Genomic DNA, 57094 nt, shown 5'->3' with positions numbered 1-57094 from the left:
GCAACCGGCCCTCGACTGGCTGACCGACACACTCGGCTTGAACCTCGACAGCGCCGAACAGTTGGTGGATTACCTGGCCCGCGCGCGACTGACCCTGGGTGCCTTGCCGTCCCAGGACACCCTGCTGATGGAGCGGTTTTTCGACGAATCCGGCGGCACACAACTGATCATCCACACGCCGTTCGGCAGTCGCATCAACCGTGCCTGGGGCCTGGCGCTGCGCAAGCGTTTCTGCCGCACGTTCAACTTCGAATTGCAGGCCGCTGCGAGCGAAGATGCGATCGTGTTGTCGCTGTCCACCAGCCACAGTTTTGAACTCGATGATGTGTGGCGTTATCTGCACAGCAACAGCGCCGAGCATCTGCTGATTCAGGCGGTGCTCGACGCCCCGTTGTTCGGCGTGCGCTGGCGCTGGAACGCCAGTGTTGCCCTGGCGCTGCCGCGTTACACCGGTGGGCGTAAAGTCGCGCCGCAGATCCAGCGGATGAAAAGTGATGACCTGATCGCCAGCGTGTTTCCCGATCAGATTGCCTGCGTGGAGAACCTGGCCGGCGAACGCGAAGTGCCCGAGCACCCGCTGGTGGAACAAACCCTGGACGATTGCCTGCACGAGGCCATGGACAGCGAAGGCTGGCTGAACCTGCTGCGACGCATGGAGCGTGGCGAGGTGCGTTTGATCAGCCGCGACTTGCCGGCGCCGTCGCCGCTGGCGGCAGAAATCCTCAGCGCCCGCCCCTATACGTTCCTCGACGATGCCCCGCTGGAAGAGCGCCGCACCCAAGCCGTGCTCAACCGCCGCTGGACCGATCCGCAGTCCACCGACGACCTCGGCGCACTCGATGTCGAGGCGATTGAGGCGGTGCGCGAAGAAGCCTGGCCAGCGCCCACCAGCCTCGATGAAATGCATGAAGCGCTGATGAGTCTGGCGTGCATCACCGAAACCGAGGCGCAGGCCAATACCCATTGGCCCGACTGGCTGAACGCCTTGGCCAAGAGCGGTCGCGCCAGCCGTCTCAATGAATCACTGTGGTTTGCGCTGGAGCGCCTGACCTGCCTGCGGTCGATTTATCCACAGGCGAAGTTGCAGCCACCCCTTGAGGCGCTACCAGGACTCGATGAAGTCTGGGACGCGGACGAAGCCGTGCTGGAAGTGATCCGCGCACGGCTCAGTGCGTTTGGTCCGCTGCCGTTGCAGGCGATCGCCGACCCGCTTGGATTACCCGCCATTCAAGTCACTCAGGCCCTGGCTCAACTGGAGCGCGAAGGGTACGTGCTGCGCGGCCAGTTCACGCCCGGCGCCTCGGAGGATGAGTGGTGCGAGCGGCATTTGCTCGCGCGGATTCATCGCTACACGGTCAAGCGCTTGCGCCGGGAAATCGAGCCGGTGGCTTTGCAGGATTTCATGCGTTTTCTGTTCGACTGGCAGCACCTGTCAGCGGCGACGCAAGGCCAGGGCAGCGCGGTATTGCCGGCAATCGTCGCGCAATTCGAAGGCTACCCTGCCGCTGCATCCGCCTGGGACAGCGACATTTTGCCAGCGCGCATCAAAGGCTACTCCGCCAGCGGGCTGGATGATCTGTGTCGCAGCGGCAAACTTGTCTGGACTCGGCTGACCGCGCGCAACAAAAGCGCCACCACGGCCCTGCGCAGCACGCCCATCCTGTTGCTGCCACGCAGTCAGGTCGGGTTGTGGAGCAGCTTGACCGAACAGACTCCGGTGAGCGACCTGTCACTCAAAACCCAAAAGGTTCATGAGGCTCTCACCCGACACGGCGCATTGTTTTTTGATGAGCTGATTCACGAGGCGCATCTGCTGCGCTCGGAACTGGAAATTGCCTTGCAGGAACTGGTGGGCGCCGGGCTGGTGAACGCCGACAGTTTTGCCGGACTGCGCGCGCTGATCACTCCGGCCAGCAAACGTCAGGCCCGCAGCAGCCGTCGTGGTCGCGGCGCGTTTATCGGCGGGATGGACGATGCCGGTCGCTGGGCGTTGTTGCGACGCGGTCCCGCCGCGCCGATTGTGGATAACAAACGTCCGGCGCCCACCCCCGCCGATACGCTGGAACACATCGCCATGACCCTGCTTCGACGTTATGGCGTGGTGTTCTGGCGCTTGCTGGAGCGCGAGGCGGACTGGTTGCCCAACTGGCGGGAATTGCTGCGCACCTTTCATCGCCTGGAAGCTCGTGGCGAGATTCGCGGCGGCCGGTTTGTCAGCGGTCTGGCGGGTGAGCAGTTTGCATTGCCGGAGGCCATTCCGTTGTTGCGCGAAGTCAGGCGGCGGCCCCATGACGGGAGTCTGGTGGTGGTGTGCGGGGTCGATCCGCTGAACCTTGCCGGCACGCTTTTGCCTGGGGCGAAGGTGCCTGGGTTGGCGAGCAATCGGTTGGTGTATCGGGATGGGGTGCCGGTGGCGGCGGTGATTGCGGGTAAGCAGCAGATTTGGGGGGAGCTGGATCAGGAGGTCGGTGCTGAGGTGCGGAGCAGGCTGATCCAGCGATGATGGTGTTCGGGCTGGCCTCATCGCGGGCAAGCCCGCTCCCACAGTAATTTGCGCCGATAAAAAAAACCTTGTGGGAGCGGGCTTGCCCGCGATGAGGCCAGCAGGACCAACATAGCTACTGACTACGCGGCTGATCCGGCAGCAACACCGACCCATGCTCTGGCGTCTGCCCCTCATCCCCAGGCTCTTCCGCCTGCCGTTTGGGCAGCAAAACCTGCTGTGGATAAGTTTGCGCGAAGTGCACCCACGGGCTGTTATCCACAAGCTTTTTCAAACGCTGATTGAACGCCCGGCTCACTGCATATTGCCCACCCGAGACGGTGCGGAATTGCGCCGTCAGCACCACGCCGTTGAGGTCCATCTTGTCGACGCCGAACACGTCCAGCGGACCTTGCAGGTTGTATTTGAGGAACGCGTCTTCGCGAATCGAATCCCCCGCTTCACGGATCAGTTCGATGGCTTTATCGACATCCGTGTCATAGGTGAACTGCACCGAGAAAAACGCGTAGGCAAATTGTCGTGATTGGTTGGTCACCGCCTTGATCTGGCCAAACGGCACCGAGTGCACAAAGCCCTTGCCGTCCCGCAGGCGCAAGGTCCGGATGGTCAGGCCTTCGACGGTGCCTGCGTGGCCGGAGTCGAGCACTACCCAGTCGCCGATCGATAGCGTGTCTTCGATGATGATAAACAGGCCAGTGATCACGTCCTGTACCAGTTGCTGCGAGCCAAAACCAATGGCCAGACCAACTACCCCCGCACCGGCCAGTAATGGCGCGACGTTGATCCCCAGGTTGGCCATGGTGGTGATTGCGCAAATCACCACCAGGATGATTTTCATCGCGTTGCGCAGCAGCGGCAGGATGGTTTTCACCCGGGTGCTGGGCTGGCGGGCCGAACGCTTGTTGGCCGATGGTTTGAGTGCTTCCTGAATCGCGGTGTCGAGCACCACCCAAACCAGCCAGGTCACCAGGAATATCAGACCGATACGACTCAGCGAGTCACTGATCGCCCGCCCTATCGAGTTGCGCACGGCAAATTCGAACAGCGACACGCCCCAGATTCGTCCGAGGATTTCGATGAACGCCACGGCCATGACGATCCTCAGAAGGGCGTGCAGCAGGCTGAGAAAACGTTCCTTGTAGGCGCTGCTGCGTTGAAGCGCCTCGGCTTGTCTGGACTTGAACAGGTGCTGGAAAATCGTGCTGAGAAATACCGTTCCGATCAGCAAAATAGTAGTGAACAAGGCACAACGCAGGGCTTTCTGATTGTCCTCGCCGACGCCGATCAGGTTGATCGCTGAAACCATCACCATCAGCAGAATCGGCCAGTACCAGAGCCCGGAAAAGATCCGCAGGGACTCTTGCATCGAAGGCTGTTTGAGCCGCTGAGCCAACGGTCGGTTACGGATCAGGTGCGCCACCGGGCGGCGCAGACGAATCACCAGTAAACCAAAGATGATCGAGGCAAAAAGTCCGGTGAATACCGCAACGCTGCTGGTGATATTGCCGCCCAGTTGCCGGGCGATCTGCGGGCTGGTCAACGCGTCGCTCAGCGCGGCGAGGAAGCCGATCAGGAACAGCGGTCTGGGGCAGTAATCACGAATGATCTGCACCGCGGGGCGCTTGTGCCCGGTGTTGAACATGACGATCACGCACAGCAGCATCGAGGTCGAAAAAATACCGCTGCTGGTGGCGTAGGCAAAACACATCGCCAGTGCGCGACCTACCGAGGCCTGCAGGAAATGACTGGCATAGAGCGTTACCGGCAGACAGATGACCGCCGGCAGCGTGTAAGGCAGCACATAGTTGAGCAGGGCCTGGCTGCGCTGGCGGGTTCGCAGCCAGCGCCCCTGGTTCAGGCGCTTGGCCAGAAGACCGCCCAGCACCGTCAGCAAAGCGAAGAGCCCGAGCCAGATGCCGGACAGCAGCAGGAAATCGCCAACGACACTCATGGGCGAGCGCGCCGATGGTTGATTCACCAGTTTGTCGACTTCATCCGCAGCCCTGTCGGCTCGCAGACGCCAGGCGTCCACCAGGTTTTCGTTGAGATCGAGTTTTTCCTGCACATCGTCGATGCTGGAACTGATGGCCCCAAGCAGACCGCCTTGCACCAGCGGCTCAGGCTTGGCCTGCTCCTCGCTGGCAGCGGGAACACCCGGTAGTGCGGCGGCTTCCAGTTCGTTGCTGCCCAGGATCAGCAACGCTCCCAGCAGTATTGCGGTTTTGAATTTGAGCAAAACGCAGGGCTCCTTAAAAACGCATCAGTTAGGAACTGATCGAAAAATGGTCAGCAAGTTCGGTTATAGCTGATAGAAACCCACCCTTGCGGGTCCGGTAAGCGCGACTGGATGAAGTTCAACACGAATCGTCGCCGGACTTAACCCCTGCGGCAGCTCCTACACAATTAAAGGCCGCGTATCGCCAGTCAATACATCAATGGCCGTGCATCGCCAGCCGATACCATCCGTAGCCCCGTCGAAACTTTCTCCCGTTTTGTGCAGTCATCAAAAGACAGAGGCAACCGAGGACCATTAGACGGGAGGCGACATGGCGGCGATTCACATCGGTATTTCAGGTTGGCGTTACGTGCCCTGGCGCGGGGATTTCTACCCAAAGGGCTTGACCCAGAAACGTGAATTGCAATTTGCGTCGAGGGCGGTCAACAGCATCGAAATCAATGGATCGTTTTACGCCCTGCAACGGCCTGAGCGTTACGCCGAGTGGTATGCCGAAACGCCGGCTGATTTTGTCTTCAGCGTCAAAGCCCCACGGTTCATCACCCATATCAAGCGCCTGCGGGATGTGCACAAGCCCTTGGCGAATTTCTTTGCTTCCGGGGTGCTGGAGCTCAAGGAAAAGCTGGGGCCGATCCTTTGGCAATTTCCGCCCAATTTCAAATTCGATGCCGACCTGTTCGAGGGTTTCCTGGAACAACTTCCGCACAATACCCAGCAGGCCGCTGCCCTCGCCCGCCAACATGATTCGCACCTGCCGGGTCATGCCAGCGTGAAGGCTTACAAAAAAAAGCACCTGCGCCACGCCGTGGAAATCAGAAACGACACCTTTATCGACCCCGCTTTTGTCCGCCTGCTCAAGCGCTACAACGTCGCCTTTGTCATTGCCGACACGGCGGGTAAATGGCCGTACCGCGAAGACCTCACCAGCGACTTTGTCTACCTGCGCCTGCACGGGGCCGAAGAACTGTATGCCAGCGGCTACACGTCCGAGGCGTTGAAACGCTGGGGCGACCGGATTGATGCCTGGAATCACGGGAAGCAACCCACGGATCCGCAGCTGATTGCGCCTCGGCAAAAACCTCAGGCACGCAAGTCCCGCGAGGTGTTCTGCTATTTCGACAATGACATCAAGGTCCGCGCGCCTTTTGATGCGCGACGTCTGCTGGAGCGCTTTCATCTCGATGACAGCCTGGCCACGAGACCCGGAGAGCCAGCAGCCGAAGGAGTGCTGCCATGAGCATTTCCGAACAGCCCGATGCTCCCGAGCAACTTCAGACCCACACTGCCGTGCGCCGTTTCACGGTGCTGACGGTCAATACACACAAGGGGTTCACCGCGCTAAACCGGCGATTCATCCTGCCGGAATTACGCGAAGCGGTGCGTAGCGTGTCGGCCGACGTGGTGTTTCTGCAGGAAGTCCATGGCACACACGAGCACCATCCACAGCGCTACGACAATTGGCCGTCGATGCCGCAATACGAGTTCCTCGCCGACACTCTCTGGCCGCAGTTCGCCTATGGCCGCAACGCGGTGTACCCGGCCGGCGATCACGGCAACGCGCTGCTGTCGAAATTCCAGATCATCCGCCATGACAACCTCGACGTTTCCATCAGTGGTCATGAAAACCGCGGGATCCTGCATTGCGTACTCCGCCTGCCAGGTGACGGGCCGGAAGTTCATGCGATCTGCGTCCATTTGGGCTTGCATGAAACCCACCGAACCGAGCAACTCGAATTGCTCGCGCGCCGCCTCGCGGAGTTGCCAAGTGATGCGCCCGTCATCGTCGCCGGCGACTTCAACGACTGGCGCCAACGCGCTGATGCCTTGCTTGAACCTTGCGGTTTGCGCGAGGTGTTCGCGGAGCACCACGGCAAACCGGCGCGTAGCTTCCCGGCACGACTGCCGATGCTACGCCTGGACCGCATTTACGTGCGAAACCTCAAGGCCAGCCGTCCGCAAGTGTTAGTTGCGCGACCCTGGTCTCACCTTTCCGACCACGCACCGCTATCGGTGGAGATTGAGCTATGAGCGTCCCGTCGATGGAGAAAAGCACCGTGGAACATACTTCCGAGCCTCCTGTTCGAGAGCCCGCAGCGGTTGACGTCGAATACGGCTGGCAAGGGAATAATCGGGTTGTGTTGCTGGAAAATGGCGAAGCGTATTTCCCGAGGGTCTTCGAGGCCATGCGTGAGGCCAAGACCGAGATTCTCCTGGAAACCTTCATTGTGTTTGAGGACAAGGTGGGCAACGAGCTGCAGGAAGTGCTGATCGAGGCGGCAAAACGCGGCGTGCGTGTCACCGCCAGCTTCGATGGTTTTGGTTGTGGAGAGCTGACCACCGGCTACCTCACTGCTCTCAGCGAGGCCGGTGTGCACATCCAGATGTTCGATCCGGCGCCCAAGCACCTGGGCATACGCACCAACTGGTTCCGTCGGCTTCATCGCAAAATTGTGGTGGTCGACGGCACGGTCGCGTTCATTGGCGGGATCAACTTTTCCGGTGATCATCTCGCCGATTTTGGCCCCGAGGCCAAACAGGATTATTCGGTTGAAGTGCAGGGCCCGGCAGTGGCCGATATTCATCATTTTGCATTGCTGCAAAGTGGCCGCCCGGCGCGCGCCAAATACTGGTGGCAACGGCGGCGGCAACGGCGCTCGGAACTGGCGTTCAGCGACCATGATGGTCAGGTGCGGCTGGTGTATCGCGACAATGGCGATCATCAGACCGATATCGAAGAGGTCTACCGGCAGGTGCTGCGCAGTGCCCAACGCCGCGTGGTCATCGCCAACGCTTACTTCTTTCCCGGTTATCGACTGCTGCGAGAGATCCGCAATGCTGCCCGTCGTGGCGTGGAGGTGCGGCTCATTCTGCAAGGTCAGCCGGACATGATGGTGGCCAAGCTCGCCGCGCGCATGACCTATGACTATTTGCTCAAGTCCGGTGTGCAGATTCACGAATATTGCGAGCGTCCCCTGCACGGCAAAGTGGCGTTGGTGGATGAGGACTGGAGCACGGTCGGATCAAGCAATCTCGACCCGTTGAGCCTGTCGATGAATCTGGAAGCCAACGTGTTGATACGTGACCGCGCCTTCAACCGCGAACTGTTCGAACGTCTGGAAGACCTCAGCAACAATCACTGCAAGGCCATGTCAGCCGATAAATCCCCCCGCGGTCGGGTCTGGCACATGACCGTGGGCTTTCTGGTGTTCCACTTCTTGCGGCACTTCCCTGCGTGGGCCGGTTGGCTTCCAGCGCATAAACCGCGCCTGAAACGGTTCACTCATCCAACCGGGAGCAAACTCCATGAGCCGCGCTGAAGCCCAACCGGCGCAGCATGCCGAAACCCCGGTAAAATCCCGCTGGAGCCGCTGGAAACGGCCGTTGACGATGTTGTTTTTCCTGGCACTGATCGTGCTGTTCACGATGCTTGCTCGCCGCATCGAATGGAATGAAGTGTTCGAAACCCTGGCCGATTTCAAAGTAAGCACGTTGATTATCGCCTCGGGGCTGACGCTGTTGAGTTTTCTGGTCTACGCCTGTTTTGACCTGATCGGTCGCACGTACATCCGTCAGGACCTGACCTGGAAGCAGATCCTCCCGGTCGGGATCATCAGCTACGCCTTCAACCTGAACCTGAGCGCCTGGGTCGGTGGAATCGCCATGCGCTATCGGCTGTATTCACGATTGGGGGTGAGCAAGTCCAACATCGCGAAAATCCTCGGCCTGAGTCTGGCGACCAACTGGTTCGGCTACATGTTGATTGCCGGCGTGGTCTTCAGCAGTGGGCTGGTGCGCATGCCGCCGGGCTGGAAACTCAGCAGCGATGCGCTGCAATGGGTGGGGGTGCTGTTACTGCTGGTGAGTGCGGGGTATCTGGCGGCTTGCCGGTTTTCCAAGCGTCGCGAGTGGGCGATTCGGGGAGTGGAAATCAACCTGCCATCGCTGCGCATGGCGATTCTGCAATTGGCGTTGGGTGCGTTGAACTGGTCGTTGATGGCGGCAGTGATTTTCACGCTGCTGCCGAGCAAGCTGGATTATCCGCTGGTGCTGGGCGTGCTGTTGATCAGCGCCATTGCCGGGGTGATCACGCACATTCCTGCGGGGCTGGGTGTGTTGGAGGCGGTGTTTGTCGCGCTGCTGCAACATGAGGCTTCACGCGGAAGTCTGGTGGCGGGGTTACTGGCGTATCGGGCGATTTACTTCATTTTGCCGCTGTTGATCACGTTGGTGATGTACCTGGTGGTGGAGGCGAAAGCCAAGTCGTTGCGGATTTCGAAGAAGCCCAGGGATTAAACCTATTCCTTCGCTGAGGAGGGGCTGGCGTGTGGCGAGCCCCTTCTGGGAAATGCTCATTTCGATTGAATAATGCTCAAGCGCTCGCCCACGACCATTTCGGTGATCCAGTCCACCAGAATCGAGGTATAGGCCTGTTGTGAAACAGGCTCGCTCAAGGCGTGATCGGCACCGTCGATGATTCGATGGGTCAGGGAGTGCGTCTGCTGGCAAGCGGCGCGGTAACTCATGATGGTTGCGTGGGGTACGTAGTCGTCCGTCTCTGACTCGACCAGCAACACGTCGCCGGTGAATTGCGAGCATGCATGCAATGCACGATTGCTGTCGGCACGGATCAGCGTGCTGCGGTAATCGCGCAAATCCGTCTTGTCCAGTTCACGCTTGGGCGTGTGCCATTGTTCATCCCGATACAGCGCGGGGACCCGCAGCGCCAGCCAGCGGACCGGGCGTAGAGAAGTCAGAATCGAGGCAAGATAACCGCCGTAACTGGTGCCCACCACCGCGATGGCGGACGTGTCGAGCGCCGGATGCGCAAGCAGCCGATCGTAGGCCGCGAGCAAATCGCGCAGATTGTCTTCACGCGTGACGCGCGTCAGCGGAATGCCGCTGCCACCGGTGTGGCCACGCAAGTCGAACGTCAGGCACACGCAACCCAGACCGGCGATGCCTTTGGCGCGCTCCAGATCGCGCTCCTGGCTGCCGCCCCATCCGTGTACGAAAAGAACCCCTGGGACTTTGGATTTGGGACTCAGGAAAGTCCCGACCATCTGCTCGTCGTCGATGTCGATTTGAATGGTTTCGCTTCTAGCCGTCATAGGATTTAACCGTCACGTACTTGAGAAGAAAGTCACTGTTTTCCGCCGCCCCGCGGTACACCTCGATGGCGTCTGCCGGCAGCGGTTGATCGATGTAGGTTTCCACCGAAGAGACACGAATCGCGCGCATACCCGGATCGTTGACGAAGCTCTGCAAGGCCGCCACCTCGGCGCTGCTGGCGCCGCCCATGCGCCAGGATTGTTCGAGCACGCCGCTGCGACTCTGGCCGTTGCTGTCCAGTCCCTGGGCGATGTCGTAGTTGCGTCGCGAGGCGTAAAACCCCGGATAGGCTTCGTCAGCCGCGCTGTCGAACACCTGGGCCTGGCGGATGGCCAGTTGCACGTCGTCAGCCAACGGCAATTCGAGCAGATCGTCGTAATACCCCTGCACGACCAGCAGGTTCGAGCCTCCATAAACCTGCTCGCCATGGCCGTCTTCGGTCAAGTATTGATCGCCGCAGTAACTCAGCACCCTGTCGCCGATGAAGCTCTGGCCGACACTATGCGTGATGACATTTTGCAGGTCCTGCTCCAGCACGACGCCTTCGACAAACAACGTCCTGGCATCGGGTCGGGCGAGGATGGCATCGAACTGATCAAGACTCTCGACGACTTCCTGCCCGCGCCCGGCGCAAGCGTGAACCGGTTTGAGCCGGATCGGGCCGCTGTACAGCAAGTGCTCCGCCGCAGGCCGGGCATCTTCCAGGGAAAATACGCTGAGACCGTCGAGCACAACGCTGCGCACCCGTTCGGAAAACAACGGCGACCAGCCTTCAGGCGCGTAAGCGTGGCGGTTGAGCAAGCCATGACTGATGGCCTTGGTACAGATGAAATCGTGATCGACGTACCCGCCCCACAGATCCTCGGGGCCTTTCACGCCTAGCTGACGAGCGGCTGCGGCGCCGACTAATGTCTGGGTGGGCAAAAGGTATAGGTCACGGCCGCTGTGCGCGTCGACGTCGTAGCTGCCACCGAATTTGAGCCCGAGGATTTGGGCCAGCCATCGAGCCAGTGCACGGTTGGTTTCCACTTCGTGCAAAGGCGCCTCGGCGCGAACCGAGTGAGCAACGACCAGTTTCTTGCGATTCGTTGGGGTCATGCATCCCCCTTCAATCTGCGCTGGGTGAATGTGGCAGGACCGGTGCCGGGATCGAACCAGGCACCGTCTGCTGGGAACCGTTACTGAATCCGCCGGTTAATCACTCCGACATTTTGCACCCTTGAGCGTTCAACTCTGACCGGCGCCGACGCCAAATCGGTTGCGGTAATCACTTGGCGCCAGCCCGGTGATTTTCCTGAAGGTTGCCCTGAATGCACTGGGGTCTTGATAGCCGACGGTCCAGGCGATGTGATCGATGGTGCCATTGGTGAATTCAAGCATTTCCCGCGCCTTGCCGACCCGCAGATGCTGGCAATACTCGGTGGGTTTGAGGCCGGTTGCCGTGCGAAAACGACGCAGAAAAGTACGCTCTTCCAGCCCTGCCCGCTCGGCCATTGCGGTCAGTGATACCTCGGTCGCACCCGTGCTTTGCAGCCAGTGCTGAACCTTCAGAATCGATGCGTCGCCGTGATTGAGAATAGGTGAGAAGTTACTGCCGCATTCGCTTGCGCTGTCACTGTGCTCGACCACCAGGAACCGCGCAGTTCCGGTAGCGATACTTGGGCCGAGCAGTCGGTCCACCAGGCGTAATCCCAGCTCGGACCATGCCATCAGCCCGGCGGTGGTGATCAGGTCGCCGTCATCGACTATCGGTGTATCAGCCTTGAGCTTGATCGCCGGATAGCGCTCGGCGAAGGTTTTGGCTGAGGTCCAGTGGGTGGTGGCACTGCGTCCGTCGAGCAGGCCACTTTCGGCCAGCAGGATCGAACCGACGCAGACGCCGCCGAGGGTGGCGCCGTTCGCATGGTGCTGCCGCAGCCATTGAATCAAAGCGTGCGAGGCCTGCCCCTCGGAGAAGCCGGCAATCGACGGCGGAATCAGCACAGCTACCAGCGCCTCGTCTGGAGCGGGATGGCTGTCGTAAACGCACTCAGGCGCTTGTTCGCCATTGACCTGCCAATGACTGACCCGCAGCAGCGGCAAACGCGCAGCCTGATGCTCGGCGGCAATACGGTTGGCCACCCCGAACAAGTCCGTCAATCCATGCACCGCCGCCATTTGAGCACCGGGATAAATCAGTACGCCCAATTGCGCGACAGCCCTTTGTGCATCCATTGTCAGTTTTCCCCCTTCTATTGTCGGTGCGGCCAATCCTCGGACGGCCTGCCAGGGCCAATACTTCATTCCACACCTACTACACACTTCGAGGAAACAGTCATGGCCAAGCAAGCACTCATCGTAGTCGATATCCAAAACGACTACTTCCCCCAAGGCAAGTGGCCATTGGTGGGCGCCGATGTCGCTGCCGATAACGCCGTACGTCTGTTAAAGGCCTTTCGCGACGCGGGTGAGTGGGTGGTGCACATCCGCCATGAATTCACGTCCGACGAAGCGCCTTTCTTCACTCCGGGTTCAGAGGGCGCAAAGCTTCATCCCAAGGTTCTCAACCGCGCGGATGAGCCCGTCGTGCTCAAGCACTTCGTCAATTCGTTTCGCGAAACCGAGTTGAAGTCGATCCTTGACGAGCAAGACATCAAGGAACTGGTGGTCGTTGGCAGCATGAGCCACATGTGTGTCGACGGCATCACTCGCGCCGCCGCCGATATGGGCTACACCGTCACCGTGATCCATGACGCCTGTGCCAGCCGTGACCTGGAGTTCAACGGTCTGACGGTTCCGGCGGCCCACGTTCACGCCGCGTTCATGTCAGCTCTGGGCTTTGCCTATGCGAGCGTGATCTCCACTGACGAATTCCTGGCTGCCAGCCACTAAGATCACAACGTCCTCATCGAAGTCTGAAAGCTCGACTTGCCCCTCCGCGGCTCATTAAAACGGCCCGGAGGGGACATATCGTCAGACGCCCGCGAGACTTACCGTTGAAATGCCGGATAATGGCGGCCAAATCGACTAGCCCGCTATTCTGGTAACCCCCATGGAAATCAAGGTCAACTTTCTCGACAACCTTCGACTTGAAGCCAAGTTCGATGACTTCACGGTGGTGGCTGATCAACCTATCCGCTACAAGGGCGATGGCTCGGCACCGGGCCCGTTCGACTACTTCCTCGCTTCGTCGGCGTTGTGCGCGGCGTACTTTGTAAAGTTGTACTGCAGCACCCGCAACATATCCACCGACAACATCCGTCTGTCACAGAACAACATTGTTGACCCGGAAAACCGCTACAACCAGATTTTCAAGATCCAGGTCGAGCTGCCAGCAGACATTTCCGAGAAGGACCGTCTAGGCATTCTGCGTTCCATCGACCGTTGCACCGTGAAAAAAGTGGTGCAGGCCGGCCCTGAGTTTGTGATCGAAGAGGTCGAAAACCTCGACGCCGACGCTCAGGCGTTGCTGATGCCTGCATCCAGCTCTGAGGCGAGCACTTACATTGCCGGCAAGGATCTGCCACTTGAGCAGACCATTGCGAACATGTCGGCCATCCTCGCCGACCTGGGCATGAAGATTGAAATCGCCTCGTGGCGAAATATCGTGCCTAACGTGTGGTCGTTGCATATCCGCGATGCGCATTCGCCGATGTGCTTTACCAACGGCAAGGGCGCGACGAAGGAAGGCGCACTGGCGTCGGCACTGGGCGAGTTTATCGAGCGACTCAACTGCAACTTCTTCTACAACGACCAGTTCTGGGGCGAAGACATCGCCAATGCAGCGTTTGTGCACTACCCGGACGAACGCTGGTTCAAGCCGGGCCGTAAAGATGCGCTGCCGGTCGAAATTCTCGATGAGTACTGCCTGAAGATTTACAACCGCGACGGCGAGCTGCGTGGCTCCCATTTGATCGATACCAACTCGGGCAATGAAGAGCGTGGTATCTGCTCGCTGCCGTACGTGCGGCGTTCGGACGGTGAGGTGGTGTACTTCCCGTCCAACCTGATTGAAAACCTTTTCCTGAGCAACGGCATGAGTGCCGGTAACACGCTGGCCGAAGCCCAGGTGCAGTGCCTGTCGGAGATCTTCGAGCGCGCGGTAAAACGCGAAATCATCGAGGGTGAATTTGCCCTGCCGGATGTGCCGGCCGATGTTTTGGCGAAGTTTCCCGGGATTTTGGCCGGTATTCAGGCACTGGAAGAGCAAGGTTTCCCCGTGCTGGTGAAAGATGCGTCCCTGGGCGGCGAATTCCCGGTGATGTGCGTCACGCTGATGAACCCGCGTACCGGCGGCGTGTTCGCCTCGTTCGGTGCGCACCCGAGCCTGGAAGTGGCGCTGGAACGCAGCCTGACCGAATTGCTTCAGGGCCGCAGCTTCGAAGGACTCAACGACCTGCCACAGCCGACGTTTGAAGGTCATGCGGTGACCGAGCCGAACAACTTCGTCGAGCACTTTATCGACTCCAGCGGCGTGGTGTCGTGGCGCTTCTTCAGCTCGAAATCGGACTACGAATTTGTCGAATGGGATTTCTCTGGCCAGGGTGAAAACTCGAACGTCGAAGAAGCCGCGACCTTGTTCGGCATTCTCGAAGGCATGGGCAAAGAAGTGTACATGGCGGTCTACGAGCATATTGGCGCGACGGCGTGCCGCATCCTGGTGCCGGACTATTCGGAAATCTATCCCGTAGATGATCTGATCTGGGATAACACCAACAAAGCGCTGTTCTTCCGCGCCGATATCCTGAACCTGCATCGTCTGGACGAAGAGGAGCTGCGAGCGCTGGCTGAGCGTCTGGTGGAAAGTGAGCTCGACGACTACACCGACATCACTTCCTTGATCGGCATCGAGTTTGACGACAACACGGCCTGGGGCCAGCTGACGATTCTAGAGTTGAAGCTGCTGATTTATCTCGCCCTGCAGCAATTTGAAGAGGCGAAGGAAGCGGTGGAGATGTTCCTGCAGTACAACGACAACACGGTCGAGCGTGGCTTGTTCTATCAGGCCATCAATGCCGTGCTGGAGATGAAGCTGGACGAAGACCTGGAACTGGAAGACTACGAGGCTAATTTCCGCCGGATGTTTGGTAACGAGCGCATGGATGCAGCGATCGGATCGGTGGATGGCAGCGTTCGCTTCCATGGCTTGACGCCGACCAGCATGAAACTGGAAGGGCTCGACAGGCACCTGCGCCTGATCGACAGCTACAAGAAACTGCACACGGCGCGGGCGAATGTGACTGCTCACGCTCAGTCGTGACGCCGGCCCGGACGCTCCTGCTTAAATGATGTACAAAAGAAAACCCCCGACCAGTCGAGAGGACTGATCGGGGGTTTCGAGGCTAGACCTTACAAACAAGTCCAGGCTGCATCCTAGAACGGGATATCGTCATCGAAGCTGTCGAAATCCGGAGCCGGTTGCGGCGCAGCCTGCTGAGGAGCCGGACGCGACTGTTGTGGGGCGGACTGCTGCGGTGCCGACTGCTGTGGGCGCGGAGCTTGCTGACGCGGTGCCGGAGCGGACTGCTGGTAGTTATTGCCCCCGCCTTGTTGGTCGCCCTGTTGTGGTCGGCCGCCGAGCAGTTGCATGGTGCCTTGCATGTCGACCACGATTTCGGTGGTGTAACGCTTGATACCGTCTTTTTCCCACTCGCGGGTTTGCAGCTTGCCTTCGATATACACCTGCGAACCTTTACGCAGGTATTCGCCGGCGATTTCGGCTACTTTGCCGAACATCGATACACGGTGCCATTCGGTCTTCTCGACCTTCTGACCGGTTTGCTTGTCAGTCCACTGTTCGCTGGTCGCCAGACTCAGGTTGGTCACGGCGTTACCGTTAGGCAAGTAGCGAACTTCGGGATCCTGGCCGCAAGTGCCGACCAATATGACTTTGTTAACCCCACGGGCCATAACGTTCTCCTAGGCTTCGCACGCTGTCGAGGCCGGGTTGTTCACCAGGCGCTCAAGGGTGGTGCGATCCAATAGTTCGGTGTCCAATTTGATGTAAATGGCCGCTTCATCAGCGACCACGACTGCATCTGTTACCCCTACGACGGCCAACAGGCGCTCGACCAGACCCGCTTCGCGGATCGCTTCGGGCGACAACGGCAAGCGCAGGCTCGTCACGTAGGGAGGTTCGCGCATGGTAACAGCAAAGGCTAACCAGAGGGCAGCCAGCCCGGCGCATCCAAGGAACACAACCGACAAACCGCCATGCTGGAACATCCACCCGCCCATGATCCCGCCCAACGCCGAACCCAGGAACTGACTGGTGGAATAAACCCCCATTGCCGTGCCCTTGCCGCCTGCCGGTGAAACCTTGCTGATCAACGATGGCAACGAAGCTTCCAGCAGGTTGAACGCGGTGAAGAACACCACCGTACCAATCACCAGAGCCCGCAAGCTATCGCCGAACTGCCAGAAGAATAGCTCAGTGAGCATCAGCGTCACGACGGCGCCGAGTAAAACTCGTTTCATTTTGCGTTTCTTCTCGCCGTAGATAATGAACGGGATCATGGCGAAGAAAGAAATCAGCAGCGCAGTCAGGTACACCCACCAGTGCTGCTCTTTGGGCAGGCCGGCTTTTTCGACCAGCGCCAACGGCAAGGCGACGAAGCTCGACATCAACATCGCGTGCAACACAAAAATGCCCAGGTCCAGGCGCAACAGGTCCGGATGCTTGAGCGTCGGCAACAGCGCCTGTCGCGCGACACCGGACTCACGATGCTGCAACGGCCCGCTGGCACGGGGCACCATGAACATCACGATGACGATGCCGATCAGCGCCATACCGCCCGTGGCGAGGAATAGTCCCGACAGGCCGAAGGCGCGAGTCAGCAATGGCCCTACAACCATGGCGACAGCGAACGACAAGCCGATGGTCATGCCAATCATCGCCATGGCTTTCGTGCGGTGTTGTTCCCGGGTCAGGTCCGACAGCAGAGCCATGACCGCCGCAGAAATGGCACCGGCACCTTGCAGGATTCGTCCGGCAATGACGCCCCAGATCGAATCGGCATTAGCGGCCAGTACACTGCCCAGGGCGAAAATGATCAGCCCCAGATAAATCACCGGACGTCGCCCGATGCGGTCGGAAATGAAACCGAAGGGAATCTGGAAAATCGCCTGGGTCAGGCCGTATGCGCCAATCGCCAGCCCGATAAGGGCCGGGGTCGCGCCTGCCAGATCCATCCCATAGGTCGCCAATACCGGCAACACCATGAACATGCCAAGCATACGGAAGGCGAACACCAGGGCCAGACCGCTTGCTGCGCGGGTCTCACTGCCACTCATGCGTTCGCTGTGGGGATCGTGCATGGATAAACCTCATGTGAACCGGCGGCGATTCTACCAGTCCCATCGATTGACAGGGTATATCGCGACGCTTTGCCGCGCTCTGCTGACAGACTCTTCATGTAAGACAACAATCCGCTCGTTTGATAGTGTGCATCCATCCAGTATTTGGCCGTATACTCCTACGTTTTCGACGCCCGCCAAGCGAGGCCACTTTGGACAAGATCCTGATTCGTGGGGCCCGAACCCACAACCTGAAGAACATCGACCTGACCCTGCCACGGGACAAACTGATCGTCATCACCGGCCTGTCCGGATCCGGCAAGTCGTCTCTGGCATTTGACACGTTGTACGCCGAAGGCCAGCGCCGCTACGTCGAGTCGCTGTCCGCCTACGCGCGACAATTCCTGTCGATGATGGAAAAGCCTGACGTCGACACCATCGAAGGTTTGTCGCCGGCAATCTCCATCGAACAGAAGTCGACCTCGCACAACCCGCGCTCCACCGTCGGCACCATCACCGAAATCTACGACTACCTGCGCCTGCTCTATGCTCGTGTGGGTATTCCGCGCTGCCCGGATCACGATATTCCGCTGGAAGCGCAGACCGTCAGCCAGATGGTCGACCTGGTGCTTGCCCAGCCGGAAGGCAGCAAGCTTATGCTGTTAGCGCCGGTGATTCGCGAGCGTAAAGGCGAACATCTGTCGGTCTTCGAAGAGCTGCGCGCCCAGGGCTTCGTCCGCGCACGAATCAATGGCCGGCTTTGCGAGCTGGACGAGCTGCCGAAACTGGATAAACAGAAGAAGCATTCGATTGATGTCGTGGTTGACCGCTTCAAGGTTCGCGCCGATCTGCAGCAGCGCCTCGCTGAGTCGTTCGAGACCGCGCTGAAACTGGCGGATGGCATCGCACTGGTTGCTCCGATGGACGACGAGCCTGGCGAAGAGATGATCTTTTCCGCGCGCTTCGCCTGCCCGATCTGCGGTCATGCCATCAGCGAGCTTGAGCCCAAGCTGTTTTCCTTCAACAACCCGGCAGGCGCGTGCCCGACGTGCGATGGCCTGGGCGTGAAGCAGTTTTTTGATATCAAGCGACTGGTCAATGGAGACCTGACACTGGCCGAGGGCGCGATACGCGGCTGGGACAGGCGTAACGTCTATTACTTCCAGATGCTCGGATCGCTGGCGTCTCACTACAAGTTCAGCCTGGAAGTGCCATTCAATGAACTGCCGGCCGATCAGCAGAAGTACATCCTGCATGGCAGCGGTTCGCAGAACGTCGACTTCAAGTACCTGAACGACCGTGGCGACATCGTCAAACGTTCGCACCCGTTCGAAGGCATCGTGCCGAACCTGGAACGTCGCTACCGCGAAACCGAATCGGCTTCGGTACGTGAAGAGCTGGCCAAGTTCCTCAGCACCCAGCCTTGCCCGGATTGCCGTGGCACCCGTCTGCGTCGCGAGGCGCGGCACGTCTGGGTAGGTGAGAAGACGCTTCCGGCAGTCACCAATCTGCCGATCGGCGATGCGTGCGAGTACTTCGGCGGACTGAAATTGACGGGCCGCCGCGGTGAAATCGCCGACAAGATCCTCAAGGAAATTCGCGAGCGCCTGCAGTTCCTGGTCAACGTAGGCCTGGATTATCTGTCGCTGGATCGAAGCGCGGATACCCTATCCGGCGGTGAGGCTCAACGGATCCGCCTGGCCAGTCAGATTGGCGCCGGGCTGGTAGGTGTCCTGTACATTCTCGATGAGCCGTCCATCGGCCTGCACCAGCGCGACAATGATCGTTTGCTCGGTACGCTCAAGCACCTGCGGGACATTGGCAATACGGTCATCGTGGTCGAACACGACGAAGACGCCATTCGTCTTGCCGACTATGTGGTGGACATTGGCCCGGGTGCAGGTGTTCACGGGGGGCATATCGTTGCCGAGGGCACGCCCGCAGAAGTCATGGCTCACCCTGATTCGCTGACTGGTAAATACCTGTCGGGCCGGGTCAAGATTGCGGTTCCAGCCAAGCGTACGCCGCGTAACAAAAAGCTGTCTCTGTCCTTGAAAGGCGCGCGCGGCAACAATTTGCGCAATGTCGACCTGGATATTCCGATTGGTCTGCTGACCTGCGTCACCGGCGTATCCGGCTCGGGCAAGTCGACGCTTATCAACAACACGCTGTTTCCCCTGAGCGCCACGGCACTCAATGGTGCAACGACGCTGGAGGCTGCCGCACACGACAGCATCAAAGGTCTGGAGCACCTGGACAAGGTGGTCGACATTGACCAGAGCCCGATTGGCCGTACGCCGCGCTCAAACCCGGCGACGTACACCGGCTTGTTCACGCCGATTCGCGAATTGTTCGCCGGCGTGCCGGAATCCCGTTCCCGTGGATATGGCCCGGGGCGATTCTCCTTCAACGTGAAAGGCGGTCGTTGCGAAGCGTGTCAGGGCGATGGTCTGATCAAGGTCGAAATGCACTTTCTGCCGGACATCTATGTGCCGTGCGACGTCTGCAAGAGCAAGCGCTACAACCGCGAAACCCTTGAGATCAAATACAAGGGCAAGAGCATTCACGAGACCCTCGAGATGACCATCGAGGAAGCGCGAGTGTTCTTCGACGCGGTTCCGGCGCTGGCGCGCAAGCTTCAGACGCTAATGGATGTTGGGCTGTCGTACATCAAGCTGGGGCAATCGGCGACCACGTTGTCTGGAGGTGAAGCGCAACGGGTAAAACTGTCTCGCGAGCTTTCCAAACGCGATACCGGCAAGACGTTGTACATCCTCGATGAGCCAACCACTGGCCTGCACTTCGCAGACATCCAGCAACTGCTCGATGTACTGCACAGACTGCGCGACCACGGCAATACTGTGGTGGTAATCGAGCACAACCTTGACGTGATCAAAACGGCCGACTGGCTGGTGGACCTCGGACCCGAGGGTGGTTCCAAAGGTGGGCAGATTATTGCCGTTGGTACGCCAGAAGAAGTCTCTGAGATGAAGCAATCGCACACTGGCTTCTACCTCAAGCCGCTCCTGGCTCGCGACCGGGACTGATCCGGCCCCACGAAAAAGCCCCTGTCACTTCATCAGTGGCAGGGGCTTTTTTGTAGCTGATTAGAACTGCGATTGCAGGTAGTTCTCGAGACCGATCAGCTTGATCAAACCCAGCTGTTTTTCCAGCCAGTAGGTGTGATCTTCTTCGGTATCGTTGAGCTGAATGCGCAGGATCTCGCGGCTTACGTAATCTTTGTGCAACTCGCAAAGTTCAATGCCCTTACAGAGAGCAGCGCGAACTTTGTATTCGAGGCGTAAATCGGCGGCGAGCATATCAGGCACGGTTGTGCCGACATCGAGGTCGTCAGGACGCATGCGCGGAGTGCCTTCAAGCATCAGGATCCGACGCATCAGCGCGTCAGCGTGCTGTGCTTCTTCTTCCATTTCATGGTTGATACGTTCGTAGAGCTCGGTGAAACCCCAGTCCTCGTACATCCGCGAGTGGATGAAATACTGATCACGCGCCGCCAGCTCGCCGGTCAGCAACGTGTTGAGGTAATCGATAACGTCTGGGTGGCCTTGCATCGCCCTACATCTCCCTGCTTGAAAGTCTGTAGTTTGAACCAAGGCGACTGTTAGGTCACTCCGTTTACGCGATAAAAGCGAAGATATTCTGAGAAAAGTAGTTTAAATATCGCAAAAACCGCCCAGATGAGGGCGGTTCTGCTTCTCGTTTAGACTTCGTTAATCTGTACGTTGAGTGCCTTTGCGACTGCTTCTCCATACGCCGGATCGGCCTTGTAGAAATGCTGCAACTGGCGATCAACCACGTCGCTTGAAACCCCAGCCATTGCGCCGGCAATGTTATTGATCAACAGGGTTTTCTGCTCGTCGCTCATCAGGCGGAACAGCGCACCAGCATGGCTGTAGTAATCGGTGTCTTCGCGATGGTCATAACGATCCGCGGCACCGTTCAATGCCAACGGAGGCTCAGCATAACGAGGGGCCTGTTTTGGCGCCTCGATGTAGCTGTTTGGCTCGTAATTCGGCGCACTGCCGCCGTTGCTGCCGAATGCCATCGAACCGTCACGCTGGTAGCTGTTCACTGGGCTATGTGGGGCATTCACCGGCAGCTGCTGATGATTGGTGCCGATGCGGTAGCGGTGCGCGTCTGCGTAAGCAAACACACGCCCTTGCAGCATACGATCTGGCGACAGCCCGACACCCGGCACCATGTTGCTCGGACCAAATGCGGCTTGCTCGACTTCTGCAAAATAGTTCTGCGGATTACGGTTCAGTTCAAGCTCGCCGACTTCAATCAACGGAAATTCTTTCTGCGACCAGGTCTTGGTGACGTCGAACGGGTTCTCGTAGTGTGCCGCGGCTTGAGCCTCGGTCATTATCTGAATGCAGACACGCCATTTCGGGAAATCACCGCGCTCGATCGCACCGAACAGATCCCGCTGAGCGTAATCCGGATCGGTACCCGCCAGACGTGCAGCGTCAGCAGGCGCCAGGTTCTTGATCCCCTGCTTGGTCTTGTAGTGCCATTTCACCCAGTGCCGCTCGCCGCTGGCATTGATCAGACTGTAGGTATGGCTACCGAAGCCGTGCATATGACGGTATCCGTCGGGAATGCCGCGGTCCGAGAACAGAATAGTGACCTGGTGCAACGCCTCAGGCGAGTGCGACCAGAAATCCCACATCATCTGCGCGCTTTTCAGGTTGCTTTGCGGTAGGCGCTTTTGGGTGTGGATAAAGTCAGGGAATTTGAGCGGATCACGGATGAAGAACACCGGCGTGTTGTTGCCGACAATGTCCCAATTGCCTTCTTCGGTGTAGAACTTCAACGCGAATCCACGTGGATCGCGCTCTGTGTCGGCGGAACCACGCTCACCACCCACGGTAGAAAAACGCAGGAAGGTTGGGGTTTGCTTACCGACGGACTCAAACAGTTTGGCGCTGGTGTACTCGGTTATGTCACGAGTCACCGTAAATGTGCCGTAAGCACCCGAGCCTTTCGCGTGCACTCTACGCTCAGGAATATTCTCACGATTGAAGTGAGCAAGTTTCTCGATGAGATGGAAATCATCAAGCAACAGCGGTCCGCGTGGGCCGGCGGAGCGGGAATTCTGGTTATCGGCGACAGGAGCGCCACTGGCGGTGGTAAGGGTTTTATTTTGGCTCATTGAAATCTCTTCCTCTGTCAGTCTATGAACTACCGCTGATCGGCTAGAGGAGAGTATTGACCACCAACGTTACACGTACAAATTCATTAAGCTATGCATGGCGATAGATTTTTTCTAACGACCGTAGGAGTGGCTGGCATTTAATAGCGAGCACAAAAAACCGGGCACTAGGCCCGGTTCTTCGTTTCAGACTGATGTCTTACTCAGCGGATACAGCTTCACCGCCAACTGGACGATCAACCAACTCAACGTACGCCATAGGCGCGTTGTCACCAGTGCGGAAGCCGCACTTGAGGATGCGCAGGTAGCCACCCTCACGGGTAGCGTAACGCTTGCCCAGGTCGTTGAAGAGCTTACCAACGATAGCTTTCGAACGAGTACGGTCGAAAGCCAAACGGCGGTTAGCCAGGCTGTCTGTCTTGGCCAAAGTGATCAGCGGCTCAGCAACGCGACGCAGTTCTTTAGCTTTCGGCAGTGTAGTTTTGATCAGCTCGTGCTCGAACAGCGACACCGCCATGTTTTGAAACATGGCCTTGCGGTGCGAGCTGGTGCGGCTCAGGTGACGACCACTTTTACGATGACGCATGGTTCATTCCTTACCAAACACAACGTTCGGTGATTACGACGATCAGGCAGTCGCCTTGTCGTCCTTCTTAAGACTTGCAGGCGGCCAGTTGTCGAGGCGCATGCCGAGGGACAGACCGCGGGAGGCCAGAACGTCCTTGATTTCAGTCAAGGATTTCTTGCCAAGGTTCGGAGTCTTCAACAGCTCTACTTCGGTGCGCTGGATCAGGTCACCGATGTAGTAGATGTTTTCCGCCTTAAGGCAGTTAGCCGAACGTACAGTCAGTTCCAGATCGTCAACCGGGCGAAGCAGGATCGGATCGATCTCGTCTTCCTGCTCGACAACCACTGGCTCACTGTCACCTTTGAGGTCGACGAACGCAGCCAACTGCTGTTGCAGAATGGTTGCAGCGCGACGGATAGCCTCTTCAGGATCCAGGGTGCCGTTGGTTTCCAGATCAATAACCAGCTTGTCCAGGTTAGTACGCTGCTCGACACGGGCGTTTTCCACCACGTATGCGATACGGCGAACCGGGCTGAACGAAGAGTCAAGCTGCAAGCGACCGATGCTGCGGCTTTCGTCTTCATCGCTCTGACGCGAGTCTGCCGGTTCATAACCACGACCACGAGCTACGGTGAGCTTCATGTTCAGGGCGCCGTTAGACGCCAGGTTAGCGATTACGTGATCGGGGTTAACGATCTCGACATCATGATCCAGCTGAATATCGGCAGCGGTAACCACCCCCGAACCCTTCTTCGACAAGGTCAGCGTAACTTCGTCACGACCGTGCAGCTTGATAGCCAGACCTTTAAGGTTCAACAGGATTTCAATTACGTCTTCCTGTACGCCTTCGATGGCGCTGTACTCATGGAGTACACCGTCAATCTCGGCCTCGACTACTGCACAGCCGGGCATTGAGGACAACAGGATGCGGCGCAGCGCGTTGCCCAGGGTGTGGCCAAAACCACGCTCGAGAGGCTCGAGAGTGATTTTGGCGCGGGTTGGACTGACAACCTGCACATCAATATGGCGGGGTGTCAGGAACTCATTTACCGAAATCTGCATGGATGCACCTATTTTCTAGCCCTTACTTGGAGTAGAGCTCGACAATCAGGCTTTCGTTGATGTCGGCGGACAGATCACTGCGAGCTGGAACGTTCTTGAAAACGCCCGACTTCTTCTCAGTGTCTACTTCTACCCATTCTACGCGGCCACGTTGGGCACACAGATCGAGAGCTTGGACAATGCGAAGTTGGTTCTTTGCTTTCTCGCGGATCGCGACCACGTCACCAGCACGAACCTGGTAAGACGGTACGTTTACGGTCTGACCGTTAACGCTGACGGATTTGTGCGATACCAGCTGACGGGATTCGGCACGAGTAGAGCCAAAACCCATACGGTATACAACGTTGTCCAGACGGCATTCGAGCAGTTGCAACAGGTTTTCGCCAGTTGCACCTTTCTTGCCAGCAGCTTCTTTGTAGTAGCCGCTGAATTGACGCTCGAGAACGCCGTAGATACGACGGACCTTCTGCTTTTCACGCAGTTGGGTGCCGTAATCGGACTGGCGACCGCGGCGTTGGCCGTGGATACCAGGTGCTGCTTCGATGTTGCACTTCGATTCGATCGCGCGCACGCCGCTCTTCAGGAAGAGATCGGTGCCTTCGCGACGAGCGAGTTTGCATTTTGGACCAATGTAACGAGCCATTCTTTACAATCTCCTGGATTACACGCGGCGCTTCTTCGGCGGACGGCACCCGTTGTGCGGGATTGGCGTCACGTCGGTGATGCTGGCGATCTTATAGCCACAGCCGTTCAAAGCACGGACAGCAGACTCACGACCTGGACCTGGACCCTTGACGTTAACGTCGAGGTTTTTCAGGCCGTATTCCAGCGCAGCTTGACCAGCACGTTCAGCAGCTACTTGAGCAGCAAACGGCGTGGACTTGCGGGAACCGCGGAAACCCGAACCACCGGAGGTAGCCCAAGAAAGCGCGTTACCTTGACGGTCGGTGATGGTCACGATTGTGTTGTTAAAAGATGCATGGATGTGGGCGATGCCATCAACCACTGTCTTTTTAACTTTTTTACGAGGACGAGCAGCAGGTTTTGCCATGATAATTTTCCTGTCGATTCGCTGGGGCGATTACTTGCGGATCGGCTTACGCGGACCTTTACGGGTACGCGCGTTAGTCTTGGTACGCTGACCGCGTACTGGAAGACCACGACGATGACGCAGACCGCGATAGCAACCGAGGTCCATCAAACGCTTGATTTTCATGTTGATTTCGCGACGCAGGTCACCTTCAGTGGTGAACTTCGCCACTTCGCCACGCAGCTGTTCAATCTGCTCGTCGCTCAGATCCTTGATCTTTGCGGCTGGGTTTACCCCAGTCACTGCGCAAATTTTCTGCGCAGTAGTGCGACCAACACCATAGATGTAGGTCAGCGAGATAACAGTGTGCTTGTTATCTGGAATGTTAACGCCTGCAATACGGGCCATTCAGTGGGACTCCAATTGACAGCTACCTACGCCCCGGAAGCCAAGAAATAGGGCGCGAGATAATATCGCTGTAATAACAAATAATCAACCCGGCAGCGCACTAGCTACCGGGCTTCAAGCGGATCACACTCAGCCTTGGCGCTGTTTGTGACGCGGTTCCGCGCTGCAAATTACTCGAACAACACCTTCGCGGCGAATAATCTTGCAGTTACGGCACAGCTTTTTCACCGATGCACGAACTTTCATCACCAACTCCTCTCACCTTATGGGTACTTCAGCGAAGCATGCCGCTGCCGTAGCCCTTCAGGTTGGCTTTCTTCATCAGGGATTCGTACTGGTGCGAAACGAGGTGCGATTGTACTTGGGACATGAAGTCCATCACAACCACGACGACGATCAGCAACGAGGTCCCGCCAAGGTAGAACGGAACGTTTGCTGCAACCACCAGAAACTGGGGCAACAAGCACACGGCCGTCATATATAGAGCACCGAACAGGGTCAGACGAGTCAGAACGCCATCAATGTAGCGCGCAGACTGCTCACCTGGACGGATGCCCGGAATAAAGGCACCGGACTTCTTCAGGTTTTCCGCTACGTCTTTCGGATTGAACATCAACGCCGTATAGAAGAAGCAGAAGAAAATAATCCCTGCACTAAACAGCAGAATATTCAACGGCTGACCAGGAGCGATCGACTGCGAGATGTCCTGCAGCCAGCCCATACCTTCAGACTGACCAAACCAGGTACCCAACGAAGCCGGGAACAGCAAAATGCTGCTCGCGAAAATGGCCGGAATAACACCGGCCATGTTCACCTTCAGCGGCAAGTGGCTAGTCTGTGCAGCAAAAACCTTGCGGCCCTGCTGACGCTTGGCGTAGTGAACAGCTATACGACGCTGACCACGCTCAATGAACACCACAAAACCGATAATCGCTACTGCCAGCAAACCGATGGCAACCAGGGCGAAAATATTGATATCACCCTGCCGCGCAGACTCGAAAGACTGCCCGATCGCTCTCGGAAGACCGGCGACGATACCTGCGAAAATCAACATCGAGATACCGTTGCCAACACCACGCTCAGTAATCTGCTCACCCAGCCACATCATGAACATCGCACCAGCCACAAAAGTGGATACCGCGACGAAATGGAAGCCAAAGTCACCAGTGAACGAAACACCCTGCCCTGCCAGACCAATGGACATGCCAATTGCCTGAACCAGAGCGAGGACGACAGTGCCGTAGCGGGTGTACTGGGCAATCTTGCGACGCCCAGCTTCACCTTCCTTCTTCAACTGCTCGAGCTGCGGGCTGACGGCGGTCATCAACTGCATGATGATCGATGCCGAAATATACGGCATGATCCCCAGTGCAAAGATGCTCATCCGTTCCAGCGCGCCGCCAGAAAACATGTTGAACAAGCTAAGAATGGTCCCCTCATTCTGTCGAAACAGGTCCGCGAGTCGGTCCGGGTTGATACCTGGAACCGGGATGTGTGCGCCTATTCGGTAGACGATAATCGCCAGGAACAGAAAACGCAGACGAGCCCAGAGTTCAGACATACCGCCTTTGCCGAGCGCAGAGAGAGCACCTTGCTTAGCCATTTATTCCTCGAACTTGCCGCCAGCTGCTTCGATAGCCGAACGCGCACCTTTGGTGGCGCCGATTCCCTTTCCGATGGTAACAGCGCGAGTAACTTCGCCGGACAGCATGATTTTCACGCGCTGTACGTTGACGTTGATCACGTTGGCATCTTTCAGGGACTGCACGGTAACGATGTCGCCTTCCACTTTAGCCAGCTCGGATAAACGCACTTCTGCGCGATCCATGGCTTTCAGGGAAACGAAACCGAACTTCGGCAGGCGACGATGCAGCGGCTGTTGACCGCCTTCAAAGCCTGGAGCAATGGTGCCACCGGAGCGGGAGGACTGACCTTTGTGGCCACGGCCACCGGTCTTGCCCAAACCACTACCGATACCACGGCCCGGACGATGCTTTTCGCGACGGGAACCCGGCGCTGGACTCAGATCATTGAGTTTCATCGATTAACCCTCGACACGCAGCATGTAGTAAGCCTTGTTGATCATCCCGCGATTCTCGGGAGTATCAAGTACTTCTACAGTGTGACCGATGCGACGCAGACCCAGACCCTTAACGCACAGTTTGTGGTTAGGGATGCGGCCGGTCATGCTTTTGATCAGCGTAACTTTAACGGTAGCCATGATCAGAAGATCTCCTTGACGCTTTTGCCACGCTTGGCGGCAATGGATTCAGGAGACTGCATAGCTTTCAAACCTTTAAAAGTGGCGTGAACCACGTTTACCGGGTTAGTCGAGCCGTAGCACTTGGCCAGAACGTTCTGAACACCAGCAACTTCGAGGACAGCACGCATAGCGCCGCCAGCGATGATACCGGTACCTTCAGAAGCAGGCTGCATGTACACCTTCGAAGCGCCGTGACCGGACTTCATTGCGTACTGCAGGGTAGTGCCGTTCAGGTCAACTTGGATCATGTTGCGGCGAGCAGCTTCCATTGCCTTCTGGATCGCAGCAGGCACTTCACGTGACTTGCCACGGCCGAAGCCAACACGCCCTTTACCATCACCAACCACGGTCAACGCGGTGAAAGTGAAGATACGGCCGCCTTTAACGGTTTTGGCTACGCGGTTAACTTGAACCAGCTTCTCAATGTAGCCTTCGTCGCGCTTTTGGTCGTTATTTGACATAACTTAGAACTCCAGCCCAGCTTCACGAGCAGCATCAGCCAGCGCCTTGACGCGGCCGTGGTACTTGAAGCCAGAGCGGTCGAAAGCCACCTGCGAGACGCCAGCGGCTTTAGCACGCGTAGCGACCAGCTGGCCAACCTTAGTGGCCGCGTCGATGTTGCCAGTGGCGCCATCACGCAGTTCTTTATCCAAAGTCGAGGCGGATGCCAGGACTTTGTTGCCGTCGGCCGAAATGACCTGGGCGTAAATGTGCTGCGACGAGCGGAACACGCAGAGACGCACGACTTCGAGTTCGTGCATTTTCAGGCGTGCTTTGCGAGCGCGACGCAGTCGAGTAACTTTTTTGTCGGTCATTTGCTATGCCCTACTTCTTCTTGGCTTCTTTACGACGGACGACTTCGTCCGCGTAGCGCACACCTTTGCCTTTGTACGGCTCTGGTGGACGGAAGTCGCGGATCTCGGCGGCCACTTGACCTACCAGCTGCTTATCGATGCCCTTGATCAGGATATCGGTCTGGCTAGGAGTCTCAGCGGTGATGCCTTCCGGCAGTTCATAATCCACTGGGTGCGAGAAGCCAAGAGCCAGGTTCAGCACTGTGCCTTTTGCTTGCGCTTTGTAACCAACACCGACCAGCTGGAGCTTGCGCTCGAAGCCTTGGCTTACGCCTTGGACCATGTTGTTTACCAACGCACGAGTGGTACCAGCCATTGCGCGAGTCTGTTGATCGCCATTGCGAGCAGCAAAACGCAGCTCACCGGCTTCTTCAACAATCTCAACGGACGAATGGATGTTCAGTTCGAGAGTGCCCTTGGCACCCTTCACCGAAAGCTGTTGGCCTGCGAATTTGACTTCGACACCGGCTGGCAGCTTAACGGGGTTCTTAGCGACGCGTGACATGCTTATCCCCCCTTAGAACACAGTGCAAAGAACTTCGCCGCCGACACCGGCAGCGCGCGCAGCACGATCCGTCATCACACCTTTGTTGGTGGAGACGATAGACACACCGAGACCGCCACGAACTTTCGGCAGATCATCGACGGACTTGTACTGACGCAGGCCTGGACGGCTAACGCGCTTCACTTCTTCGATGACCGGACGGCCTTCGAAATATTTCAGCTCGATAGACAGCAGTGGTTTGATTTCGCTGCTGATCTGATAACCCGCAATGTAACCTTCGTCCTTCAGGACTTTGGCAACAGCTACCTTCAAAGTAGAAGATGGCATGCTTACGACGGACTTTTCAGCCATCTGGGCATTACGGATTCGAGTTAGCATGTCCGCTAACGGGTCCTGCATACTCATGGGCTAGACGCTCCTAATACACAAAAAATTAGCCTTGCGGCTACTACGTGTCGCCGAGTACATCCATGCGAAAAAAGCACGGGCTCAGGCGAGCCGGGTATTCTAGACACACCCCACAAATGAATCAAGCCCCAAAAGGGGCTTGATTCAAGTTCAAGGTCACCGGTGGTCAGGATCTTGCGATCCCGAGCACCGAGACTTTGATATTGCTTACCAGCTGGCTTTAACCAGACCAGGTACGTCACCACGCATTGCAGCTTCACGCAACTTGTTACGGCCAAGGCCGAACTTGCGGTAAACGCCGTGTGGACGACCGGTCAGGCGGCAGCGGTTACGCATGCGCGAAGCGCTTGCGTCACGTGGCTGCTTCTGCAGAGCTACTGTAGCTTCCCAACGTGCTTCTGGACTTGCGTTCAGATCAACGATGATAGCTTTCAGTGCTGCACGCTTTTTGGCGTACTTGGCAACCGTGAGCTGACGCTTCAGCTCGCGGTTTTTCATGCTCATCTTGGCCATTTTCCTACTCCAATCAGTTGCGGAACGGGAATTTGAAAGCACGCAGCAGCGCGCGACCTTCATCATCGTTCTTGGCAGTGGTGGTCAGGGTAATGTCCAGACCGCGGAGAGCATCGATCTTGTCGTAGTCGATTTCCGGGAAGATGATCTGCTCTTTTACGCCCATGCTGTAGTTACCACGACCATCGAAGGACTTGGCATTCAGGCCGCGGAAGTCGCGAACCCGAGGCAGGGAGATCGACAGCAGACGATCCAGGAATTCGTACATACGCTCACGGCGCAGAGTCACTTTGACGCCGATCGGCCAACCTTCACGGACTTTAAAGCCAGCGATGGATTTCCGAGCGTAAGTCACAACGACTTTCTGACCGGTGATCTTTTCCAGGTCGGCAACAGCGTGCTCGATGACTTTTTTGTCACCGACCGCTTCGCCCAGACCCATGTTCAGGGTGATTTTGGTAACGCGTGGAACTTCCATCACGTTCGAAAGCTTAAGTTCTTCCTTAAGTTTCGGTGCGATTTCCTTCCAGTAAATCTCTTTTAGTCGTGCCATGGTCTTCTACCTAGCAGTGTTCAAGCATCAACCGCTTTTTGGGTCGACTTGAAGACACGAATTTTCTTGCCGTCTTCTACTTTGAAACCAACGCGATCAGCCTTGTTGGTTTCGCCGTTGAAAATGGCGACGTTAGAAGCATCCAGCGGAGCTTCTTTTTCGACGATACCGCCTTGCACGCCCGACATAGGGTTAGGCTTGGTATGACGCTTAACCAGGTTCAGACCGCCAATAACCAAACGGTTGTTAGCGAGAACCTTAAGCACCTTACCGCGCTTACCTTTGTCTTTGCCGGCGATCACGATGATCTCGTCGTCACGACGAATCTTTTGCATGTCGGATCTCCTTACAGCACTTCTGGGGCGAGCGAGACGATCTTCATGAACTTCTCAGTACGAAGTTCACGGGTCACTGGCCCAAAGATACGGGTGCCGATCGGCTCTTGCTTGTTGTTCAGAAGAACAGCAGCGTTGCCATCAAAGCGGATAATGGAGCCATCAGCACGACGTACGCCGTGACGAGTGCGGACTACAACAGCAGTCATCACTTGGCCTTTTTTCACTTTACCGCGAGGAATTGCTTCCTTCACGGTAACTTTGATGATGTCACCGATACCAGCGTAACGACGATGGGAGCCACCCAGCACCTTGATGCACATAACGCGGCGAGCGCCGCTGTTATCGGCCACATCGAGCATGGATTGAGTCTGAATCATATAATTTCTCCGACCCCTAGTCCTTAGACTTCCACAGCGCGTTCGAGAACATCAACCAGCGCCCAAGACTTGGTCTTGGCCAAAGGACGAGTTTCACGAATAGTGACTTTGTCGCCGATGTGGCACTGATTGGTTTCGTCGTGCGCGTGCAGCTTAGTCGAACGCTTAACGTATTTACCGTAGATCGGGTGCTTAACGCGACGCTCGATCAGAACGGTGATGGTCTTGTCCATTTTGTCGCTGACAACACGGCCAGTCAGCGTACGGACGGTTTTTTCGGCTTCAGCCATGATTACTTACCTGCCTGCTGTTTGAGCACAGTCTTCACGCGAGCGATGTCACGCTTAACTTGCCGGAGCAGGTGAGACTGCCCCAACTGGCCAGTTGCTTTCTGCATACGCAGATTGAACTGGTCGCGCAGCAGGCCGAGCAGTTGCTCGTTAAGCTGCGGCGCGTCTTTTTCACGAAGTTCATTCGCTTTCATCACATCACCGTCCGTTTAACAAAGGCGGTGGCGAGCGGCAGCTTTGCAGCAGCCAGGGCAAAAGCCTCACGCGCCAGCTCTTCAGTTACACCCTCGATTTCATACAGGACTTTACCTGGCTGAATCTGGGCAACCCAGTACTCCACACTACCCTTACCTTTACCCATCCGAACTTCGAGTGGCTTCTTGGAAATAGGCTTGTCCGGGAATACACGGATCCAGATCTTGCCGCCACGTTTAACGTGACGGGTCAGAGCACGACGCGCTGACTCGATCTGACGAGCGGTGAGACGACCACGAGCTACAGACTTCAGCGCGAACTCGCCGAAGCTGACTTTGCTACCGCGCTGTGCCAGACCACGGTTGTGGCCTGTCATCTGCTTGCGGAACTTCGTACGCTTTGGTTGCAACATTTGGCGTACCCCTTACTTAGCAGCTTTTTTACGAGGCGCTGGTGCTTGTGGTTTCAGCTCTTCTTGGCGACCACCAATTACTTCGCCTTTGAAGATCCAAACCTTTACACCGATCACACCATAAGTGGTGTGAGCTTCGTAGTTGGCATAGTCGATGTCGGCACGCAGGGTGTGCAGTGGCACACGACCTTCGCGATACCATTCAGTACGTGCGATTTCAGCACCGCCGAGACGACCGCTCACTTGGATTTTGATGCCTTTGGCACCAATGCGCATGGCGTTCTGTACAGCGCGCTTCATAGCGCGACGGAACATTACGCGACGCTCCAGCTGCTGAGCTACGCTCTGCGCAACCAACATACCGTCGAGTTCCGGCTTGCGGATTTCTTCGATATTGATGTGCACAGGCACACCCATTTGCTTGGTCAGGTCCTGACGCAGTTTCTCAACATCTTCACCTTTCTTCCCGATAACGATACCTGGACGAGCAGTGTGGATGGTGATACGTGCTGTTTGGGCCGGACGATGGATATCGATACGGCTTACGGACGCGCTTTTTAGTTTGTCTTGGAGATACTCACGCACCTTCAGATCAGCGAACAAATAGTCCGCATAAGTCCGACCGTCTGCGTACCAGACGGAGGTGTGCTCCTTGACGATTCCCAGGCGAATGCCAATGGGATGTACTTTCTGACCCATCTCTTCGACTCCGTTACTTGTCAGCAACCTTGACAGTGATATGGCAAGACCGCTTGACGATGCGATCAGCACGGCCTTTGGCTCGTGGCATGATTCGCTTCAGCGAACGCCCTTCGTTGACGAAAACGGTGCTGACTTTAAGGTCATCAACGTCTGCGCCTTCGTTATGCTCGGCGTTGGCTACGGCCGACTCCAGCACTTTCTTCATGATCTCGGCGGCTTTCTTACTGCTGAAAGCCAACAGGTTGAGCGCTTCGCCCACCTTCTTCCCGCGGATCTGGTCGGCGACCAAGCGGGCTTTCTGGGCGGAGATTCGAGCGCCCGACAACTTAGCGGCTACTTCCATCGTTCCTTACCCCTTAACGCTTGGCTTTCTTGTCTGCCACGTGCCCACGATATGTGCGGGTACCGGCAAACTCGCCTAGTTTGTGGCCGACCATGTCTTCGTTCACGAGAACTGGAACATGTTGACGACCGTTATGCACTGCAATGGTCAAACCGACCATTTGTGGCAGGATCATCGAACGACGCGACCAGGTTTTAACTGGTTTGCGATCGTTCTTTTCCGCCGCCACTTCGATCTTCTTCAGTAGGTGAAGATCAATAAAAGGACCTTTTTTCAGAGAACGTGGCACTGTCGTATCCCTCTATTTACTTGCGACGACGGACGATCATTTTGTCGGTACGCTTATTACCACGAGTCTTCGCGCCCTTAGTCGGGAAGCCCCATGGCGATACCGGATGACGACCACCAGAGGTACGACCTTCACCACCACCATGTGGGTGGTCAACCGGGTTCATGGCAACACCACGAACGGTTGGGCGAACGCCACGCCAGCGTTTGGCACCAGCTTTACCCAGCGAACGCAGGCTGTGCTCGGAGTTCGAGACTTCACCCAGGGTCGCGCGGCATTCAGCCAGCACTTTACGCATCTCACCAGAACGCAGACGCAGGGTCACGTAGACACCTTCACGAGCGATCAGCTGAGCCGAAGCACCAGCGGAACGAGCGATTTGCGCGCCTTTACCTGGCTTCAATTCGATGCCGTGTACGGTGCTACCAACTGGAATGTTACGCAGTTGCAGAGCGTTGCCCGGCTTGATCGGCGCCAAAGCACCTGCGATCAGCTGGTCGCCAGCGCTCACGCCTTTAGGGGCAATGATGTACCGACGCTCGCCATCTGCGTACAGCAGCAGAGCGATGTGAGCAGTACGGTTTGGATCGTATTCAATGCGCTCGACAGTGGCAGTGATGCCATCTTTGTCGTTGCGACGGAAATCGACCAGACGATAATGCTGCTTATGGCCACCACCGATGTGACGAGTGGTAATACGACCATTGTTGTTACGACCACCAGTCTTCGATTTTTTCTCGAGCAGCGGTGCGTGAGGAGCGCCTTTATGCAGCTCCTGGTTGACCACCTTGACCACAAAACGGCGGCCAGGGGAAGTCGGTTTGCATTTAACGATTGCCATGATGCACCCCTTCCTTACTCAGCACTGCTGCTGAAATCGAGATCTTGGCCTGGCTGAAGGGAGATAACTGCCTTCTTCCAGTCATTACGCTTGCCCAGACCGCGAGCAGTGCGCTTGCTCTTACCCAGAACATTCAGGGTAGTAACACGCTCTACTTTCACGCTGAACAGGCTTTCGACGGCCTTCTTGATTTCCAGCTTGGTTGCGTCAGTTGCAACCTTGAAAACGAACTGGCCTTTCTTGTCAGCCAGAACCGTAGCCTTCTCGGAAACGTGCGGGCCAAGCAGAACTTTAAATACGCGTTCCTGGTTCATCCCAGCAGCTCCTCGAATTTCTTCACGGCCGACACGGTGATCAACACCTTGTCGTATGCGATCAGACTAACTGGATCGGAACCTTGCACGTCACGTACATCAACGTGCGGCAGGTTGCGAGCAGCCAGGTACAGGTTCTGATCAACCACTTCAGACACGATCAAGACGTCAGTCAGGCCCATGCCGGTCAGTTTGTTCAGCAAATCTTTGGTCTTCGGTGCATCAACAGCGAAGTCCTGAACCACAACCAGACGATCAGTACGCACCAGCTCAGCAAGGATGGAACGCATTGCTGCGCGATACATCTTCTTGTTCAGCTTCTGGGTGTGATCCTGAGGACGAGCTGCGAAAGTGGTACCGCCGCCACGCCAGATTGGGCTACGGATAGTACCGGCACGAGCACGGCCAGTACCTTTCTGACGCCATGGGCGCTTACCGCCACCACGAACGTCGGAACGGGTCTTTTGCTGCTTGCTACCTTGACGGCCGCCGGCCATGTAGGCCACGACTGCTTGGTGAACCAGCGTCTCGTTGAATTCGCCGCCAAATGTCAGTTCGGAAACTTCGATCGCTTGAGCGTCATTTACATTTAATTGCATGTCAGCTTCCCCTTAACCGCGAGCCTTGGCTGCTGGACGTACAACCAAGTTGCCGCCAGTAGCGCCAGGAACAGCGCCCTTGACCAACAACAGATTGCGTTCAGCGTCCACGCGCACTACTTCGAGGGACTGCACGGTCACGCGCTCAGCGCCCATATGACCGGACATTTTTTTGCCCTTGAATACACGACCAGGAGTCTGGCACTGGCCGATAGAGCCTGGAACGCGGTGGGACACGGAGTTACCGTGGGTATTATCTTGCCCGCGGAAGTTCCAACGCTTGATCGTACCCTGGAAGCCTTTACCCTTGGACTGACCGGTTACATCAACCAGTTGACCAGCAGCGAAGATTTCAGCGTTGATCAGATCGCCGGCCTGGTACTCGCCTTCTTCAAGACGGAATTCCATTACGGTACGACCAGCGGCAACGTTCGCCTTAGCGAAGTGGCCAGCCTGAGCAGCTGTAACACGCGAAGCACGACGCTCGCCTACAGTGACTTGCACTGCACGATAGCCATCGGTCTCTTCAGTTTTGAACTGGGTGACGCGATTCGGCTCGATCTCAATGACCGTGACCGGAATGGAGACACCTTCTTCGGTGAAAATACGGGTCATACCGCATTTACGACCGACTACACCAATAGTCATGTTGTAAACCTCATGAGTGTACGGGGCTTTCACCCGCTATGGCCGCCCATTTCAGAGCGTTACACGACTAAGACCGAGTCTTAGCCGAGGCTGATCTGCACTTCCACACCGGCCGCAAGATCAAGCTTCATAAGAGCATCAACGGTTTTATCCGTTGGCTGGACGATGTCCAGAACGCGCTTATGAGTACGGATCTCGTACTGGTCACGCGCGTCTTTGTTGACGTGCGGGGAGACCAGAACGGTGAACCGCTCTTTACGGGTAGGCAGTGGAATTGGACCACGCACTTGAGCACCAGTACGTTTCGCGGTTTCCACGATTTCCTGGGTGGATTGGTCGATCAGGCGATGGTCAAAAGCCTTCAACCTGATACGGATTTGCTGATTTTGCATTGGATTTCAGACTCCGGCTGCTATTCCCAGCGAGCGCAATACGCCCGTTAAAAGGAGGCGCAATTCTATAGACGGGCTACTACAGTGTCAACCCAATAAAAAAGCCCCCGCTAGGCGGGGGCTTTTTCAAGTCATCACTTATTAAGCGATGATTTTGGCTACGACGCCAGCGCCGACGGTACGACCGCCTTCACGAATAGCGAAACGCAGACCATCTTCCATTGCGATGGTTTTGATCAGGGTGACAACCATTTTGATGTTGTCGCCTGGCATTACCATTTCAACGCCTTCCGGCAGTTCGCAGTTACCGGTCACGTCAGTGGTCCGGAAGTAGAACTGTGGACGGTAGCCTTTGAAGAACGGAGTGTGGCGACCGCCTTCTTCTTTGCTCAACACGTACACTTCAGCTTCGAAGGTAGTGTGCGGCTTAACCGAACCTGGCTTGACCAGAACCTGGCCACGCTCAACGTCGTCACGCTTGGTGCCGCGCAGCAGCACGCCGCAGTTCTCGCCCGCACGACCTTCGTCGAGCAGCTTACGGAACATTTCAACACCGGTGCAGGTGGTGACAGTAGTGTCACGCAGACCAACGATTTCGAGTGGATCCTGAACCTTAACGATACCGCGCTCGATACGACCGGTCACAACAGTACCGCGACCCGAGATCGAGAATACGTCTTCGATTGGCATCAGGAACGGCTTGTCGATAACACGAACTGGATCTGGGATGTAGCTGTCCAGAGTCTCAACCAGTTTACGAACGGCAGTGGTGCCCATTTCGTTGTCATCTTGGCCGTTCAGAGCCATCAGAGCGGAACCGATGATGATCGGGGTGTCGTCGCCCGGGAAGTCGTAAGTGCTCAGCAGATCGCGCACTTCCATCTCAACCAGTTCCAACAGCTCAGCGTCGTCTACCATGTCAGCCTTGTTCAGGAAGACAACGATGTACGGAACGCCAACCTGACGGGACAGCAGGATGTGCTCACGAGTCTGTGGCATCGGACCATCAGCGGCCGAGCAAACCAGAATAGCGCCGTCCATCTGTGCAGCACCGGTGATCATGTTCTTCACATAGTCAGCGTGACCTGGGCAGTCAACGTGAGCGTAGTGACGGATCAGCGAGTTGTATTCAACGTGCGCGGTGTTGATGGTGATACCACGAGCTTTTTCTTCCGGAGCGCTGTCGATTTTGTCGAAAGCAACAACGGCCGAACCGAAAACTTCGGAGCAAACACGAGTCAGAGCAGCGGTCAGCGTGGTTTTACCGTGGTCGACGTGACCGATGGTGCCAACGTTGACGTGCGGGAGGGTACGGTCAAATTTTTCTTTAGCCACGACAATTAACTCCTAGCCTAAAGGGGCTGAATCAGCCTTGTTTTTTGGTAACGGTTTCGACGATGTGCGACGGAGCCGTATTGTATTTTTTGAATTCCATAGAGTAGCTTGCGCGACCTTGGGACATGGAGCGAACGTCGGTTGCGTAACCGAACATCTCACCCAACGGAACCTCGGCACGAATTACTTTGCCGGAAACCGTATCTTCCATACCCAGGATCATGCCGCGACGACGGTTAAGGTCGCCCATCACGTCACCCATATAGTCTTCAGGTGTAACAACCTCTACCGCCATGATCGGCTCAAGCAACTCACCACCACCCTTCTGGGCCAGTTGCTTGGTTGCCATGGAAGCAGCCACCTTAAACGCCATCTCGTTGGAGTCGACGTCGTGGTAGGAACCATCAAACACAGTAGCCTTCAGGCCGATCAGCGGATAACCGGCAACAACGCCGTTCTTCATCTGCTCTTCGATGCCCTTCTGGATAGCCGGGATGTATTCCTTAGGAACCACACCACCCACTACTTCGTTCACGAATTGCAGACCTTCCTGACCTTCGTCAGCAGGAGCAAAACGGATCCAGCAATGGCCGAACTGACCACGACCGCCGGATTGACGAACGAACTTGCCTTCAATCTCACAGTTCTTCGTGATGCGCTCACGATAAGAAACCTGAGGCTTACCGATGTTGGCTTCGACGTTAAACTCACGGCGCATCCGGTCAACCAGGATGTCCAAGTGCAGCTCGCCCATGCCGGAGATGATCGTTTGACCAGTCTCTTCATCAGTCTTGACGCGGAAAGATGGATCTTCCTGAGCAAGCTTGCCCAGAGCGATACCCATTTTTTCCTGGTCATCCTTGGTCTTAGGCTCAACGGCAACCGAAATAACCGGCTCCGGGAAGTCCATGCGAACCAGGATGATTGGCTTGTCAGCGCTGCACAAGGTTTCACCAGTGGTGACGTCCTTCATGCCGATCAAGGCCGCGATGTCACCAGCGCGCACTTCCTTGATTTCTTCACGGGCGTTTGCGTGCATTTGCACCATACGACCCACGCGCTCTTTCTTGCCTTTAACCGAGTTGATCACGCCGTCGCCGGAGGCCAACACGCCCGAGTAAACTCGAACGAAGGTCAAAGTACCCACGAATGGGTCGGTAGCGATTTTGAAAGCCAGAGCCGAGAACGGCTCGCTGTCATCTGCGTGACGCTCCATTTGCTTTTCCTCGTCATCCGGGTCAGTACCCTTGATGGCAGGAATGTCAGTTGGAGCAGGCAGGTAATCGATAACGGCGTCGAGAACCAGGGGAACGCCCTTGTTCTTGAAGGAAGAACCGCAAACAGCCAAGACGATCTCACCAGCGATAGTACGCTGACGCAGAGCAGCCTTGATTTCCGCGTTGGTGAGTTCTTCACCTTCGAGGTACTTGTTCATCAGCTCTTCGCTGGCTTCGGCCGCAGCCTCAACCATGTTACCGCGCCACTCGTCAGCCAATTCCTGCAGTTCAGCAGGGATAGGCTCGCGACGTGGAGTCATGCCTTTGTCAGAGTCATTCCAGTAAACAGCTTCCATGGCCATCAGATCGATCTGACCCTGGAAATTGTCTTCTGAACCGATAGCCAACTGGATTGGCACCGGAGTGTGACCCAGACGCTGCTTGATCTGACCGATCACGCGCAGAAAGTTCGCACCAGCACGGTCCATCTTGTTTACGTAAACAAGACGTGGAACGCCGTACTTGTTGGCTTGACGCCATACGGTTTCCGACTGAGGCTCAACACCCGAGGTGCCGCAGAACACAACAACCGCGCCGTCGAGAACACGCAGGGAACGTTCAACTTCAATAGTGAAGTCAACGTGGCCCGGGGTGTCGATGACGTTAAAGCGGTATTGGTCCTTGTGCTGCTTCTCGGAACCCTGCCAGAAGGCGGTAATGGCAGCAGAAGTAATGGTAATACCACGCTCCTGCTCCTGAACCATCCAGTCTGTGGTCGCGGCGCCGTCATGCACCTCGCCCATTTTGTGACTTTTGCCAGTGTAAAAAAGGACGCGCTCGGTGGTGGTGGTTTTACCAGCATCCACGTGAGCAACGATACCAATGTTACGGTAGCGATTAATCGGTGTTGTACGAGCCATAAAGCCCTCGCAAAATTAGTGACGCTAAAATTAGAAGCGGTAGTGCGAGAAAGCCTTGTTGGCTTCAGCCATACGGTGCACGTCTTCACGCTTCTTAACTGCAGCACCTTTACCTTCGGCAGCGTCCAACAGTTCGCCAGCCAAACGCAGAGCCATAGACTTCTCGCCGCGCTTACGGGCGAAGTCTACCAACCAGCGCATTGCCAGGGCGTTACGACGGGACGGACGAACTTCGACCGGAACCTGGTAAGTAGCACCGCCTACACGGCGCGACTTCACTTCGACCAGCGGAGCGATGGCGTCGAGAGCTTTCTCGAAGATTTCCAGGGGGTCGCTGTTCTTGCGTTCTTTAACCTTTTCCAGCGCGCCATAAACGATACGTTCGGCAACGGCTTTCTTACCGCTTTCCATAACGTGGTTCATGAACTTGGCCAGGATTTGGCTTCCGTATTTTGGATCGTCAAGCACTTCGCGCTTGGCTGCTACGCGTCTTCTTGGCATGGATAAGCCCTCAAACGGTCTTCAGGTTCGCTCGGAATCGGTGCCCTTACGGGACGCCTCCGACCTTACTCTTATCGACTCAGAAAAATAGAAAATCAGTTTTACAAAAAGCCGCTACTACTTAGGCTTCTTGGTACCGTACTTCGAACGACCCTGGTTACGACCTTTAACGCCGGAAGTATCCAAAGAACCGCGTACGGTGTGGTAACGAACACCTGGCAAGTCTTTTACACGACCGCCGCGGATCAGTACCACGCTGTGCTCTTGCAGGTTGTGGCCTTCACCGCCGATGTACGAGGAAACCTCGAAACCGTTGGTCAGACGCACACGGCATACTTTACGCAGTGCCGAGTTAGGTTTTTTCGGCGTGGTGGTATACACACGAGTGCATACGCCACGACGTTGCGGGCAGTTCTGCAGCGCAGGTACGTCGGATTTCTCGACGATACGCTTACGCGGCTGACGTACCAGCTGGTTGATAGTTGCCATCTACTAGCTCCACTGTTGTCTTGCGACGCTATTGTCTTGCAAGAAAAGCAAAATGGCAGGAACGAATTCCCGCCAAATTTAGGGGTACAAGAGTCTAAAGAGGATCTTGCCCCCAGTCAAGGCAAGGCCCCGACCTTCCCGCTCATCCAACCTCGACAAAATGTCTGGATTCGATGAACGGAATGATCAGGGCCTCACGCTCATTTATCGCAGAACTCAGTTACCGCTAGAGTTCAGCGCTTCGGTCAGTGCAGCTTCCACTTCACTGGCGCTTACGCGCAATGGTTTGTCAGCATCACGGCGACGCTTGCGCTCACTGTGATAAGCCAGACCAGTACCTGCCGGGATCAGACGACCCACGACCACGTTTTCTTTCAGGCCGCGCAGGTAATCGCGCTTGCCGGTTACCGCCGCTTCGGTCAGTACGCGAGTGGTTTCCTGGAAGGAAGCCGCCGAGATGAACGATTCGGTGGACAACGACGCCTTGGTGATACCCAACAGTACGCGAGTGAACTTGGAAACGAATTTCTCGTCGCCAGCCAGACGCTCGTTCTCTACCAGAACGTGAGTCAACTCCATCTGGTCGCCCTTGATGAAAGTCGAGTCGCCGGATTCGGCGATTTCAACCTTACGCAACATCTGACGCAGAATGGTCTCGATGTGCTTATCGTTGATCTTCACGCCTTGCAGACGATAAACGTCCTGGATCTCGTTCACGATGTACTTGGCCAGCGCACTCACACCCAGCAGACGCAAGATGTCGTGTGGATCGCTCGGGCCGTCGGAGATAACTTCGCCGCGGTTTACCTGTTCGCCTTCGAAGACGTTCAGGTGACGCCACTTCGGAATCAGCTCTTCGTACGGATCGGTACCGTCGTTCGGGGTAATAACCAGACGGCGCTTGCCTTTGGTCTCTTTACCGAACGCGATGGTGCCGCTGACTTCAGCCAAAATCGAGGCTTCTTTCGGACGACGTGCTTCGAACAAGTCGGCAACACGTGGCAGACCACCGGTGATGTCACGGGTCTTCGAAGTCTCTTGCGGGATACGAGCGATAACATCACCGATCGCAATCTTTGCACCATCCGCAACACCGACCAGGGCGTTGGCTGGCAGGAAGTACTGAGCGATAACGTCAGTACCTGGCAGCAACAGATCCTTGCCGTTGTCATCAACCATTTTCACAGCAGGACGGATATCTTTACCGGCAGCTGGACGGTCTTTTGCGTCGAGTACTTCAATGTTGGTCATACCGGTCAATTCGTCTGTCTGACGCTTGATCGTGATGCCTTCTTCCATGCCCACGTAGGTCACGGTACCTTTCATTTCGGTAACGATTGGGTGAGTGTGCGGATCCCACTTGGCCACGATTGCGCCAGCGTCGACCTTGTCACCTTCTTTAACCGAAATCACAGCACCGTACGGCAGCTTGTAACGCTCGCGCTCACGACCGAAGTCATCAGCGATTGCCAGCTCACCGGAACGGGATACAGCAACCAGGCAACCATCCACTCGCTCAACGTGCTTCAGGTTGTGCAGACGGACGGTACCGCCATTTTTCACCTGAACACTATCAGCTGCGGAGGTCCGGCTTGCCGCACCACCGATGTGGAACGTACGCATGGTCAGCTGGGTACCCGGCTCACCGATGGACTGGGCAGCGATAACGCCGACCGCTTCACCGATGTTGACCTGGTGACCACGAGCCAAGTCACGGCCGTAGCACTTGGCACAAATGCCATAGCGGGTTTCGCAGCTGATCGGCGAACGCACGATCACTTCGTCGATGCTGTTCAGCTCGATGAACTCGACCCACTTCTCGTCTACCAGTGTACCGGCAGGAACGATGATTTCTTCAGTACCTGGTTTGAACACGTCACGGGCAATAACTCGACCCAATACGCGCTCACCCAACGGCTCAACAACGTCACCGCCTTCAATGTGCGGAGTCATCACCAGGCCATGTTCGGTGCCGCAATCGATCTCGGTCACAACCAGATCCTGCGCCACGTCTACCAGACGACGAGTCAGGTAACCGGAGTTCGCAGTTTTCAACGCGGTATCCGCCAAACCTTTACGAGCACCGTGAGTCGAGATGAAGTACTGAAGTACGCTCAAACCTTCACGGAAGTTCGCAGTAATCGGCGTTTCGATGATGGAACCGTCCGGCTTGGCCATCAGGCCACGCATACCGGCGAGCTGACGGATCTGCGCAGCAGAACCCCGTGCGCCCGAGTCGGCCATCATGTACATCGAGTTAAAAGACTCTTGGTCGACTTCGACGCCATGGCGGTCGATGACTTTCTCTTTCGAGAGGTTAGCCATCATTGCCTTGGAAACTTCGTCGTTCGCCTTGGACCAAAGGTCGATCACTTTGTTGTACTTCTCGCCCTGGGTTACCAGGCCGGAGGCGTACTGACTTTCGATCTCTTTCACTTCATCAGTAGCAGCATTGATGATGCGGGCTTTTTCATCCGGGATAACGAAGTCGTTAACACCGATGGAAACGCCGGAAATGGTCGAATAGGCAAAACCGGTGTACATCAACTGGTCAGCGAAGATCACGGTCTCTTTCAAACCAACCACGCGGTAGCACTGGTTGATCAGCTTGGAGATCGCTTTTTTCTTCATCGGCTGGTTGACGACGTCGTACGACAGACCAGGTGGAACAACCTGGAACAACAGCGCACGACCGACAGTGGTGTCGACGATACGGGTGTTCTTGACGCTGCCACCATCACGATCGTTGACGGTTTCGTGGATCCGCACTTTGACTTTAGCGTGCAGTGCGGCTTCGCCGGCACGGAACACACGGTCAACTTCCTGCAGATCCGCGAACACACGACCTTCGCCCTTGGCGTTGATCGCTTCACGAGTCATGTAGTACAGACCCAATACAACGTCCTGCGAAGGAACGATGATTGGCTCACCGTTGGCTGGCGACAGAATGTTGTTGGTCGACATCATCAACGCACGCGCTTCCAACTGGGCTTCCAGTGTCAGCGGTACGTGCACGGCCATTTGGTCGCCGTCGAAGTCGGCGTTGTACGCAGCACAGACCAGAGGGTGCAGCTGGATAGCCTTACCTTCGATCAGTACCGGTTCAAACGCCTGGATACCCAGACGGTGAAGGGTCGGTGCACGGTTGAGGAGAACCGGGTGTTCACGGATCACTTCAGCGAGAACGTCCCAAACCTCTGGCAGTTCGCGCTCGACCATTTTCTTGGCAGCTTTAATGGTGGTAGCAAGACCACGCATTTCCAGCTTGCCGAAGATGAACGGTTTGAACAGCTCGAGAGCCATCTTTTTCGGCAGACCGCACTGGTGCAGACGCAGGGTCGGACCAACGGTAATTACCGAACGACCCGAGTAGTCAACACGCTTACCGAGCAAGTTCTGACGGAAACGACCCTGCTTACCCTTGATCATGTCAGCCAGGGATTTCAGAGGACGCTTGTTCGAACCGGTGATAGCGCGGCCACGACGGCCGTTGTCGAGCAGTGCATCGACGGCTTCCTGCAACATACGCTTTTCGTTGCGCACGATGATGTCCGGAGCGGACAGATCGAGCAAACGCTTCAAGCGGTTGTTACGGTTGATCACTCGACGATACAGATCGTTGAGGTCGGAAGTCGCGAAGCGACCGCCATCCAGCGGGACCAGTGGACGCAGATCTGGCGGCAGAACCGGCAGAACGGTCAGCACCATCCATTCTGGAAGGTTGCCGGAACCCTGGAAGGCTTCCATCAACTTCAGACGCTTGGACAGCTTCTTGATTTTGGTTTCGGAGTTGGTTTGCGGAATTTCTTCACGCAGACGACCAATCTCGTGCTCCAGGTCGATAGCGTGCAGCAGTTCGCGGACAGCTTCGGCACCCATGCGGGCATCGAAATCGTCGCCGAACTCTTCCAGCGCTTCGAAGTACTGCTCGTCGTTCAGCAGCTGACCTTTTTCAAGAGTGGTCATGCCTGGATCGATAACGACATAGCTCTCGAAGTAGAGAACGCGTTCGATATCACGCAGGGTCATGTCCATCAGCAAACCGATACGCGACGGCAGCGATTTCAGGAACCAGATGTGGGCAACTGGCGAGGCCAGTTCGATGTGCGCCATGCGCTCACGACGAACTTTAGCCAGCGCGACTTCAACGCCGCACTTCTCGCAGATCACACCACGATGCTTCAAGCGCTTGTACTTACCGCACAGGCACTCGTAATCCTTTACCGGGCCAAAGATCTTGGCGCAGAACAGGCCGTCACGCTCAGGTTTGAACGTACGGTAGTTAATGGTTTCCGGCTTTTTAACTTCACCGAACGACCACGAACGGATCATCTCAGGCGATGCCAATCCAATACGGATGGCGTCGAACTCTTCGACTTGACCCTGGTTTTTCAGCAAATTCAGTAGGTCTTTCAAGGCCTTTCCTCCTGGCGGAGCAGAGAGCGGGCAATCCTGCCCCGCTCTCGATTCGCGTCACGTGTTATTCGGTTTCCAGATCGATATCGATGCCGAGGGAACGAATTTCTTTGATCAACACGTTGAAGGACTCGGGCATGCCCGGCTCCATACGGTGATCGCCGTCCACGATGTTTTTGTACATCTTGGTCCGGCCGTTCACATCGTCCGACTTCACTGTGAGCATTTCTTGCAGAGTGTAAGCAGCACCGTATGCTTCCAGTGCCCAGACCTCCATCTCCCCGAAACGCTGACCACCGAACTGCGCCTTACCACCCAGCGGCTGCTGGGTAACCAGGCTGTACGAACCGGTAGAACGAGCGTGCATCTTGTCGTCTACCAAGTGGTTCAGCTTCAGCATGTACATGTAGCCAACAGTAACCGGGCGCTCGAACTTGTTGCCGGTACGGCCGTCAGTCAGCTGCATCTGGCCGCTTTCTGGCAGGTCCGCCAGTTTGAGCATGGCCTTGATTTCGCTTTCCTTGGCACCGTCGAACACTGGAGTGGCCATTGGAACACCGCCACGCAGGTTCTTCGCCAGATCCAGGATTTCCTGGTCGGAGAAGCTGTCCAGATCTTCGTTGCGACCGCCGATCTCGTTGTAGATCTCGTGCAGGAACTTGCGCAGATCGGCAACTTTACGCTGCTCTTCGATCATGCGGTTGATCTTCTCGCCCAGACCTTTGGCCGCGAGGCCCAGGTGGGTTTCAAGGATCTGACCAACGTTCATACGCGAAGGTACGCCCAACGGGTTGAGGACGACGTCTACCGGGGTGCCATTGGCATCGTGCGGCATGTCTTCAACCGGCATGATCACGGAGACCACACCTTTGTTACCGTGACGACCGGCCATCTTGTCGCCCGGCTGGATGCGACGACGGATAGCCAGGTAAACCTTGACGATCTTCAGCACGCCTGGAGCCAGGTCATCGCCCTGCTGCAGTTTGCGCTTCTTGTCTTCGAACTTGTCGTCCAGCAGACGGCGACGATCAACGATGTAGGCCTGAGCCTTCTCGAGCTGCTCGTTCAGAGCATCTTCAGCCATGCGCAGTTTGAACCACTGACCATGCTCAAGACCGTCGAGAATTTCGTCGGTGATGTCCTGACCTTTCTTCAGACCGGCGCCGCCTTCGGCTTTGTGGCCGACCAGAGCGGAACGCAGACGTTCGAAAGTCGCGCCTTCAACGATACGGAACTCTTCGTTCAGGTCCTTGCGGATCTCGTCGAGTTGAGTCTTCTCGATCGACAGTGCACGAGCATCACGCTCAACGCCGTCACGAGTGAAGACCTGTACGTCGATGACGGTACCCTTGGTGCCGGTAGGCACGCGCAGGGAGGTGTCTTTAACGTCGCTGGCTTTTTCACCGAAGATGGCACGCAAGAGCTTCTCTTCCGGAGTCAGCTGGGTCTCGCCTTTCGGAGTGACCTTACCAACCAGAATGTCGCCTGCGCCAACTTCAGCACCTACGTAAACGATACCGGCTTCGTCCAGCTTGTTCAGTGCAGCTTCACCCACGTTCGGGATGTCTGCAGTGATTTCCTCTGGCCCAAGCTTGGTGTCACGCGCCACACAGGTCAGTTCCTGGATGTGGATCGTGGTAAAGCGATCTTCTTGAACAACTCGTTCCGACAGGCAGATGGAGTCTTCGAAGTTGTAACCGTTCCAGGCCATGAACGCGATGCGCATGTTCTGACCCAGCGCCAGTTCACCCATGTCGGTGGACGGACCATCAGCCATGATGTCGCTGCGCTGAACCCGATCACCTTTACGCACCAGCGGACGCTGGTTGATGCAGGTGTTCTGGTTGGAGCGGGTGTATTTGGTCAGGTTGTAGATGTCGACACCGGCTTCACCGGTTTCAACTTCGTCATCAGCAACACGAACCACAATACGGCTTGCATCAACGGAGTCGATTACGCCGCCACGACGAGCCACGACGCAAACGCCGGAGTCACGAGCTACGTTACGCTCCATGCCGGTACCGACCAGCGGCTTGTCAGCGCGCAGGGTTGGTACAGCTTGACGCTGCATGTTCGAACCCATCAACGCACGGTTGGCGTCATCGTGCTCGAGGAACGGGATCAGCGACGCAGCAACCGAAACTACCTGCTTCGGCGATACGTCCATCAAGGTGACGTCTTCCGGCGCCTTGACGGTGAATTCGTTCAAGTGACGAACAGCTACCAGTTCGTCAATCAGCATTTTCTTGTCGTTCATCGTTGCCGAAGCCTGAGCGATCACGTGATCAGCTTCTTCGATGGCGGACAGGAACACGATCTCGTCGGTGACCAGAGCGTCTTTCACCACACGATACGGGCTTTCGAGGAAGCCGTACTGGTTGGTGCGCGCATAAGCGGCCAGGGAGTTGATCAGACCGATGTTCGGACCTTCCGGCGTTTCAATCGGGCATACACGACCGTAGTGAGTCGGGTGTACGTCACGAACTTCAAAGCCAGCACGCTCACGAGTCAAACCGCCAGGGCCGAGTGCAGAAACACGACGCTTGTGGGTAATCTCGGACAGCGGGTTGTTTTGGTCCATGAACTGGGAAAGCTGGCTGGAACCGAAGAACTCTTTCACCGCCGCAGCTACAGGCTTGGCGTTGATCAGGTCTTGCGGCATCAGGCCTTCGCTTTCAGCCATCGACAGACGCTCTTTGACCGCACGCTCAACACGTACCAGGCCAACGCGGAACTGGTTCTCGGCCATCTCGCCTACGCAGCGAACACGACGGTTACCCAGGTGGTCGATGTCATCGACGATGCCTTTACCGTTACGGATGTCGACCAGAGTCTTCAGAACCGCGACGATATCTTCCTTGCACAACACGCCCGAACCTTCGATCTCGGTGCGACCGATACGACGGTTGAACTTCATCCGGCCGACCGCAGACAGGTCATAGCGCTCAGGGCTGAAGAACAGGTTGTTGAACAGGGTCTCGGCAGCGTCTTTGGTTGGCGGCTCGCCTGGACGCATCATGCGATAGATCTCGACCAGCGCTTCCAATTGGTTGCTGGTGGAGTCGATCTTCAGAGTGTCGGAGACGAACGGACCGCAGTCGATATCGTTGGTGTACAGAGTCTCGACGCGAACGACCTGGGCCTTGGCAATTTTTGCCAGGATTTCGGTGTTCAGCTCGGTGTTGCACTCTGCCAGGATTTCGCCGGTTGCCGGATGCACGATGGCCTTGGCGGTAGTGCGGCCCAGGACGTAGTCCAGAGGCACTTCCAGGGTCTTGAGACCGGCTTTTTCGATCTGGTTGATGTGGCGCGCAGTAATACGGCGACCAGCCTCAACGATGACCTTGCCCTTCTCGTCCTGAATATCAAGAACAGCGATTTCACCACGCAGACGCGAAGCAATCAGTTCCAGACTGAGGGTTTCGCCGCTGAGGTGGAAAACGTTGGTGGTATAGAACGCGTCGAGCACTTCTTCAGTGGTATAGCCGAGCGCGCGCAGCAGTACCGATGCAGGCAGCTTGCGACGACGGTCGATACGCACGAATACGCAGTCTTTCGGGTCGAACTCGAAGTCCAGCCACGAACCGCGGTATGGGATGATGCGCGCGGAGTACAGCAGTTTGCCGGAGCTATGCGTCTTGCCGCGGTCGTGGTCGAAGAACACGCCCGGGGAACGGTGCAGCTGGGAAACGATTACACGCTCGGTACCGTTGATTACGAAGGTACCGTTTTCAGTCATCAGGGGGATTTCACCCATGTAGACTTCTTGCTCTTTGATGTCCTTGATCGCTTTGTTCGACGACTCTTTGTCGAAAATGATCAGGCGCACTTTTACCCGCAAAGGTACGGCGTAAGTTACACCGCGCAATACGCATTCTTTGACATCAAATGCCGGTTCGCCCAGGCGATAACCGACGTACTCCAGCGCAGCATTGCCGGAGTAGCTGATGATCGGGAAAACGGATTTGAAGGCCGCATGCAGGCCCACGTCGCGGAACTGATCTTTAGTCGCTCCCGCCTGCAAGAATTCACGATACGAATCCAGCTGGATTGCCAGGAGATACGGCACATCCATGACGTCCGGCAACTTGCTAAAGTCCTTGCGGATACGTTTTTTCTCAGTATATGAGTAAGCCATCAGCGTTCCCCAGCTTGGTCACCTGCTTGTTTGGCCCCTCCCGACGGGAGCAGCCAGAAAATCGTGCAAACCCCATGGTTTGCTCCACCGCATCGGGTGGTTACAGCTCGTTATCAGCACCGACCCAGTCGGCTGCCAATAACGGAAAAAGGCCGGTGGCAAGAGCCACCAGCCATCAGCCTTTCGCTTTACGCTCGGGCTGGAGGTGCAAAGTCTATGCTTATTTCAGCTCGACTTTAGCGCCTGCTTCTTCCAGAGTGGCTTTTGCTTTGTCAGCTGCGTCTTTCGAAACAGCTTCCAGAACGATGCCAGGAGCGCCGTCAACTACTGCCTTGGCTTCTTTCAGGCCCAGACCGGTCAGTTCACGTACTGCCTTGATCACGTTAACTTTCTTCTCGCCAGCTTCGGTCAGCATGACGTTGAATTCAGTTTGTTCTTCAACAACGGCAGCAACAGCAGCTGGACCAGCGGAAGCAGCGGCAGCGGAAACGCCGAACTTCTCTTCCATGGCCTTGATCAGCTCAACGATTTCCAGAACGGATTTTTCGCCGATTGCTTCGATGATTTGGTCGTTAGTCAGAGACATGACTATAAATTCCTGTATTGGGGTGACAGCCTACGCGGCCATCGAAATAAACAATAAACGCTGAAAGGAGTGACTCAGCCTTAGGCTGCAGCAGCTTCTTTCTGGTCGCGAAGAGCCGCCAGAGTACGAGCCAATTTGCTGGTTGCGCCTTGAATCACGCTCATCAGCTGAGAAATTGCTTCGTCACGGGTCGGCAGGCTTGCCAGTACGTCGATCTGATTAGCTGCGAGGTACTTGCCCTCGAACGCAGCTGCCTTGATCTCGAACTTGTCCTGACCTTTTGCGAACTCTTTGAAAATACGGGCAGCAGCGCCCGGATGGTCTTTAGAGAATGCAATCAAGGTCGGGCCGGTGAACACGTCGTTGAGCACGTCATATTGAGTGCCAGCAACGGCGCGCTTGAGCAGGGTGTTACGTACAACACGTACGTAAACGCCAGCTTCACGAGCCTCTTTACGGAGTCCGGTCATAGCGCCTACTGTTACGCCACGGGCATCAGCCACGACAGCGGACAGAGCAACTTGGGCAGCCTTGTTGACTTCAGCGACGATGGCCTTCTTGTCTTCAAGTTTAATTGCCACGGGAAAAACTCCTGCTTGTTACCGTTTCATCCAACCGAAGCCGGATGTCGTTTTGGTGTCTGATTCGGTAAGGAACCGGGAGCACCATCTGCGTAGGCTTGAGGTTTAAGACTTGCGTCGCCTACGGTCTTGGATAGCCCCCGCCAGGCAGGGACCCCAATCTTTCAATTGACGCAATCGCTTGCGCCAACCTCTGTCTTACGCGTCGAGCGAGCCCTGGTCGATGACCAGACCTGGACCCATAGTGGTGCTCAGGGTAACGCGCTTGACGTAAATGCCTTTCGAGGAAGCTGGCTTGATACGCTTCAGATCAGCGATCAGGGCTTCAACGTTTTCCTTCAGCTTGACGGCATCGAAGCCGATCTTGCCAACGGAGGTGTGGATGATGCCGTTTTTGTCGGTGCGATAACGAACCTGACCAGCCTTGGCGTTTTTAACCGCGGTAGCTACGTCTGGAGTCACAGTGCCGACTTTAGGGTTAGGCATCAGACCACGTGGGCCGAGGATCTGACCCAACTGACCTACAACGCGCATTGCATCCGGGGATGCGATAACTACGTCATAGTTCAGGTCGCCGCCTTTCATTTCGGCAGCCAGATCGTCCATACCTACACGGTCAGCGCCGGCAGCCAGAGCGGCCTCAGCAGCTGGACCCTGGGTGAACACAGCAACGCGAACGGTCTTGCCAGTGCCGTGTGGCAGCACAGTAGCGCTACGAACAACCTGGTCAGATTTACGCGGGTCAACGCCCAGGTTTACAGCAACGTCGAACGACTCGCTGAACTTGACAGTCGACAGTTCAGCCAGCAGCGCAGCAGCGTCTACAAAATTGTAGGACTTGCCTGCTTCGATTTTGCCGGCGATAGCCTTTTGACGCTTGGTCAACTTAGCCATTACACACCCTCCACGTTAAGGCCCATGCTACGAGCAGAACCGGCGATAGTACGCACGGCTGCTTCCATATCAGCTGCAGTCAGATCCGCGTTTTTGGTTTTCGCGATTTCTTCCAGCTGAGCACGGGTCACGGTGCCAACCTTAACGGTATTCGGACGAGCAGAGCCGCTAGTCAGACCAGCCGCCTTCTTCAGCAGAACCGAAGCAGGGGTGGATTTGGTTTCAAAAGTGAAGCTACGGTCGCTGTAGACAGTGATGATCACTGGAGTCGGCAGGCCTGGCTCAATACCCTGAGTACGGGCGTTGAAAGCTTTGCAGAATTCCATGATGTTCACGCCGTGCTGACCCAATGCAGGACCAACAGGTGGGCTTGGGTTAGCCTGAGCGGCCTTCACTTGCAGCTTGATGTAAGCGGTAATCTTCTTGGCCATGAGGCACTCCAATTACGGGTTCGAACGCCTCGAAAGGCTCCCCGGTTACTTGCGCGTTTATCCCAGTGACGACAAAACCCCACAGCCTAAGGCTGCGGGGTTGGGATGCTTGCTCAGCTAGACTTTTTCGACCTGGCTGAACTCTAGCTCTACCGGAGTAGAGCGACCGAAAATAAGCACTGCCACTTGGATCCGGCTCTTTTCGTAGTTAACTTCTTCAACCGTGCCAGTGAAATCAGCAAACGGCCCGTCATTGACCCGTACCGACTCACCCGGCTCGAACAACGTCTTCGGCTTCGGCTTGTCACTACCATCAGCAACGCGACGCAGAATCGCTTCTGCCTCTTTATCAGTGATCGGTGCAGGCTTATCGGCAGTACCGCCGATAAAACCCATCACCCGAGGAGTATCCTTGACCAAGTGCCAAGTACCCTCGTTCATGTCCATCTGGACCAGCACATAACCTGGGAAGAATTTGCGCTCGCTTTTGCGTTTCTGGCCATTACGCATTTCAACCACTTCTTCAGTGGGAACCAGAATTTCGCCAAAGCCATCTTCCATGCCAGCCAGCTTTACGCGCTCTAACAACGAGCGCATGACATGCTTCTCGTAACCGGAGTAAGCATGCACAACGTACCAACGCTTAGCCACGGGACACCCTTAGCCGACAATCAAGGAAACAAGCCAGCCGAGCAGGGAATCAAGCCCCCACAACAGCAACGCCATAACCAGAACAACAGCCACTACGATCAACGTGGTCTGCGTGGTTTCTTGGCGAGTTGGCCATACGACTTTACGAATCTCGGTGCGAGCTTCCTTAACCAGTACAAAGAAAGACTTGCCCTTAACTGTCTGCAGGCCTACAAAGGCAGCTACAGCAGCAATGGCGAGCAATGCAAGTACGCGGTACAGGATCGGCGAAGCAGAGTAATACTGATTGCCAACAACGCCAACAACCACCAAAGCGACTACTACTAGCCACTTGAGCAGATCGAAGCGAGAGCCTTGAGCTTCAGCTTTAGGAGTCATCTATGAAGATCCTGTGAAAAGAAAGCCAGACACACCAAGTGAATCTGGCAGGTCAGGAGGGAATCGAACCCCCAACCTACGGTTTTGGAGACCGTCGCTCTGCCAATTGAGCTACTGACCTAAAACAAAATCAGGCCGACCATTATGCCGGCCCGAAAAAGACATTACAACAACTTACTCGATGACTTTTGCCACGACACCCGCGCCAACGGTACGACCGCCTTCACGAATAGCGAAACGCAGACCATCTTCCATCGCAATGGTTTTGATCAGGGTAACGGTCATCTGAACGTTATCACCCGGCATCACCATCTCAACACCTTCTGGCAGCTCGCAATTACCAGTCACATCAGTCGTACGGAAGTAAAACTGCGGACGATAACCCTTGAAGAATGGCGTATGACGACCACCCTCCTCCTTGCTCAGAACATAAACTTCAGCAGTGAACTTGGTATGCGGCTTGACAGTGCCTGGCTTGACCAATACCTGGCCACGCTCAACATCATCACGCTTGGTACCACGCAGCAATACGCCGCAATTCTCACCTGCACGACCTTCGTCGAGCAGCTTGCGAAACATTTCCACACCCGTACACGTTGTCTTGACCGTATCACGCAACCCAACGATCTCGACTTCTTCCTGAATGCGAACGATGCCACGCTCAACACGACCAGTCACAACAGTGCCACGACCGGAGATCGAGAATACATCCTCGATCGGCATCAAAAACGGCTTATCAATAGCGCGCTCAGGCTGCGGAATATAGCTATCCAGAGTCTCGACCAACTTCTTGACGGCGGTGGTGCCCATCTCGTTATCGTCTTGACCATTCAGCGCCATCAGCGCCGAACCGATGATGATCGGGGTGTCATCACCAGGAAAATCGTAAGTGCTCAACAGGTCGCGCACTTCCATCTCAACCAACTCAAGCAGCTCCGCATCATCTACCATGTCAGCCTTGTTCAGGAAGACAACGATGTATGGAACGCCAACCTGGCGCGACAGGAGAATGTGCTCACGGGTCTGAGGCATCGGACCATCAGCGGCCGAGCAAACCAGAATCGCACCATCCATCTGTGCAGCACCAGTAATCATGTTTTTTACGTAGTCGGCGTGACCAGGACAGTCAACATGTGCGTAGTGACGCACCGCCGAATCGTACTCAACATGAGCGGTGTTGATGGTAATACCACGAGCTTTTTCTTCTGGGGCGCTATCGATCTTGTCGAAGTCAACCTTTGCCGAACCGAACACTTCGGAACAGACGCGGGTCAAGGCTGCAGTCAGAGTAGTTTTACCGTGGTCGACGTGACCAATGGTGCCTACGTTAACGTGCGGCTTATTACGTTCGAACTTTTCCTTAGCCATCGAAATCACCCTCAGGAGAAGAATTTACAAGTCAAACAAGCCATTAAAACAAAGGCAGATATTTTCATATCTGCCTTGTTATATGGAGCTCTTGAGCGGATTTGAACCGCTGACCTCACCCTTACCAAGGGTGTGCTCTACCAACTGAGCTACAAGAGCGTAACACTGCGCAAGATCTGCAAACATGGAGCGGGTAGCGGGAATCGAACCCGCATCATCAGCTTGGAAGGCTGAGGTTCTACCACTAAACTATACCCGCGAGATTGCAACTCTCGCTAAAAATGGTGGAGGGGGAAGGATTCGAACCTTCGAAGTCGTAGACGTCAGATTTACAGTCTGATCCCTTTGGCCGCTCGGGAACCCCTCCTAAGCGAGCCGGCATTCTATATTATGCCAGCCTTCTGTCAAGCATTTTCTCATTAAAAACCTGAGCTTAGCTGCGTTGACCTCGCTTCGCGCTGATCACCTCTAAAGGTCTTCACTGCGAAGCGGGCGCCATTCTATGCAAACTAAACTGCGGGCGCAACCCCCTCACAAGGCATTATTTTATGTTTTAACTCGTTGAATTCTCTGGAAAGGTTTTGAAGCTGCACATCATCAAGCCAGCGGCGGCTTTCTGGTGCCACGCGCACCCAGTAGCCAGGATTATCAGGCAGATCCTTCGGCAGCGCCTGAAACCTGATCTCCATTCCGGTCAATCGTCGCTCGATTGCCTGAGCCACCTCCTGGCGTGAGTACCCTCCTACATATAGGCACCCACTGTCCGGTTGAACCGTCTTGGCCTTATCACGTGCCGCATCCGTGGATTCGCTCAGCAAGCGAATATCCTGCTGCGAGCCCCGGTAAAGGCTCAACGGCGTCACGTCCTTGGCTCGAAGAGGAGCCTCTTGTTGATGCCAGATGTAATAGAACACATTGAGGACAAGCAGGAGCAGGAACAACCAGCGCATAAATACCTCAGATCAAGGGACACGCCATCGCCAGGCCCACGAACACAAGGTCCGGAACCACACGGGCCTCAGGCACTACTCCAGCTACTAGCTCGGCATCTCCGCCGGTCAGGAATACGCAAAAGCCGTCTCCCCAGTAGCTGCGCGCCAGCTCCAACTGGGTCAAGACAAAGCCCCTGAGCATTAACGAGCATCCACGCTCCACCGCTTCGACGGTTGTGCGACCTGGAGCGAGACTCTCCAGCGCCCGCTCGGCGGCGAGATCTCCATATCGGATCTTTCGTGTATGAGTACGCAATTGATTGCGCATCAAAGGCATCCCTGGACAAATAAAGCCTCCGAGATGCCCGCCATCTCCACCGATGAAATCAGCAGTGACGGCTGTACCAAAATCCAGCACAAGGCAGGGGCCCGACGCGAGATGAAATCCTCCCAGCATCGCTAGCCAGCGATCAAGCCCCAACCGCTCGTATTCCTCATAACCGTTACGAACACCGGACATTTCGCGAGATGGTTTGGCGCAGGCAACAGATACGCCATAGGCGCTGACGAGCAAGACAGTCAGTGCGTCGGTTTCTTCGGCGGTCCTGACACTTACCAAACGACAAAAGGACAGGGAGAGGCGCTCTATTGCATTCAGACTCTCCAGCAACGCCAGATCCGAATCGACAACACCCTCTCCCACCGCTTCACCGGCACCGTCGCCGAGAACACGCCATTTTATAAAACTGTTTCCACAGTCGAGCTCAAGAATCATCACGCAACCTCAGGCTGAGCTCACCACCACTAAAGTTCTTTTCCACACCATCTACCTTCAAGCGCAAAGCACCTTGTTTATCGATTCCAAGCACTTCGCCATCTACCTGGTTAACACCAGCAATCAGCGATACCGCTCGTCCTTGCCATAGATGATTTTGCTCCCATTCCGACTGGATAGCGGAAAATCCTTCAACCTGGTGCCGGTGCAAATAGCCCTGTAGCTTCTCACTCAACACCGCGACCATCTGATTGCGATCAAACACCTTGCCGGCCTCCAGCCGCATCGACGTCCATTGCTGATCAACCTCATCGGTCATCTGCATATTTACGTTAATGCCAACTCCTAGTACCACGTGACATACGTCGGCCGGATCGCCGATCAGCTCGAGCAGTATGCCCGCTATTTTTTTCTGCCCGACTAATACGTCGTTAGGCCACTTAAGACCTGCAGCCGATACACCAAGCTCGCGCAAGGCGTGCATCACCGCAAGGCCGACGACCAGACTAAGACCTTCCAGCTGGCGCATTCCGCCTTCAATGCGCAACACCAGGCTGTAATAGACGTTTTCAGCGAATGGGCTTACCCACTTGCGCCCGCGCCGCCCACGACCTGCCGTTTGCCTTTCAGCAAGCACCAGGAACGGGGCAGCCCGTCCTCGCTCGATAGCTCGCAAAGCCTCGGCATTTGTGGAATCGATAGAGTCGAAGACCAAGACTGACCAATCGCAGGAAGGGGTCGCCTCGCTTATGCCTACAGGGTCAAGCAGCATCAATGGCGCCGCCAGCTGATAACCACGGCCGCGCACCTTGTGTATGGACAGACCCAGCTCAGCCTCCAGGAGCTGAAGCTGTTTCCAAACTGCGCTACGACTGACACCCAAGGCAACGCCCAGAGCCTGGCCAGAGTGAAACCGGCCATCCTTAAGAAGCTTCAACAACGTCAGCATGCAAGTCTCGCCTCACAATGAGGCCCGCATGATAGCCATGCCCCGAGCCGTTGCATAGAAACCCGACGAGCGAGATTTTTTCGCGGACAAAACAAAACCCCTGTCTGCGTTAGCAAACAGGGGTTTCGGAATTTAATCTTGACGATGACCTACTCTCACATGGGGAAACCCCACACTACCATCGGCGATGCATCGTTTCACTGCTGAGTTCGGGATGGGATCAGGTGGTTCCAACGCTCTATGGTCGTCAAGAAATTCGGGTACCGAGTCGTGGCCGGATGGCCGCGCTTCAGCAAATTGGGTATGTGACAGCTTTCGGTGTTTTGTGAA

Annotated in this window: 60 protein-coding genes, 4 tRNA genes and 1 rRNA gene (1 of these 65 cut by a window edge); 8 read left to right on the top strand and 57 right to left on the bottom strand. The window is 56.2% G+C overall.

The window, feature by feature from the left end; all coding sequences use genetic code 11:
- Positions 1-2503, top strand: partial view of a DEAD/DEAH box helicase gene (locus tag GBC55_RS18825; protein WP_162438858.1) — the 3' portion only. It extends 1802 nt beyond the left edge of the window; 2503 of the gene's 4305 nt are visible here — the last part of the coding sequence; its start codon lies beyond the left edge, outside the window; its stop codon occupies positions 2501-2503.
- A gap of 115 nt (positions 2504-2618) precedes the next feature.
- Here the strand turns inward: GBC55_RS18825 and GBC55_RS18820 are convergent, their stop codons facing one another.
- On the bottom strand, positions 2619-4739 hold the full coding sequence (locus tag GBC55_RS18820) for a mechanosensitive ion channel family protein (protein ID WP_162438857.1): 2121 nt from the start codon (positions 4737-4739) through the stop codon (positions 2619-2621).
- Positions 4740-5049: 310 nt separating this feature from the next.
- Between GBC55_RS18820 and GBC55_RS18815 the strand changes: the two genes are divergently transcribed.
- Genes GBC55_RS18815 through GBC55_RS18800 form a run of 4 tightly spaced genes read left to right on the top strand, consistent with a single transcriptional unit; the run spans position 5050 to position 9032 of the window.
- Positions 5050-5976 carry a DUF72 domain-containing protein gene (locus GBC55_RS18815; protein ID WP_162438856.1) on the top strand — a complete coding sequence of 309 codons (927 nt, stop codon included), beginning with the start codon at positions 5050-5052 and terminating at the stop codon, positions 5974-5976.
- Positions 5973-6767 carry an endonuclease/exonuclease/phosphatase family protein gene (locus GBC55_RS18810; protein WP_162438855.1) on the top strand — a complete coding sequence of 265 codons (795 nt, stop codon included), beginning with the start codon at positions 5973-5975 and terminating at the stop codon, positions 6765-6767. The genes GBC55_RS18815 and GBC55_RS18810 overlap by 4 nt, the downstream gene beginning before the upstream one ends.
- A complete protein-coding gene (gene clsB, locus GBC55_RS18805) occupies positions 6764-8056 on the top strand; it encodes a cardiolipin synthase ClsB (protein WP_162438854.1) in 1293 nt (430 codons plus the stop codon). The genes GBC55_RS18810 and clsB overlap by 4 nt, the downstream gene beginning before the upstream one ends.
- Entirely contained in the window at positions 8043-9032 is a 990-nt protein-coding gene (locus GBC55_RS18800) for a lysylphosphatidylglycerol synthase domain-containing protein (protein WP_162438853.1), read from the top strand. The genes clsB and GBC55_RS18800 overlap by 14 nt, the downstream gene beginning before the upstream one ends.
- Before the next feature lie 56 nt (positions 9033-9088).
- On the opposite strand, the gene GBC55_RS18795 is transcribed toward GBC55_RS18800, so the two are convergent.
- The 3 genes from GBC55_RS18795 to GBC55_RS18785 all read right to left on the bottom strand — a co-directional run bounded on the left by GBC55_RS18795 (position 9089) and on the right by GBC55_RS18785 (position 12062).
- On the bottom strand, positions 9089-9847 hold the full coding sequence (locus GBC55_RS18795) for an alpha/beta fold hydrolase (protein WP_162438852.1): 759 nt from the start codon (positions 9845-9847) through the stop codon (positions 9089-9091).
- Positions 9837-10946, bottom strand: coding sequence for a DUF3182 family protein (locus GBC55_RS18790; protein WP_162438851.1), 1110 nt, complete (start codon positions 10944-10946; stop codon positions 9837-9839). Before GBC55_RS18790 ends, GBC55_RS18795 begins: the two co-directional genes overlap by 11 nt.
- A 129-nt stretch (positions 10947-11075) precedes the next feature.
- Positions 11076-12062, bottom strand: a complete 987-nt coding sequence (locus tag GBC55_RS18785; RefSeq protein WP_162438850.1) for a GlxA family transcriptional regulator — start codon at positions 12060-12062, stop codon at positions 11076-11078.
- Between the two features lie 102 nt (positions 12063-12164).
- Between GBC55_RS18785 and GBC55_RS18780 the strand changes: the two genes are divergently transcribed.
- Together GBC55_RS18780 and GBC55_RS18775 are read left to right on the top strand one after the other, a co-directional pair.
- On the top strand, positions 12165-12719 hold the full coding sequence (locus tag GBC55_RS18780) for a cysteine hydrolase family protein (RefSeq protein ID WP_162438849.1): 555 nt from the start codon (positions 12165-12167) through the stop codon (positions 12717-12719).
- Between the two features lie 160 nt (positions 12720-12879).
- Entirely contained in the window at positions 12880-15087 is a 2208-nt protein-coding gene (locus GBC55_RS18775) for an OsmC domain/YcaO domain-containing protein (RefSeq protein WP_162438848.1), read from the top strand.
- A 113-nt stretch (positions 15088-15200) separates the two neighbouring features.
- Here the strand turns inward: GBC55_RS18775 and GBC55_RS18770 are convergent, their stop codons facing one another.
- Both GBC55_RS18770 and GBC55_RS18765 read right to left on the bottom strand, forming a co-directional pair.
- Positions 15201-15737 carry a single-stranded DNA-binding protein gene (locus GBC55_RS18770; protein ID WP_162438847.1) on the bottom strand — a complete coding sequence of 179 codons (537 nt, stop codon included), beginning with the start codon at positions 15735-15737 and terminating at the stop codon, positions 15201-15203.
- Between the two features lie 9 nt (positions 15738-15746).
- A complete protein-coding gene (locus GBC55_RS18765) occupies positions 15747-17144 on the bottom strand; it encodes an MFS transporter (protein WP_162438846.1) in 1398 nt (465 codons plus the stop codon).
- 191 nt (positions 17145-17335) lie between these two features.
- On the opposite strand from GBC55_RS18765, the gene uvrA reads away from it, so the two are divergent.
- Entirely contained in the window at positions 17336-20170 is a 2835-nt protein-coding gene (gene uvrA, locus GBC55_RS18760) for an excinuclease ABC subunit UvrA (protein ID WP_162438845.1), read from the top strand.
- A 60-nt stretch (positions 20171-20230) separates the two neighbouring features.
- On the opposite strand, the gene bfr is transcribed toward uvrA, so the two are convergent.
- The 51 genes from bfr to rrf all read right to left on the bottom strand — a co-directional run bounded on the left by bfr (position 20231) and on the right by rrf (position 57016).
- Complete coding sequence (gene bfr / locus GBC55_RS18755; protein ID WP_007933692.1) at positions 20231-20695, bottom strand: bacterioferritin; 465 nt, start codon at positions 20693-20695, stop codon at positions 20231-20233.
- Positions 20696-20844: 149 nt separating this feature from the next.
- Positions 20845-22299 (bottom strand): catalase, encoded by a 1455-nt coding sequence (locus tag GBC55_RS18750; protein WP_162438844.1) that lies wholly within the window; start codon positions 22297-22299, stop codon positions 20845-20847.
- A 199-nt stretch (positions 22300-22498) separates the two neighbouring features.
- Positions 22499-22885: a 50S ribosomal protein L17 gene (gene rplQ, locus GBC55_RS18745; RefSeq protein WP_007896790.1), complete on the bottom strand. Its 387-nt coding sequence runs from the start codon at positions 22883-22885 to the stop codon at positions 22499-22501.
- 42 nt (positions 22886-22927) lie between these two features.
- The gene (rpoA, locus tag GBC55_RS18740; RefSeq protein ID WP_003186012.1) at positions 22928-23929 is read right to left on the bottom strand and encodes a DNA-directed RNA polymerase subunit alpha; all 1002 of its coding nucleotides are present in this window, start codon (positions 23927-23929) and stop codon (positions 22928-22930) included.
- A 22-nt stretch (positions 23930-23951) separates the two neighbouring features.
- The gene (gene rpsD, locus GBC55_RS18735) at positions 23952-24572 is read right to left on the bottom strand and encodes a 30S ribosomal protein S4 (protein WP_003210056.1); all 621 of its coding nucleotides are present in this window, start codon (positions 24570-24572) and stop codon (positions 23952-23954) included.
- Between the two features lie 18 nt (positions 24573-24590).
- Positions 24591-24980 (bottom strand): 30S ribosomal protein S11, encoded by a 390-nt coding sequence (rpsK, locus tag GBC55_RS18730; protein WP_002555466.1) that lies wholly within the window; start codon positions 24978-24980, stop codon positions 24591-24593.
- A gap of 30 nt (positions 24981-25010) precedes the next feature.
- Positions 25011-25367, bottom strand: coding sequence for a 30S ribosomal protein S13 (gene rpsM, locus GBC55_RS18725; protein ID WP_003186020.1), 357 nt, complete (start codon positions 25365-25367; stop codon positions 25011-25013).
- A gap of 129 nt (positions 25368-25496) precedes the next feature.
- Entirely contained in the window at positions 25497-25613 is a 117-nt protein-coding gene (rpmJ, locus tag GBC55_RS18720) for a 50S ribosomal protein L36 (RefSeq protein ID WP_002555468.1), read from the bottom strand.
- Positions 25614-25641: 28 nt separating this feature from the next.
- Positions 25642-26970: a preprotein translocase subunit SecY gene (gene secY / locus GBC55_RS18715; protein ID WP_008073883.1), complete on the bottom strand. Its 1329-nt coding sequence runs from the start codon at positions 26968-26970 to the stop codon at positions 25642-25644.
- Entirely contained in the window at positions 26971-27408 is a 438-nt protein-coding gene (gene rplO, locus GBC55_RS18710; protein ID WP_010467269.1) for a 50S ribosomal protein L15, read from the bottom strand.
- A gap of 3 nt (positions 27409-27411) precedes the next feature.
- Complete coding sequence (gene rpmD / locus GBC55_RS18705) at positions 27412-27588, bottom strand: 50S ribosomal protein L30 (protein ID WP_003186033.1); 177 nt, start codon at positions 27586-27588, stop codon at positions 27412-27414.
- 2 nt (positions 27589-27590) lie between these two features.
- Positions 27591-28091: a 30S ribosomal protein S5 gene (gene rpsE, locus GBC55_RS18700; RefSeq protein WP_007943782.1), complete on the bottom strand. Its 501-nt coding sequence runs from the start codon at positions 28089-28091 to the stop codon at positions 27591-27593.
- A gap of 3 nt (positions 28092-28094) precedes the next feature.
- Complete coding sequence (gene rplR, locus GBC55_RS18695; protein ID WP_003186037.1) at positions 28095-28445, bottom strand: 50S ribosomal protein L18; 351 nt, start codon at positions 28443-28445, stop codon at positions 28095-28097.
- 10 nt (positions 28446-28455) lie between these two features.
- Positions 28456-28989, bottom strand: coding sequence for a 50S ribosomal protein L6 (rplF, locus tag GBC55_RS18690; RefSeq protein WP_003176412.1), 534 nt, complete (start codon positions 28987-28989; stop codon positions 28456-28458).
- A gap of 12 nt (positions 28990-29001) precedes the next feature.
- Entirely contained in the window at positions 29002-29394 is a 393-nt protein-coding gene (gene rpsH / locus GBC55_RS18685) for a 30S ribosomal protein S8 (RefSeq protein ID WP_003186040.1), read from the bottom strand.
- A gap of 210 nt (positions 29395-29604) precedes the next feature.
- Complete coding sequence (gene rpsN, locus GBC55_RS18680) at positions 29605-29910, bottom strand: 30S ribosomal protein S14 (protein ID WP_003176414.1); 306 nt, start codon at positions 29908-29910, stop codon at positions 29605-29607.
- Positions 29911-29923: 13 nt separating this feature from the next.
- Entirely contained in the window at positions 29924-30463 is a 540-nt protein-coding gene (gene rplE / locus GBC55_RS18675; RefSeq protein ID WP_003176415.1) for a 50S ribosomal protein L5, read from the bottom strand.
- A gap of 20 nt (positions 30464-30483) precedes the next feature.
- Positions 30484-30798: a 50S ribosomal protein L24 gene (rplX, locus tag GBC55_RS18670; RefSeq protein ID WP_003176416.1), complete on the bottom strand. Its 315-nt coding sequence runs from the start codon at positions 30796-30798 to the stop codon at positions 30484-30486.
- 11 nt (positions 30799-30809) lie between these two features.
- Positions 30810-31178, bottom strand: a complete 369-nt coding sequence (gene rplN / locus GBC55_RS18665) for a 50S ribosomal protein L14 (protein ID WP_002555479.1) — start codon at positions 31176-31178, stop codon at positions 30810-30812.
- Positions 31179-31201: 23 nt separating this feature from the next.
- Complete coding sequence (gene rpsQ, locus GBC55_RS18660) at positions 31202-31468, bottom strand: 30S ribosomal protein S17 (protein ID WP_003176419.1); 267 nt, start codon at positions 31466-31468, stop codon at positions 31202-31204.
- A gap of 2 nt (positions 31469-31470) precedes the next feature.
- A complete protein-coding gene (gene rpmC / locus GBC55_RS18655; protein WP_008030901.1) occupies positions 31471-31662 on the bottom strand; it encodes a 50S ribosomal protein L29 in 192 nt (63 codons plus the stop codon).
- Positions 31662-32075 carry a 50S ribosomal protein L16 gene (gene rplP, locus GBC55_RS18650; protein ID WP_008145497.1) on the bottom strand — a complete coding sequence of 138 codons (414 nt, stop codon included), beginning with the start codon at positions 32073-32075 and terminating at the stop codon, positions 31662-31664. Before rplP ends, rpmC begins: the two co-directional genes overlap by 1 nt.
- A 12-nt stretch (positions 32076-32087) precedes the next feature.
- Positions 32088-32774 carry a 30S ribosomal protein S3 gene (gene rpsC, locus GBC55_RS18645; protein WP_003176422.1) on the bottom strand — a complete coding sequence of 229 codons (687 nt, stop codon included), beginning with the start codon at positions 32772-32774 and terminating at the stop codon, positions 32088-32090.
- Between the two features lie 13 nt (positions 32775-32787).
- Positions 32788-33120, bottom strand: a complete 333-nt coding sequence (gene rplV, locus GBC55_RS18640) for a 50S ribosomal protein L22 (RefSeq protein WP_003103908.1) — start codon at positions 33118-33120, stop codon at positions 32788-32790.
- A 13-nt stretch (positions 33121-33133) separates the two neighbouring features.
- A complete protein-coding gene (gene rpsS / locus GBC55_RS18635; RefSeq protein ID WP_002555486.1) occupies positions 33134-33409 on the bottom strand; it encodes a 30S ribosomal protein S19 in 276 nt (91 codons plus the stop codon).
- 16 nt (positions 33410-33425) lie between these two features.
- Positions 33426-34250 carry a 50S ribosomal protein L2 gene (gene rplB, locus GBC55_RS18630; RefSeq protein WP_032884535.1) on the bottom strand — a complete coding sequence of 275 codons (825 nt, stop codon included), beginning with the start codon at positions 34248-34250 and terminating at the stop codon, positions 33426-33428.
- A gap of 14 nt (positions 34251-34264) precedes the next feature.
- Positions 34265-34564, bottom strand: a complete 300-nt coding sequence (rplW, locus tag GBC55_RS18625; protein ID WP_002555488.1) for a 50S ribosomal protein L23 — start codon at positions 34562-34564, stop codon at positions 34265-34267.
- Positions 34561-35163: a 50S ribosomal protein L4 gene (rplD, locus tag GBC55_RS18620; protein ID WP_007896707.1), complete on the bottom strand. Its 603-nt coding sequence runs from the start codon at positions 35161-35163 to the stop codon at positions 34561-34563. The genes rplW and rplD overlap by 4 nt, the downstream gene beginning before the upstream one ends.
- Positions 35164-35175: 12 nt before the next feature.
- Positions 35176-35811, bottom strand: coding sequence for a 50S ribosomal protein L3 (rplC, locus tag GBC55_RS18615; RefSeq protein ID WP_003186059.1), 636 nt, complete (start codon positions 35809-35811; stop codon positions 35176-35178).
- A gap of 80 nt (positions 35812-35891) precedes the next feature.
- Positions 35892-36203 (bottom strand): 30S ribosomal protein S10, encoded by a 312-nt coding sequence (rpsJ, locus tag GBC55_RS18610; RefSeq protein ID WP_003186070.1) that lies wholly within the window; start codon positions 36201-36203, stop codon positions 35892-35894.
- Between the two features lie 141 nt (positions 36204-36344).
- The gene (gene tuf / locus GBC55_RS18605; protein WP_008145495.1) at positions 36345-37538 is read right to left on the bottom strand and encodes an elongation factor Tu; all 1194 of its coding nucleotides are present in this window, start codon (positions 37536-37538) and stop codon (positions 36345-36347) included.
- 31 nt (positions 37539-37569) lie between these two features.
- Positions 37570-39675 (bottom strand): elongation factor G, encoded by a 2106-nt coding sequence (gene fusA, locus GBC55_RS18600; RefSeq protein ID WP_162438843.1) that lies wholly within the window; start codon positions 39673-39675, stop codon positions 37570-37572.
- A gap of 30 nt (positions 39676-39705) precedes the next feature.
- The gene (rpsG, locus tag GBC55_RS18595) at positions 39706-40176 is read right to left on the bottom strand and encodes a 30S ribosomal protein S7 (RefSeq protein ID WP_002555493.1); all 471 of its coding nucleotides are present in this window, start codon (positions 40174-40176) and stop codon (positions 39706-39708) included.
- A 117-nt stretch (positions 40177-40293) separates the two neighbouring features.
- Positions 40294-40665, bottom strand: a complete 372-nt coding sequence (gene rpsL, locus GBC55_RS18590; protein WP_002555494.1) for a 30S ribosomal protein S12 — start codon at positions 40663-40665, stop codon at positions 40294-40296.
- Positions 40666-40881: 216 nt separating this feature from the next.
- A complete protein-coding gene (gene rpoC, locus GBC55_RS18585) occupies positions 40882-45081 on the bottom strand; it encodes a DNA-directed RNA polymerase subunit beta' (protein WP_162438842.1) in 4200 nt (1399 codons plus the stop codon).
- A gap of 64 nt (positions 45082-45145) precedes the next feature.
- Positions 45146-49219, bottom strand: coding sequence for a DNA-directed RNA polymerase subunit beta (gene rpoB / locus GBC55_RS18580; protein ID WP_162438841.1), 4074 nt, complete (start codon positions 49217-49219; stop codon positions 45146-45148).
- Positions 49220-49439: 220 nt separating this feature from the next.
- On the bottom strand, positions 49440-49805 hold the full coding sequence (gene rplL, locus GBC55_RS18575) for a 50S ribosomal protein L7/L12 (protein ID WP_007896630.1): 366 nt from the start codon (positions 49803-49805) through the stop codon (positions 49440-49442).
- Between the two features lie 80 nt (positions 49806-49885).
- Positions 49886-50386 carry a 50S ribosomal protein L10 gene (rplJ, locus tag GBC55_RS18570; RefSeq protein WP_064680061.1) on the bottom strand — a complete coding sequence of 167 codons (501 nt, stop codon included), beginning with the start codon at positions 50384-50386 and terminating at the stop codon, positions 49886-49888.
- A 198-nt stretch (positions 50387-50584) separates the two neighbouring features.
- Complete coding sequence (gene rplA / locus GBC55_RS18565) at positions 50585-51280, bottom strand: 50S ribosomal protein L1 (protein WP_162438840.1); 696 nt, start codon at positions 51278-51280, stop codon at positions 50585-50587.
- Positions 51280-51711, bottom strand: a complete 432-nt coding sequence (gene rplK / locus GBC55_RS18560) for a 50S ribosomal protein L11 (RefSeq protein ID WP_008008888.1) — start codon at positions 51709-51711, stop codon at positions 51280-51282. Before rplK ends, rplA begins: the two co-directional genes overlap by 1 nt.
- A gap of 117 nt (positions 51712-51828) precedes the next feature.
- Complete coding sequence (gene nusG / locus GBC55_RS18555) at positions 51829-52362, bottom strand: transcription termination/antitermination protein NusG (RefSeq protein ID WP_054052239.1); 534 nt, start codon at positions 52360-52362, stop codon at positions 51829-51831.
- Positions 52363-52371: 9 nt separating this feature from the next.
- The gene (secE, locus tag GBC55_RS18550) at positions 52372-52740 is read right to left on the bottom strand and encodes a preprotein translocase subunit SecE (RefSeq protein ID WP_008145488.1); all 369 of its coding nucleotides are present in this window, start codon (positions 52738-52740) and stop codon (positions 52372-52374) included.
- Positions 52741-52785: 45 nt separating this feature from the next.
- Positions 52786-52861, bottom strand: a tRNA-Trp gene (locus GBC55_RS18545).
- 53 nt (positions 52862-52914) lie between these two features.
- A complete protein-coding gene (tuf, locus tag GBC55_RS18540) occupies positions 52915-54108 on the bottom strand; it encodes an elongation factor Tu (protein WP_007896619.1) in 1194 nt (397 codons plus the stop codon).
- 83 nt (positions 54109-54191) lie between these two features.
- Positions 54192-54267: transfer RNA gene (locus GBC55_RS18535), tRNA-Thr, on the bottom strand.
- A 26-nt stretch (positions 54268-54293) separates the two neighbouring features.
- Positions 54294-54367, bottom strand: a tRNA-Gly gene (locus tag GBC55_RS18530).
- Between the two features lie 23 nt (positions 54368-54390).
- A tRNA-Tyr gene (locus tag GBC55_RS18525) sits at positions 54391-54475 on the bottom strand.
- Between the two features lie 142 nt (positions 54476-54617).
- The gene (locus GBC55_RS18520; RefSeq protein WP_162438839.1) at positions 54618-55058 is read right to left on the bottom strand and encodes a hypothetical protein; all 441 of its coding nucleotides are present in this window, start codon (positions 55056-55058) and stop codon (positions 54618-54620) included.
- 7 nt (positions 55059-55065) lie between these two features.
- Positions 55066-55815: a pantothenate kinase gene (locus tag GBC55_RS18515; protein ID WP_162438838.1), complete on the bottom strand. Its 750-nt coding sequence runs from the start codon at positions 55813-55815 to the stop codon at positions 55066-55068.
- Entirely contained in the window at positions 55805-56764 is a 960-nt protein-coding gene (gene birA / locus GBC55_RS18510; RefSeq protein ID WP_162438837.1) for a bifunctional biotin--[acetyl-CoA-carboxylase] ligase/biotin operon repressor BirA, read from the bottom strand. The genes GBC55_RS18515 and birA overlap by 11 nt, the downstream gene beginning before the upstream one ends.
- Before the next feature lie 136 nt (positions 56765-56900).
- Positions 56901-57016: ribosomal RNA gene (gene rrf / locus GBC55_RS18505) — 5S ribosomal RNA — on the bottom strand.
- Positions 57017-57094 lie beyond the last annotated feature (78 nt).

The organism is Pseudomonas sp. TNT3 (assembly GCF_010095445.2).
Taxonomy (GTDB): Bacteria; Pseudomonadota; Gammaproteobacteria; order Pseudomonadales; family Pseudomonadaceae; genus Aquipseudomonas.
Note: the sequence above shows the minus strand (reverse complement) of the source record. Positions and strands in the feature narration are given on the sequence as shown.

Bases quoted from the DNA above. Each gene is read 5' to 3' on its own strand.
- rpsG (WP_002555493.1), bottom strand. From the start codon at position 40,176: ATGCCAAGAAGACGCGTAGCAGCCAAGCGCGAAGTGCTTGACGATCCA.
- GBC55_RS18785 (WP_162438850.1), bottom strand. From the start codon at position 12,062: ATGGATGCACAAAGGGCTGTCGCGCAATTGGGCGTACTGATTTATCCC.
- tuf (WP_007896619.1), bottom strand. From the start codon at position 54,108: ATGGCTAAGGAAAAGTTCGAACGTAATAAGCCGCACGTTAACGTAGGC.
- rplD (WP_007896707.1), bottom strand. From the start codon at position 35,163: ATGCAATTAAATGTAAATGACGCTCAAGCGATCGAAGTTTCCGAACTG.
- rplB (WP_032884535.1), bottom strand. From the start codon at position 34,250: ATGGCAATCGTTAAATGCAAACCGACTTCCCCTGGCCGCCGTTTTGTG.
- rplO (WP_010467269.1), bottom strand. From the start codon at position 27,408: ATGAAACTCAATGATCTGAGTCCAGCGCCGGGTTCCCGTCGCGAAAAG.
- bfr (WP_007933692.1), bottom strand. From the start codon at position 20,695: ATGCAAGGCCACCCAGACGTTATCGATTACCTCAACACGTTGCTGACC.
- rpsQ (WP_003176419.1), bottom strand. From the start codon at position 31,468: ATGGCTGAAGCCGAAAAAACCGTCCGTACGCTGACTGGCCGTGTTGTC.
- rpsN (WP_003176414.1), bottom strand. From the start codon at position 29,910: ATGGCCAAGATGAGCATGAAAAACCGCGAGCTGAAGCGTCAGCTCACG.
- rpsM (WP_003186020.1), bottom strand. From the start codon at position 25,367: ATGGCCCGTATTGCAGGCGTTAACATTCCAGATAACAAGCACACTGTT.
- GBC55_RS18810 (WP_162438855.1), top strand. From the start codon at position 5,973: ATGAGCATTTCCGAACAGCCCGATGCTCCCGAGCAACTTCAGACCCAC.
- rplQ (WP_007896790.1), bottom strand. From the start codon at position 22,885: ATGCGTCATCGTAAAAGTGGTCGTCACCTGAGCCGCACCAGCTCGCAC.
- rpsK (WP_002555466.1), bottom strand. From the start codon at position 24,980: ATGGCAAAACCTGCTGCTCGTCCTCGTAAAAAAGTTAAAAAGACAGTG.
- rplL (WP_007896630.1), bottom strand. From the start codon at position 49,805: ATGTCTCTGACTAACGACCAAATCATCGAAGCAATCGGCGAAAAATCC.
- GBC55_RS18770 (WP_162438847.1), bottom strand. From the start codon at position 15,737: ATGGCCCGTGGGGTTAACAAAGTCATATTGGTCGGCACTTGCGGCCAG.
- GBC55_RS18765 (WP_162438846.1), bottom strand. From the start codon at position 17,144: ATGCACGATCCCCACAGCGAACGCATGAGTGGCAGTGAGACCCGCGCA.
- secE (WP_008145488.1), bottom strand. From the start codon at position 52,740: ATGACTCCTAAAGCTGAAGCTCAAGGCTCTCGCTTCGATCTGCTCAAG.
- rpsE (WP_007943782.1), bottom strand. From the start codon at position 28,091: ATGTCAAATAACGACCAAAAGCGCGACGAAGGCTACATTGAGAAGCTG.
- rplE (WP_003176415.1), bottom strand. From the start codon at position 30,463: ATGGCACGACTAAAAGAGATTTACTGGAAGGAAATCGCACCGAAACTT.
- rplC (WP_003186059.1), bottom strand. From the start codon at position 35,811: ATGACTATTGGTGTAGTCGGTCGTAAATGCGGTATGACCCGTATTTTC.
- rplX (WP_003176416.1), bottom strand. From the start codon at position 30,798: ATGCAAAAGATTCGTCGTGACGACGAGATCATCGTGATCGCCGGCAAA.
- rplA (WP_162438840.1), bottom strand. From the start codon at position 51,280: ATGGCTAAGTTGACCAAGCGTCAAAAGGCTATCGCCGGCAAAATCGAA.
- rpmJ (WP_002555468.1), bottom strand. From the start codon at position 25,613: ATGAAAGTTCGTGCATCGGTGAAAAAGCTGTGCCGTAACTGCAAGATT.
- GBC55_RS18795 (WP_162438852.1), bottom strand. From the start codon at position 9,847: ATGACGGCTAGAAGCGAAACCATTCAAATCGACATCGACGACGAGCAG.
- fusA (WP_162438843.1), bottom strand. From the start codon at position 39,675: ATGGCTCGTACAACACCGATTAATCGCTACCGTAACATTGGTATCGTT.
- rpsC (WP_003176422.1), bottom strand. From the start codon at position 32,774: ATGGGTCAGAAAGTACATCCCATTGGCATTCGCCTGGGAATCGTCAAG.
- rpoA (WP_003186012.1), bottom strand. From the start codon at position 23,929: ATGCAGATTTCGGTAAATGAGTTCCTGACACCCCGCCATATTGATGTG.
- GBC55_RS18800 (WP_162438853.1), top strand. From the start codon at position 8,043: ATGAGCCGCGCTGAAGCCCAACCGGCGCAGCATGCCGAAACCCCGGTA.
- rpsH (WP_003186040.1), bottom strand. From the start codon at position 29,394: ATGAGTATGCAGGACCCGTTAGCGGACATGCTAACTCGAATCCGTAAT.
- clsB (WP_162438854.1), top strand. From the start codon at position 6,764: ATGAGCGTCCCGTCGATGGAGAAAAGCACCGTGGAACATACTTCCGAG.
- GBC55_RS18790 (WP_162438851.1), bottom strand. From the start codon at position 10,946: ATGACCCCAACGAATCGCAAGAAACTGGTCGTTGCTCACTCGGTTCGC.
- secY (WP_008073883.1), bottom strand. From the start codon at position 26,970: ATGGCTAAGCAAGGTGCTCTCTCTGCGCTCGGCAAAGGCGGTATGTCT.
- rplK (WP_008008888.1), bottom strand. From the start codon at position 51,711: ATGGCCAAGAAGATTACCGCTTACATCAAGCTGCAAGTGAAGGCCGCT.
- GBC55_RS18520 (WP_162438839.1), bottom strand. From the start codon at position 55,058: ATGCGCTGGTTGTTCCTGCTCCTGCTTGTCCTCAATGTGTTCTATTAC.
- rplV (WP_003103908.1), bottom strand. From the start codon at position 33,120: ATGGAAGTAGCCGCTAAGTTGTCGGGCGCTCGAATCTCCGCCCAGAAA.
- rplP (WP_008145497.1), bottom strand. From the start codon at position 32,075: ATGTTGCAACCAAAGCGTACGAAGTTCCGCAAGCAGATGACAGGCCAC.
- GBC55_RS18515 (WP_162438838.1), bottom strand. From the start codon at position 55,815: ATGATTCTTGAGCTCGACTGTGGAAACAGTTTTATAAAATGGCGTGTT.
- rpsD (WP_003210056.1), bottom strand. From the start codon at position 24,572: ATGGCTCGTTACATTGGTCCAAAATGCAAACTCGCTCGTCGCGAAGGC.
- rpmD (WP_003186033.1), bottom strand. From the start codon at position 27,588: ATGGCTACCGTTAAAGTTACGCTGATCAAAAGCATGACCGGCCGCATC.
- rpmC (WP_008030901.1), bottom strand. From the start codon at position 31,662: ATGAAAGCGAATGAACTTCGTGAAAAAGACGCGCCGCAGCTTAACGAG.
- rplR (WP_003186037.1), bottom strand. From the start codon at position 28,445: ATGACCGACAAAAAAGTTACTCGACTGCGTCGCGCTCGCAAAGCACGC.
- rplN (WP_002555479.1), bottom strand. From the start codon at position 31,178: ATGATTCAGACTCAATCCATGCTCGATGTGGCCGATAACAGCGGCGCT.
- GBC55_RS18815 (WP_162438856.1), top strand. From the start codon at position 5,050: ATGGCGGCGATTCACATCGGTATTTCAGGTTGGCGTTACGTGCCCTGG.
- rplW (WP_002555488.1), bottom strand. From the start codon at position 34,564: ATGAACCAGGAACGCGTATTTAAAGTTCTGCTTGGCCCGCACGTTTCC.
- rplF (WP_003176412.1), bottom strand. From the start codon at position 28,989: ATGTCACGCGTCGCTAAGAACCCCGTTAAGCTGCCAGCCGGTGTCGAA.
- rpsJ (WP_003186070.1), bottom strand. From the start codon at position 36,203: ATGCAAAATCAGCAAATCCGTATCAGGTTGAAGGCTTTTGACCATCGC.
- GBC55_RS18750 (WP_162438844.1), bottom strand. From the start codon at position 22,299: ATGAGCCAAAATAAAACCCTTACCACCGCCAGTGGCGCTCCTGTCGCC.
- GBC55_RS18775 (WP_162438848.1), top strand. From the start codon at position 12,880: ATGGAAATCAAGGTCAACTTTCTCGACAACCTTCGACTTGAAGCCAAG.
- birA (WP_162438837.1), bottom strand. From the start codon at position 56,764: ATGCTGACGTTGTTGAAGCTTCTTAAGGATGGCCGGTTTCACTCTGGC.
- rpsL (WP_002555494.1), bottom strand. From the start codon at position 40,665: ATGGCAACTATCAACCAGCTGGTACGTCAGCCGCGTAAGCGTATCGTC.
- rpoB (WP_162438841.1), bottom strand. From the start codon at position 49,219: ATGGCTTACTCATATACTGAGAAAAAACGTATCCGCAAGGACTTTAGC.
- GBC55_RS18780 (WP_162438849.1), top strand. From the start codon at position 12,165: ATGGCCAAGCAAGCACTCATCGTAGTCGATATCCAAAACGACTACTTC.